We start from the raw sequence: 57,671 nt of genomic DNA, 5'->3' as shown, positions 1-57,671 counted from the left end.
GCTTGCCCACCATGGGGATCCGGTCGGTGGAGTCGAGGACCTCCAGGATCCGGCCTTCCAGATCGGCGTAGTCGGCGTCCTCGAGGAGCTCCTCGGTGCGGGCGTTCTGTTCACGGACCCACGCCAGCTGCTCCTGGCCGTAGATGTCCTCCAGCCAGATGTTCTCGTCGACGGGTTCGGGGGAAGTCCCTCCAGCCGGGAGGGCACCGGTGGCCTCGCCGGACGCGGACGGGTGGTCAGCTTCTGTGGTGGTCATTTTCCCATCCAAGAACATCGGTGCGGCAGTGGCAAGTCACACCGAGGTCAAGCCGGCGGCCGGTTGCCGATACGCTGGATGCCGTGGGCATATCTCGAAGCATCCGGACGGCAGTGATAGGCGCCGGTCCCCGGGGCACGAGCGTGCTGGAACGGCTCCTCGCCAACTGGGCCTCCGCCGGCTCCGCGGACACCCTGCACATCGACGTGGTGGACCCTTACCCGGCGGGCCCGGGGCACGTCTGGCAGCCCGGACAGTCGCGGCTGTACCTGATGAACACGCAGTCCTTCTATCCCACCGTGGTCCCCGAAGACCCGGAACTCGTGCCGCCCCTGGCCGGGCGCACATTCGACCAGTGGCGCGAACTCCAGCAGGCCCACCCGCACCCTTCGCTCACTGACGACGAACGTGCCGAGCTCTCACGGCTCGGCGAGGCGGACTTCCCCAGCCGGGCCCTTTACGGCCGTTACCTGCGGTCCACCCTCGAGGAACTGCTCACCGTGCTGCCGGCCGGCGTCAGCGTGGACTTCCACGCGGCGAGGGCGACGTCCGTCCGCCACGCCGCCGCGGAGGCCGCCGCGGCGCCGGGCCCGGACCTGGCCGCCTCCGGGCCGGCCGGCGCGAAGGACGCTGCGGTGCGGTTCGACGTCGTGCTCGACGACGGCACCGTACTTACCGTCGACTCTGTGGTGCTGGCCGTGGGCCACCTCGACGCGCGGTTGAACCCTGAACAGCGGGAGCTGCTTTCCGCGGCGGAGGAACTCGGTCTCCTGTACGTGCCGCCGGCGGCGCCCGCCGACGTCGACTGGTCCCGGGTGCCGGGAGGCAAACCTGTCCTGGTGCGCGGCATGGGCCTGAACTTCTTTGACGTGATGGGACAGCTGACGGAAGGGCGCGGCGGCCGGTTCGTTGCCGGAGAGGGCAACGCTGAACTGACGTATCTGCCGTCCGGCCGCGAACCGCTCATCATCGCCGCCTCACGCCGCGGCACCCCCTACCGGGCGAAGGCGACACTCACCGGCTACTACCCCGGAACGGTCCGGCTGCGCTACTGCACTGAGGGCGCGATCGCGAAGTTCGCCGACTCCGGAATCCGGCCCTCCTTCGACTACGACCTCTGGCCGCTCCTGCACCGGGACGCGGTCTGGGCCTACTACTCCACGCTCGCGCGCTCGCAGCCCGATGCCATCCTGACCGGCCCGGCCGAGTTCCTGCGCGCCCTGGACGAGTCTTTGCGGCCGCACGCTCACTCGACCGTCAAATGGGAGCACACGGCGGAATCGGTGATTGCCGTCCATGTCCGGGCATCCCACCGCCTGGACCTGCTCGGCCTCGCGGCGCCCCTGGCCGGGCGCTCGTTTGACTCCAGAGCCGAACTGGACGCCGCCGTCGTCGACTACCTGCTCGACGACGCCCGGCGCTCGGCCCTTGGTGAGGACGATCCGGTGAAGATGGCGATCGGCGCGCTGCACCACGGCCGGGCCGTGCTCAAGACCGCTGTGGCCGATAGCGGCATCACGGACGAATCCTGGGTCGCGGGCCTCCGGGGCTGGTTCGAATCATTCGTGGAAGGCCTGGCGAGCGGTCCGCCGGCGCTGCGCTCCGCGCAGCTCGCGGCACTGGCCCGGGCGGGAATCGTGCGCTTCGTGGGCCCTGACCCCAAGTTCGGCGTGGACCGGCGGGCCCGGATGTTCACCGCGGCGTCACCATGGGTGGGCGGCGGAATGGATGAAAGCGCCGACGGCGGGGCGGAAGGTGCCGCGATGGAGCCTGCCGGCATCGGTGGTGCTGCCGCGGGCGGTGCTGGGGTCCGCGGTTTTGTGGGCAGTGCCGGCGTGATCGGTGCTGCATCAGGGACGGCGCACGCGGGTGCGGTAAGGGACCGGACGGAGAACGCTGTGTCCGGTTTTGGGGCGGGGGCTGTGTCCGGTTCCGGGTCGGGGGCCGTGTCCGCGGCGGCGATGATCGAGGCGCTGGCCCCGGCCAACCGGGTGGCCGTCAACTCTTCGCCCTTGTTGGAGCAGTTGCTCGCCGAGGGGCTGGTGCGGCCGCGCCTCATGATGAGCGTGGAGGGGACCCCGGTGCAGACTTCCGGGCTGGACGTCGTCCCGCATCCGTACCGGCCGCTGGGTGCCAATGGGTCCGTGACACCGGGGCTTTACGTGCTCGGGCTTCAGCTCTCCGCCACGCAATGGGGCACGGCCATCGCCGCCGAGGCCCGGCCGAAGACCGGCCCGGTCTACCGCAGCGGCCAGCGCACCTTGCGCGACGCCGACGAGATCGCCCGCGACATCCTGGCCCCCTAGCCCGCACCCCTAGCCCGTAGCCCGCAGCCCGCACCCCCTAGCCCGCAGCTCCGGAACCGCTCAAGAGTGGACATGTCCTCCGGCGCGCCTGCCTCCAAGAATGGACAAGCCCTCCCCTGGGGCCGGGCAGTGGACAGTTGGTGCTTATGTCCAGTGCTGCGGGCCAGGGGAGGGCATGTGCCGTGGTGGGGGACCAGGAAGTCCGGGCTAAGGCATCAGCCCTTGAGGCACTTCCGGTAGGCGGCCATGGCTGTCCCGTAGTTCACCTGGCCCACGAGATCCCCTGGCCTGGTCGGCTTGACCGGCGGCGTGCACTTCGGCGGGACGGGGACGCTGGCCGCGACCTTCACCGCCGTTTTCACCACAGTGCCGGATTCGACGGCGGTAAGCACCAGGGTGCCCGTGCCGGCGGCGGCGCCAGCGGGAACCAACACGCTCACGTTGGCGGCGCCGGCGGTCACCGGTACCGTACCCAGGGCCGTCACGGTGCCCGCAGCGTCCGTGAACTCGGCGCGCAGCGAGGCATTCACCGGGCTGCCCAGCGAGGTGAGGTCCAGCTTCGAAACCGCCAGTGTGATGGATTCGCCGCCCTTGACCTCGGCCGCCGTCGTGTTCACGACAGCCACGGAGCGGCGGGCGAAGTCCGGCGAGACCGGGTTGTGGGCCTGCAGGTACTTGATCCAGGCGTCGCGGTCCACGAGCCCGGAGTCCTTGGTGCCCGCGCCTTCCTTGAAGATGCGGAAGTTGTCGCCGCCGGTGGCCAGGAAATTGAACGTCCCGATCCGGTAGGACTTCGCCGGGTCGATCAGTGCACCATTGACCCGGATCGAGGTGATCCGGTCACCGGCGGCGCGGGCGGCGTCGTAGGTGTAGTTCACGTTCTTGGACAGGCCCAGCTGCTGGTACGCACGGCTGGGAACCGTGCCGTCCGGGTTGGTCTGCCACTGCTGCTCCAGCAGGGTCTTGAACTGCGCACCGGTCAGGGACGTGGTCCACAGATTGTTCACGAACGGCAGCACCGCGTTGGCCTCGGCGTACGTGATCGTGCCGTCGGGGGCGTAGTACAGCTCGTTGCGCAGGCCGCCCGGGTTGACGACGCCGATTTCGGCGGCGCCGAGGTCCGGCGCCTTCAGCGCATCCACCAGGGAGTCCGCCACCAGGTTGCCGAGCGTGGACTCGCTGCTCCGGTCATCGCGCACAGCCGGGGAACCGGCGAACGCCGTCGTCATGTCCGCCGTGACCTTGCCGACAGGCTGGTTGCCGACCACCGCGGCGTCGGCCAGGGCCTTGTCCACGATTGCCTTGACGGCCGCGACGCGCGGGTACTGCGCCACAAGATCGGCTGCCGGCTGCGCGGCGCTGGTGGTGCGCTGGACGTTGCCGGCCTTGTACCCGGTCACCGACATGGTCCTGGTGTCGATGGTCAGCTGGATCTGGCCGATGAACTCGCCGTAGTTTCCGGTCTGGACGATCGGGCGGGTCTTGCCCGTGGGCTGGCCCGCCGCGTCCAGGACCGGGGCGTCCCACGCGTACTGCTTGTGGGTGTGGCCGTTGAAGATCGCCGCCACATCCGGGGTGACCTTCTGGACCATCTTGGCGAAGGGGCCGCCCGCGGCGATTTCCTGCTCCAAAGTGGCGCCCTCGGGTGCGCCCGACCCGGCGCCGTCGTGGTTCTCCACGATGATGACGTCGGCGAGCTTGTCCGCCTTGATCTTCGCCGCGACCCGGTTGATCGCGTCGACGGGGTCACCGAATTCAAGGTCCGCGATGCCTGACGGCGTGACCAGGGACGGCACCTCCTGCGTAACCGTGCCGATCACGGCGACCTTCACGCCGTTCATGTCCAGGACCGTGTATTCCGGCAGGACCGGGGTGGTGGTGCCTTTGGCGTAGACGTTGGCGCCCAGGTACGGGAACTTGGCGTTGGTCCCGCCGGCAGTGACGCGGTCGCGCAGGTCAGCCCAGCCGCCGTCGAACTCGTGGTTGCCCACCGCGGAGGTGCGCAGCTCCAGGGCGTTCAGCACGTCGATGGTCGGCTGGTCCTTGGCAATCGCCGAGGCGAACAGCGAGGCGCCGATGTTGTCGCCGGCCGAAATGAACGCCGTGGCGCCCGGGGCGGCAGCGGCGCGCAGCTTCTCGATGGTCCCGGCGAAGAACACGGTGTTGGAATCGATGCGGCCATGGAAGTCGTTGATGCCCAGGAAGTTCAGCTCAACACTTGCCGGGGTGACGGGCAAGTTCAGGCCCACCACCACGGGATCGTGGTCGCTCGCCCGGAACTGGTCCGGAGCGTAGTAGTCGGTGACGTTGTTGTTGTAGCGGCTGTACTCCAGCGCCACGGATTCCACGGAGTTGATGTTCCAGATGTCCGCGCCGGTGACGGCGGCGTTGGCCGCCGGGGAGGCGAGGATGTGGTCCAGCGAGCCCACGAGGCCGCCGAACAGGTAGGAGTGCTTGGCGGACCTGTCGGCGTTCTTGGCCTTCTCATCCTGGTTGACGTACCCGGCGCCCGTGAGGACGTTAATCGGATCCTCCTTGGCGTAGGAGTTGAAGTCACCGATCAGGAAGACCTTGTCCGTGCCCTTGGACTTCTGCAGTTCGTCGGCGAACGCCAGCAGGGACTTGGCCTGGGCGGTGCGCGCCAGGTTCGAGGCGCCCTGGCCCTTGTCGGTGTCATCCGGCGTCGCGGCGGAGCCCTTGGACTTGAAGTGGTTGGCGATCGCGATGAACTTCTTGTCATCGGAGGCGCCGACCGGCTTGAAGACCTGGGCCATCGGCTTGCGGGCGCTGGCGAACGCGACCGTGTCGTTGTGGATGATGGATTCGCCGATCGGTTCGGCGGCGGCCAACTTGTAGATGAACGCGGTGCGGATCATGTCCTCGTCCGCCAGCGGGGGTGCGTTGGCGGGCGTACGGACGTAGTCCCAGATCCCCGGCGTGGCGATGTTCAGCGCATCCACCAGCTTGGCGAGGGCGTCGTCCCGGTTCTTGCCGAACTGGGCCGAGTTCTCGACCTCCATGAGCGTGACGACGTCGGCCCCGGACTTGGAGATCGCCGCGACGATCTTGTCCTGCTGCCGCTTGAAGTTCTCCGCGTTCGCCGCGCCGCGGACGTCGCAGCCGCCCTTGACCGTGATGGGGTTGCCGTCCCGGTCCGGGTAGAACGTGCAGCCGGAGATCTGGTCGCCGGTGGTGGGGAAGTAGTTCAGCACGTTGAAGGAGGCGAGCTTGAGATTGCCGCCCACGGCTGCCGGGGTGTCCGCGCGGGTGGCGCCGAAGCTGGCCGGCTGGACGGTGTCCGCGTTGGCGGCCGTCAGCTGGGTCAGGGGCTGGAACTTCCAGGCATTGTTCGCGTAGCTGAGTACCACGTTGGTTTTGAACGTCACCGGCGCGCCGACCCGGACGTGATCGGCCGTGGTCAGGTACGGGAGCACCTGGGCCTTCGTGGCGGCGTCCTTGAGGAAGTTCGTGGTGGCGCCGTCGTCGAGCTTGATGCCGCGGGCGGCATTCGCCGCGACCGTGGCGGTGTACTCCGCAGAACCGAACGGCGCGACGGCGGTGGGCTGCGCCAGCGCGGTGGTGCCGCCGGCCAGGCCGATCTCGCCGTACTGGTTCAGCGAGAAGTTGTCCGCCACCGTGACGGGGCCCTGCGGGGTGAGCAGCATGCCTTCGAGGGACTCACGGAAGGCCTCGTCGGCGGGCAGGGCGAAGCCGGTGGCCTTGACCTCGGGTGCGGCCTCGGTGAGCTTCTTCAGATCGGCCGCCGCGGCGACGTTCAGCTGGGTCATGCCGAAGAATTCGCTGACTGCGCCGGTGAGCTCGACGTAGTCGCCGATCCTGACGGCGTCGACTGTGGACGGCGAGTAGACGAACACCGCGTCCGACGCCGCGTGGTTGGCCGGCGTGAGATCGCCGCCTGTGCCGGGGGTCTGGACGTAGTACCCGGCGAAGCCGCCGGTGGGGAACGTGGCAGTGACCCTGCCGCGGGTGGTGACCGAGGATCCTGCCAGCGGGCTTGCGGTGCCGTTGCCCTGGATTTCGGCAATGGTCTTGGCGGCCGGAGGCGTGCCCGGCCCCGGGTCCACGGGGCCGGCAGCGCCACTGGCCGCCGTCGGCGTGATGGCTGCGTTCAGTGCGAAGTCGGCGGCGTTGTTGTTGGTGTCCCCGCCGTTGCTGCGGTTGATGCTCTTGACGTCGGTGTTTCCCGACGGCGCCGCGGCCGCCTGGGCCTCGAAGGTGTTCGAGGTGCCGTAGCCGAGGAGGTCCGCGACGTTGGTCGGTTCGATGACCGAGCCTGTCGGCAGCGGGTTGAGTGCTGTGGCCTGTTTGGCCAGCACGATCGTGCCGCCGCCACCGGCCGGGTTGAAACCGGTGGCGGTGGCGTCGGCGGCCGGCAGGTCGGTGCCGGCCGTGCCGTTGCTGCCGCCCTTGAGCAGGTAGTAGCCCTTGGCGGGAATGCTGCCCGCCAGGGCTGCCACCGAGCTCGGCGCACCGGTGCCCGGGGCTGAGCGGTACTGGAGACTCCAGCCCTCCAGTGAGACCGGTGCGTCGGAGCCGTTGTACAGCTCGACAAACTTGTTCTTGAAGGCCGCGCCGGAGCTGCCGCCGCTGAGATAGGCCTCGTTGATGACCACCGGCGAGGTTCCGGTTGCTGCCGGCAACGGTTCGGTGGCGTTAGCCGGCACGGCCGCCGCCAGTGGAGCTGCTATCAGCGCCGCCGACAGTGCTGAGCCCAGCGCTGTTTTCCAGGGTGTTATTTTCATCCGCTCTAACTCTCATTAGGGTGCCCCGGGTAAAGGGCAGGGTGCAGTGCGTCCGCAGGGTGCAGCGGACAGTGGCCGGCCAGAACTCCTGGTCAAGTCGTGCCGGGCCCATCCAAACAGGGGTGAATGAACAACGTATGGACTAAACGTGCATTCGGCGGGACGCCCCCCAGCGGGACGCGCCGCAGCCTTCCCGGAGCGGCTCGAAAGCCCCGGGCGATGGTGACTGGTGATACGGGTGAGCGGTGTCCGGGTGCCTCCACCGGACGCTCCACAGCAGAATACCGGCCAGTAGCCCTCGGGGAAGGCTCTGGCCGGTATTTCCTACAACAATTTTTGTAATTAGGTGGGAAGAGCTCTGGTGTCCTGGCCGGTTAGGCGTCCGTGGCGGACTGCCCGCCCTGTCCGGTGTCAGCCACGATCTTGAACATCGCGCCCGTGGGGTCGGTCAGTGTGGCGAGCCTGCCGAACGGGGTGTTGTCCGGCCCGTCGATGACCTTGGCGCCGAGGGACACTGCCGTCTCGATGGAGGCGTCGGCGTCTTCCACGGCGAAGTAAACCTGCCAGTTGGACGGGACCTCGGCGGGAAGGTAGGCAGACGCGTCCATGATCCCGGCCTTGGCCGCCGGGCCCGCGCCCAGGGTGGTGTAGCGGAACTCCGGGGTGTCGCTCATGACGTCGGTGTCCCAGCCGAACACGTCCTGGTAGAACTTGACGGCGGCGGCGTAGTCCTTGGCGTGGAGCTCGTGCCACGCCGGGGCGCCGGGCTCGGCCGCCAGTTCATAGCCCTTCATCTCAGCCGGCTGCCACACGCCGACCGACGCGCCCGTGGCGTCGGCGATCATCGCCATGCTGCCCTGTTCGGGGACGTCCATGGGCGGCATGTAGACCTGGCCGCCGTGTTCCGTTGCCGCCTTGACGGTGGCGGCGGCGTCCTCCGAGCGCAGGTACGTGGACCACATGTCCGGCCACGCGGCCTGATCCTCCTGCTTCTGCATCAGGCCGGCGACGGACTTGCCGTCCTTCCAGGCGGTGATGTAGCCGCCGTATTTTGCTTCGTCGCCGGTCTGGTACGTCCAACCGAACAGCGCACCGTAGAACGACTTGGCCTTCTCGGCATCGGATGTCATGAGGTCGATCCAACATGGTGCGCCGTTGGAGTGCTCGGGTGTGGGCATGGAGGCTCCTGCTCTCTGTGGCGGCCGTTGACGTGCGGCCGCCGGACTCTGGTTTGTGTGGAGATGGGGTGGTGGAGACACAGAGAGACTATGACGGGGCACGGACAGTTTCAATGCATGGCCAGTCAGAGCCGGCGCGGGAATGCCGAGCGTCGGCCGTACAGGGTGAGCAGCAGGGCGGTGATGCCGAGGGCGATCATGACGACCGGGAGCACCAGCCCGTCGAATGGGGTCAGGAGGAGCGCGCCGAGAATGCCCGCGCCGAAGATAGCCAGGTTGAAGGCGACCGGGAGGAATGCATTGGCGACGTCGGCGTTGTCGCCTCCGGCGGTGGTGAGTGGTCCCTGGACCTGGGCTGATGCGCCGCCGAAGGTGAGGCCCCAGAGCGCGGCGGCGATCAGGATGGCCATTGCCGATGCATGTCCGATCAGCAGAATGAGTCCGGAAGCGACGAACACGGTGACGCTGAGGTGAAGGAGGGGCCTCGGGTGGCGGTCCAGCAGCGCACCGGTGACGGCGACCCCGACGACGGACGCGATGCCGTAGACCAGCAGGACCAGGCTGGCGGAGAGGCCGGTGCCGGTGGCCCGGAGGTAGGGGGCGATGTAGGTGTAGATGGTGCTGTGGGCGAGCATCCAGGCGACGATGACGGCCAGGATGACGGCGACGCCGGGGATCTTGAACACCCGGCCCAGGGGGAGCCGTGACGCCCGCGGTTGGCCGGCGGCGTCGGGGACGCATCCCAGGACCAGCGCAGCCACGATGCCCCCGAGGACGGACAGGGCACCGAAGGACCAGCGCCAATCGAAAGCTGTTCCGATCCAGGCGCCGAGTGGGGTGCCGAACGCGAATCCGAGGGGCGCCCCGGTGGACACGATGGCCAAGGACAACCCTGCGTGCCGGGGCGGGCTGATGCGGCGCCCGTAAGCGGCGAGCATTCCCCAGATGATTCCCGAGAACGCGCCCGCAAAGAATCGTGACACGAGTGACAACGTCACATCACGTGAGACTGCGGTGACCGTGGTGGCAAGCACGAGACCGGCGATACCGCCGAGCAGCAGCGGCTTTCGTCGCATGCCACGCGTCAGCATGATCGCGGGGATGGTGACGATGACCGTTCCGAGGGCGTATGCGCTGACCAGCAGACCCACCGTACCTTCGCCGGTGTGGAGGCCGGCGGCAATGACAGGAAGCAGGCCGGCAGGCATGGTCTCGGTGGCGACGAGGATAAATCCCATGGCGGCCAGGACCACGAGTGCGGTCAGGGGCAGTCTTTGCTGTGCGTTGTCTTCTTGTTCTCTGTTTTCTTGTGCGCTGCCCTCTGGTGTGGCGTCGACCAAGGCACTGGCTTCCTGTGCCGGTGTTCGGGTGGGGGCGGTCGTCATGCGGGTCCTTTCGTGGGTGGCGGTAATGCCTCAGCGTTGGGGTTGGTCAAGCGTGGCTGCGTAGCCACCGGAAGCGGCGCCTCGCCCGACGTCGTCGACCGTTCCGCAGGCCGCGAAGCACAGTCAACGCTCTGGCCAGTCAAGCCCGATTTCCGCGGGCGGGGGAGTCCCCGGTGAGACGTGTACCGGGAGGGAACCCCTTGTTTGGCCGCAGCGATTTACCCTTGATGCATGGATAACCGGGGTGAAGTGCGTGAGTTCCTGATGTCGCGCCGTGCACGACTGACGCCGGAACAAGCGGGCCTTGCGGCAGGCTCGAACCGACGGGTGGCCGGATTGAGGCGCAGCGAGGTTGCGGTCCTCGCCGACGTCAGCGTGGAGTACTACGCCAAGCTGGAGCGCGGTTCCATCGCCGGTGCGTCCTCGTCCGTGCTCGAATCCATCTCCCGGGCCCTCCGGCTTGACGACACCGAGCGTGCCCACTTGTTCGATCTGGCCCGCGCCGCAGACGGCATCCCGACCTCTGGACGGTCGCGCAGGCGCGCGACCGTCCAGGCAGGGGCGCGTCTGAGCCTGCAGTGGGCGCTGGAAGCGATCACCGAGGGCGTCGCATTCGTTCGCGACCCGTACCAGAACCTGCTCGCGACGAACGCGTTGGGCCGGGCGTTCTACTCTCCGGTGATCGGGGACGGCGGCCGCACCCCTAACTTGGCGCGGTTCCAGTTCCTCGACCCCGCCTCGCGCGACTTCTACCCCGACTGGGACTTGTTCGGCGAAATGTGCGTCGGCATCATGCGCGCTGAAGCCGGCCGCGACCCCCACGACCGCACCATGCAGGACCTGGTCGGCGAACTGTCGACCCGCAGTGAGACGTTTCGGACACTGTGGGGCGCCCATAATGTGCGGACTCACGGGTCCGGCACGAAACGCTTTCACCACCCCGTGGCCGGCGAACTCACGCTGGCCTACGAGGAACTGGCGATCACCGCGGAACCGGGCCTGGTCCTCTTGGTCTACACCGCCGAGCCGGGCTCGCCCTCAGCGGAACGGCTGCACCTCCTCGCCAGCTGGAGTGCAAGCGACGACGCCACGATCGAACGGCGCCGGGCAACCAGCTGAAGGAGGGAAAGTTCCGTGCCGCCAGAGAGCGTGTTACCCGGCGCCGGAGTTGCCTTAGACGTAGTTCAGGCTGACGAGCAGCGCCTTGAGCTGGGCGTATTGGTCTGTTGCCATCCAGGCCTTAGCGGCGGCCCGGGTCGGGAACGCGGGGTTGTTGAAAAGAACACTCGTGGTGAGCCCTCCGTTCCCCGTTGCAAGGAGCCCGCAGCTTGAGGTGACGCCTTTGCCCTGCTCCAGGTATCGAGGATCGCGGAGACCCATTCCGTAAAAATCGCGGGTCGAAGAGGATTCCACGGCGAACCCAAAAACAGGTTTAGTGCCGTCTGGTGCGGTCATTCCCGGAGCCTGCGCCTTATCGAACACTTCGCGGGAGGTGGGCGCAGCTGCACAACCAGTGGTAAAGCCATTTTGTAGTGAGAGCAGATCGTTGCCGGCGCCGTCGGAAACGATCGCTTCAACGCCGGGGACGGTTCGGGCAGGCGGGAGGACCGTGCGCACGGTCCAGGTCGACGGATACGTGAAGGAAATGTGGCCATCCGGGAAAGTGAACGTCTTCCGCGCAGGTGCTGCAGGCTTCGCTGACGGGGCAGGCGCCGCCACCGGGGGTGCCGCGCTGGCGGTCGGCGCCACCGGTGCTGGAGTGGCGGTTGGTGTGGCCGTCACGGTCGGCGCGGCCCCAGCCGTGGACCCGGTGGTCGAGCGCGGAGCGGCAGCGGCAGGATCAGTTCCTGGCCGTGATGCACATCCGGCAAGGACGAGGCTGAGCGCAATGCCCGCCATTGTGGCATGCGCGTAAAACCCGGTGCGGTTGAGACCCACTTAATTGTTCCCCCAATATTTGCGACGGCGGGGTGATTATCCCGCTCGAGACCTCAGTATCAGGTATGCGGCCGGAAGTTATTGTCAGGTCTGGAAGACGGTGCTGAACCGTTACCTTGGGCTGCCAGTTGGCCGCCAACACGGCCAACACTGACACCTGATGATTCTTGGGCCGGTCAGGAGTTTCACTCCGGGGCGGAGACGAGTAAGGCCGGCCGGAACGATCTTTCGATCGCCCCGGGCCGGCCTCTGAACCGCGCAAGATCTGCGCTCCCGCGGAAGGTAAGAGATTCGAACTCTTGGTACGGGGTCACCGCACACTGGTTTTCAAGACCAGCTCCATCGGCCGCTCGGACAACCTTCCCTAACGAGTAGTCTTTCATAGGCAGTCGGCTGCCACAAAAACCAAAAACACGGTGCGCTTGCGGACGTGTGCAGCTCCCCGCCATATTCTGGGGAGTGATGTTGATCGGACCTGGCGATCGCGGCGAACGTGCGCGGAGCCAGTTAGGAATCGGGAGTGCTCCATGAAGGCTGTCTATATCTCAGAGCCCGGCGGACCCGAGGTCCTGGAAGTCCGTGAGGTTCAGGCCCCGGTGGCCGGCCCCGGGGAGGTGCTGATCGACGTCGTGGCCGCGGGCCTTAACCGTGCCGATGTCCAGCAGCGCAAGGGCTTCTACCCGCCGCCCCCGGGCGCCTCCGAGGTCCCCGGGCTGGAGGTCTCCGGCCGGATCGCAGGGTTCGGTCCGGGCGTGACCAAGGCGTTTTCCGTGGGGACAAGGTGGTGGCGCTGCTCGCCGGCGGCGGATATGCCCAGAAGGTGGCCGTGCCCGCCGGTCAGGTCCTGAGGATCCCCGACGGCGTGGATCTGGTCACGGCCGCATCGCTGCCCGAGGTCGCCGCGACCGTGTACTCCAACCTGATCATGACGGCGCAGCTGCAGCCGGGCGAAACTGTCCTCATCCACGGAGCCACAGGCGGTATCGGCACCATGGCCATCCAGCTGGCCAAGGCCGTTGGCGCCCGCGTGGCCACGACGGCCGGGAACGCGGAAAAAGTCGGCACCGCCAAAGCCTTCCTCGGGGCGGACATCGCCATCAACTACGCGGAGGAAGACTTCCCGGCGAGCCTGCGCGCGCAAAACGGCGGAAAGGGCGCGGACGTCATCCTCGACGTCGTCGGGGCCAAATACCTCGAGCAGAACATCGATGCGCTCGCCGACTACGGACGCCTCGTGGTGATCGGGCTGCAGGGCGGCGCGAAGGCGGAACTGGACCTTGGCCAGCTGCTGCAGAAACGGGCCGCCATCATCGCCACCGCACTGCGTCCCCGCCCGGTCGAGGAAAAGACCGTGATCATGAACGCCGTCCGCGACGCCGTGTGGCCGATGCTGACCGACGGCAGGATCCGGCCCCTCGTGGCCAAGAGCTTCCCGCTGGACCAGGTCGCCGCCGCACACACCTACTTCGACTCCGGCGACCACGTGGGCAAGGTCCTGCTGGTCATGTAGCGGGGTGCCGGATCCGGCCTGAAACCGCAGGTCCGGGCCGACTTATTCCGTGCGGGGCATGCGCTGTTTTGCGGCAAGGACACCAAAGACGATAGCGTGGTTCCATACGCGGTATACACGCGTCTTGGGGCGCGTGTATGCTGTGTGATTTCGTGACTTAGCGATTCCGGGGGGCGCCATGTCTATCCGTCACAGTCTCCTCGCCCTCTTGCAGGACCGCCCGCGCTACGGGTACCAGCTCAGGACCGAATTCGAGGACCGCACCGGGTCCTCCTGGCCGCTGAACATCGGACAGGTCTACACCACCCTGGACCGGCTGGAACGCGACGGGCTGGTCCGCAAAGACGGCGGCGACGGCGACGGGCACGTCATCTACAGCGTCACCACGGCCGGCCGGACCGAAGTCGGCGCCTGGTTCACGGCCCCGGTATCCCGCGCGAATCCGCCCCGGAATGAACTGGCCATCAAGCTCGCCCTCGGCCTCACGATTCCCGGGACAGACGTCGGCGCCATCATCCAGGCCCAGCGGACGGTCTCCATCCGCGCGCTGCAGGACTACACCAAGTCCCGCCGCGACACGGCCGCGCTTCAGCGCCCGGCCGACACCGCCAGGCTCCTGGTGCTGGATTCCCTCATCTTCCAGACCGAAGCCGAGGTGCGCTGGCTGGACCTCTGCGAGGCCCGCCTCGTGCAGCTCAGCAACCTCCGGGCGTAGCCGGGCCGACCGCTCGTCGCGCAATCCACACCGCCGGGCGCAGGGACCCGGCCGGGACCCGCCCGCATTGGTAGGGTGCCGGAGGGCAGTTCTGTACCGGTGGACTGCCCAGCTGGGTTTCTCAAGGAGGAGACATGGGCACAATGCCAGATGGCACACAACGCGAAAGCACAAACAACCTCACGCAGGGCAGCGCGCGTGGCACCGCGCAACTCGACGACGGGGTCGTCCCGGACTCGTCCCTCCCGCCGACGTCGGTGGATGAGTCGGTCCGCGACGCCGCGGACCGCGCCTGGACGCCCGCCAAGATCGCGCTGTGGGCGGCCATTGCGCTGCTGGGCGGGATCGCCTGGTTCATGCTCGCCATCATCCGCGGCGAGACCGTCAATGCCATCTGGTTTGTGTTCGCCTCCGTCTGCACCTACCTGATCGGCTACCGCTTCTACTCCAAGGTCATTGAGCGTTACCTGACCAAGCCCAACGACCGCCGTGCCACCCCGGCCGAATACAAGGCCGACGGCAAGGACTACGTCCGGACGGACCGCAACGTCCTCTTCGGCCACCACTTCGCCGCCATCGCCGGCGCCGGCCCACTGGTGGGCCCGGTCATCGCGGCCCAGATGGGCTACCTGCCCGGCACGATCTGGATCATCATCGGCGTCGTCCTTGCCGGCGCCGTCCAGGACTACCTCGTCCTGTTCTTCTCCATGCGCCGCGGGGGCCGGTCCCTGGGCCAGATGGCCCGCGAGGAACTCGGCGTCATCGGCGGCACGGCCGCCCTCGTCGCAACCCTGCTCATCATGGTGATCATCGTGGCCATCCTCGCCCTGGTGGTTGTCAACGCCCTCGGCGAGAGCCCCTGGGGCGTCTTCTCGGTGGGCATGACCATCCCGATCGCCCTCTTCATGGGCGTGTACCTGCGCTTCATCCGGCCGGGCAAGGTCATGGAGGTGTCCGTGATCGGTTTCGTGCTGCTCATGGCTGCCATCATCGGCGGCGGCGCCGTGGCGGGCACCGAATGGGGTGCCGCGTTCTTCCACCTGGACAAGGTCACCATCGCCTGGGGCCTCATCATCTACGGCTTCATCGCAGCCATCCTGCCCGTCTGGCTCCTCCTGGCCCCCCGCGACTACCTCTCCACGTTCATGAAGATCGGCGTGATTGTGATGCTGGCGCTGGCCATCATCGTGGTCCGCCCCGAAATCACCGTGCCGGCCTTCAGCGAGTTCGCCGGCCGGGACAACGGTCCGGTGTTCTCCGGCGCCCTGTTCCCGTTCCTGTTCGTCACGATCGCCTGCGGCGCGCTGTCCGGGTTCCACGCACTGATCGCCTCCGGCACCACACCGAAGCTGATCGAGAAGGAGCGCCAGACGCGCCTGATCGGCTATGGCGGCATGCTCATGGAATCCTTCGTGGCCATCATGGCCCTCGTGGCCGCAATCTCCATTGACCGCGGCATCTACTTCGCCATGAACGCCCCCGTGGCGCTGACCGGCGGGACCGTCGAGACCGCGGCCGCGTGGGTCAACAGCCTGGGCCTGTCCGGCGTCAACATCACGGCCGGTGATCTCGCGCAGACGGCCAAGGACGTCGGGGAGCAAAGCATCGTGTCGCGTTCGGGCGGCGCGCCCACCCTCGCCGTCGGCCTTGCCCACATCATGCAGCAGTTCATCGGCGGCACCGCGATGATGGCCTTCTGGTACCACTTCGCCATCATGTTTGAGGCCCTCTTCATCCTCACGGCCGTCGACGCCGGCACCCGCGTTGCCCGGTTCATGCTCCAGGACTCGATCGGCAACTTCGTCCCGAAGTTCAAGGAACACTCCTGGCGCCCGGGTGCCTGGCTCTGCACGGCCATCATGGTGGCCGCATGGGGCGCGGTCCTGATCATGGGCGTCACCGACCCGCTGGGCGGCATCAACACCCTGTTCCCGCTGTTCGGCATCGCCAACCAGCTGCTGGCGGCCATCGCCCTCTCGGTCTGCCTGGCCATTGCCGCCAAGCGCACCGCCCCGAAGTACCTGTGGATCGTGGCGGCGCCGCTGGCGTTCGCCGCCGTCGTGACCATCACGGCGAGCTTCTACAAGATCTTCTCGCCCGTTCCGGCGGTGGGCTACTTCGCCAACAACGCAGCCTTCGCCAAGGCTCTGGCGGACGGCAAGACGTCCTTCGGGACCGCCAAGACCCAGGCCGCCATGGAGGCCGTGGTCCGCAACACCATGATCCAGGGATGGCTGTCGATCATCTTCGTGGTGCTGAGCATCATCGTCATCGTCACGGCGGTGATGGCGACCATCAAGGCCCTGCGGAACACGGCCGCGGGGCTCCCCAACGCCGAGAACGAAGACCCCGCCCGGGCCTCCCGTGTCTTCGCCCCGGCAGGGTTTGTTCCCACGGCGGCGGAGCGTGACCTCGTGGCCGAGTGGAACCAGCTCCCGGCCGGAGAACGGCTCGAAAAGTCCGGGCACCACTGATGCGGAGCCCGACGTGAACGCCGTCCTTGCCGGGGTCCGCGGCTTTGCCGCATACCTCGGCGGAGTGTTGGGCGCCGATGCCTACAAGAAGTACCTGGAACACCATGAGGCCGCCGGGCACACCAGCCCGCCCCTCACCGAGCGGGACTTCTGGCGTGACCGGACCGACCGGCAGGACACCAACCCGCAGGGGCGGTGTTGTTGAGGCGGTGCTGCTGAGCCGGTGTTGTTGAGCTGGTGCTGCTGAGCCGGTGTTGCTGAGCGGCTGATGCTGGGCAGCTGGCCCGGCCGGGCCGGGGGAGGGGCGGCGTGGGGCACAACGGTGTCCGACGCCGCCCCTCCGCTTCCGGCGGACGCCGGGTCCGGGGCGCCCGGCGCGTGAGAGTATGAAGCCATGAGCGATCAGCACGACACTCAGCCCCGCGCCCAAACTGCCGACGACGTGCCCGTCGAAGGCACACCCGTGGATGACGCCCTGCCCGGGACGCCCCTGGCGCCACCGGCTGCAGTGCCGCCCGGCCGCGCCGGTGGATCCGGTGCCGGGCCCAGGCCGCCCCGGGGCAGCGAACTTCAGGACCTCGTGGACCAGCCCGCGAAGGTCATGCGGATCGGCACGATGGTCAAGCAGTTGCTGGACGAGGTGAAGTCCGCGCCCCTGGACGACGCGGCCCGCGTCCGGCTGGCCGAAATCCACGACCGGTCCATCAAAGAACTCGAGGACGGCCTGGCCCCGGAGCTCGTTGAGGAGCTCGAACGGATCAACCTTCCCTTTCCGGAGAACGCCACCCCCTCCGACGCGGAACTGAGGATAGCCCAGGCCCAGCTGGTCGGCTGGCTTGAGGGGCTCTTCCACGGCATCCAGACGGCCATCGCGGCGCAGCACGCCGCCAGGGAGCACACCTACGCCCAAATGCAGCTGCGCCAGCTGCCGCCCGGAACCGTGATCGCGCCGGGCGTCATCATCGGGGAAAACGGCGAACCGGTCCGCGCCGCCGCGCCGCGTCACGGCGCGGAGTCCCCCGAGCCGCCCGAACCCGCGGACCCTGACCATGGCCCGGGCCAGTACCTTTAGCGCGACCTTGGGCTTCTTCAGCGCAGCACGGCAAGGCCGCAGGGACGACGCAGAACTTGGCAAGGGGCTCTGGCGGCGCGCCCACGACCGGTTCAACCGCGGACTTGACCGCTACCACCAGGTCCTTGAGGGGGTCGAAGACGAGGCCCTGTACGGCGAGCTCGTCGAGATCGCCAATCAGCTCTCCGCGCTCGCGCCCCGGGTCCGGCAGGTCTGCGTGGAGGCCCAGCGGCGCTTTCCCAGCAGTGGATTGGATATCCCGGGGCCGCTGGCAGGGGTCCACCGCGCCCTGTCGACGGCCGGCAACTCCCTGGCCATGACGGCTGAGGCGGCCGCGATGCTCCGGCTCGCAGTGGGGCCGGTCCCGGCCGGTGCCGCGTCGGTGCGCCGGCGCGCCGATTCCGTGCTGGAACAGGTCCACGACGCCGAGCGGCGGCTTGCGGAAGCCGACGGCGGCGGGCCTACGCCAGCCTGAGCCGCTACGCGAATTAGTCTCTTGCACAGGCCCGCCCCGGCATGGCTGGGGTTCCCGATATTTCCCGAAATCCCCGGGTATTCCCGGTTACGCGCCTAGCTTAGCGGCGGCCTGTCGCTGGCCGGAGGGCGCCGAAGTTGGCAGGATACTTATATGACTTTTTCACCGGAACTGACTTTCAATGACGGCAACACCATCCCCCAGCTTGGCTACGGCGTGTGGCAGGTTGAAGATGACGTGGCCGAAAAGGTGGTTGTCCAGGCGTTCGAGGCCGGCTTCCGCCACATCGACACGGCAAAGATCTACGGCAACGAAGCAGGCGTAGGCCGCGCCATCGAGCGTTCCGGCCTCAAGCCCGAGGAAATTTTCATCACCACCAAGCTGTGGAACGCGGACCAGGGCTACGAGTCCACCCTGAAGGCGTTCGAGGAATCCATGGAGCGGCTCGGCCTCGAGACCCTGGACCTGTACCTGATCCACTGGATGCAGCCCAAGCAGGACAAATACGTTGACACCTGGAAGGCCCTCATCGAGCTCCAGAAGCACGGCAGGGTCAAGACCATTGGCGTCTCCAACTTCACCAAGGAAGGCCTGCAGCGCCTGATCGATGAGACTGGCGTAGTTCCGGCCATCAACCAGGTCGAACTGCACCCGTTCTTCAGCCAGGCCGACCTGCGCGAATTCAACGCGTCCAAGGGCATCCTCACCCAGGCATGGTCGCCGCTGGGCCAGGGCGGCGAGCTCCTCGAGAGCCCCGTCATTGCCCAGATTGCCGCCAAGCACGGCGCCACCCCGGCCCAGGTTGTCATCGCCTGGCACCTGGCCATCGGCAACGTGGTCATCCCGAAGTCGGTGACCGAGTCCCGGATCCGCGAGAACTACGCGGCCCTGGACGTCAGCCTCGACGAGACTGACATCCAGGCCATTAACGGGTTGGACCGTTCCGCCGAAGATGCTGGCCGGATCGGTCCGGATCCGGCCGTCTCCGACTTCGCCTAAGCACCTCCCATGACGCCGGCAGCCAGCCGGCGATCACACAGGGCCTTCACCCCGCACGGGGTGGAGGCCCTTCCCGCCTTCCGGCACCTTCCCGCCTTCCGGCACCTTCCCGCCGTCCGCGACCGTGACCGGCCAATCCCACGCGCTCGGAGATAGACGGCCCGGACACAGGCGCCGGTCCCGAAAGCCCCCGGAGTCAGGCGGCGGCCCGGCGCTCTTTCGCCGGAATTGCATCGACCACGGCCCAGCCGTCTTCGCCCGCAACGCAGCGGCTGGCGAAGCGGTCTGCGGCGGCAGCGTCATCGAAGCTCTCGGTGCGGATCCGGCCGCAGTCGGTGTCCAGGTAGGTGACCGCGAAATACAGTGCGCCGTCCTGTGCGTCGTTGAAATCCGCCTCAAAATCTGACTCGATATCATGGCGGAAACTCTGCTGGAAATTCTGGTTGTTCTCCATGCTTCCAGTGTGCGACTGACCTCCGACACTAAGACTTCACTCCTCCGGCGTGTTGCCGAGCCGCAGCACCCGTTCACGCGCCAGGACTTCCTTGCGTCGCTGGCGGTCGGCGGCCCGTGCCGTCTGCTGCGCCAAAGCCGCCGCCAGCTCGTGATTCTTCCGGGCCGTTTTGAGACCGGCTTCTGCCGCGTCCAGACGCCGCCTGAGCTCGCGCACCTCGTCGGCCAGCAGGGTGGTTTCCGCCGTCACCTCCGCCAGCTCCGCGGCCGCGCGGCCTGCCTCCTCGTCGGTTTCCGCGGCGGCCACTTCGGCTGCCTCCAGGGCGGCCCGCGCCCGTTCCACCGCCGACGGCGTGGGCGTCATCCGTGCCGTGCCGACGGCCCGGAGGCGGGGTTGTTCCGTTGTCGGCTTTCCGCCGGCAGTTGTGCCACGCTGTGCGGTCCGGTCCGCCGGTTCTGTCCCGCCGGCGCCGGGCGCTGGTTCTGTCCCGCGGACGCTGGCCGTTCCAGGCGCGGCTCCAGTGCCGGGCACCGTCGCCGCATGGCTCCCCGGGACAGCCACTGCGCCGGCGAGATCGACGACGTCGACCCCGTCCGCCGAGAGCGCCCGGAGCAGGCAGCCGCTTTGCACGGCGGCGGCGGCCCCCGGATCGGCGGTGGCGGCCCGCAGGGTCTGCTCCACTTCCGTCGCGACGGCGGCGCTGATGGCCCGTCCGTGCCGGGCCGCCAAGGCCTGTGCCGCCTTCACCGTGCTGCCGAGGAGCTGGCGCCGCTGCTGGGCGAGGCGACGGAGGTCCGCTGCATCCAGGGCATCCTGTGCGGCCTGCATCGACGTCCCCAGCGCAGCCAGCTCCCGCAGGATTTCGGGGCTGTGCGCCGCCAGCATGTTCACCGCCCACGCCGCCACCGACGGCTTGGGCAGGGCACGGACTGCGGCCGCCAGGGCACGCTGCTCGGCGGCGGTGACGCCCGCGGAACTGACGTCTTTGGCCGCCGCCGTTCTAGCAGCCACGAAATCCCCGTAGGGCAATGCATAGAGCGGTCCGGCAATGCCCGCTAGTTCCCGCGATCCCATGCAAGAATCATAGGAGTCTGGCCCCGCCGCGAGTTCGCTGCCCCATCATCAGACCCGGTGCCGTCACGTTCTGGAGGAGATTTCACTTGATCGAAATTGGTGGGCTCCCGGCCCATGTCCTGCTCGTCCACGCCGTAGTGGTATTAGCGCCCATCGCAGGTCTTGGCGCCATCGTTTATGCCGTGGCACGGCGCTGGTGGGGCTACTTGGCCTGGCCCCTGGGCGTGTTGTCACTGGGGCTGGTGCCAGTAACACTCTTGACCGCGCAGGCAGGCGAGCAGTTGGAGAAAGTCCGTCCGGCGTCGGCGGTGGTCCACGAGCACGCCCAGGAAGGCGACGTACTCAAAGTGCTTTCCGTGATCTTCTTCATCCTGGTCGCGGCAATGTTGATAGTCACCTACGAGCCCTTTGGCCGGCGCCTGGCGTTCCTTGGCGGCCTTCGGAGCAACGGGATTGTCCGGGGAGCCGTCCTGATTGCCGGCGCCCTCGCGGGGGGCTTCTTCATTTACCAGAGCATCATCACGGGACATTCCGGCGCGGCCTCGGTCTGGGCGCGCTAACTCAGCCCATCCGCGGGCCCTTGGCCAGGTGATGCGTGCCGGGCCCGGTGCAGCGTGACGAGCAGCAGGACGAAGGCCGTTGCCTGCAGTGCGGCCACGGCAGCGATGAGCGCCGGCCGTGCGCCGTAAAGTGACCCGTACAGGGCGCCGCCGGCCAAGGCACCGGCGCCCTCGAACGCCGCGAACACCCCGTGCGCCGTGCCCTGCCGGGGTTGGGGCACCAGATCGGCAACCAACGCCTTGACCGTGGAGTCCTGGATGCCGGTGGCGGCGCCCCAGACCAGGACGCCCGCGAGCACGAGCCCGGCGCTCGGCGCCAAGGCCAGCACGGGCACCCCCATAATCAGCACGGGCAGTGCCAGGAGCACGGACGCCCCGGCGCGGTCGTACAGGACGCCACTGGCGAGGGCCCCCACGGCGCCGGCCCCCATGGCGCCGGCGTACAGCAGCGGAACCACCGGGACGGGGACGGCCACGTCGGCCGTCAGGTGATAGGAGATGACGCCAAAGGCGACCAGTCCGGCGCTCCAGAAGAACCCGGCCAACGCGAACAGGATGAAGACGCTGGAGAGCGCCGACGGCGGCCGCCCGGCGGGTTTCCCGCGGGGCGGCTCCGGCAGGTCGGAGGGGTCGGCCGCAGGCCTGTCCGCGCCGGGATCCCGGACGCGGCGGCGCAGCCACACGAGAATCGCCAGCGCCGCCGCCGCCGGAATGATGAGCACCGCAAAGGCTGCCGGCAGTGAGCCGGTGGCAACCAGCACCGCCGAGACGAGCAACGGGCCCAAGAGCGCCCCGGCCAGATCGAGGGACTTGTGGACGGCGAAGCCGCGGCCCCGGCCAACCGGCCCGGCAACGGTGGCGAGCAGCACGGTTTTCGCCGGGCTGCGGACGGCTTTGCCGACCCTGTCCCCGATGATGAGCACGGCCGCCAGGGCCATCCCGGCGGTCCCGGCGAACGGCGTCAACGCCAGCAGCGGGACGCACACCGCCGTCAGCACATAGCCGGCCATCGTGAAAGTCCAGTACTTCCCGGTGCGGTCCGCCCAGGGGCCGAACACCAGCCGGAGTCCCTGGGACGCGGCTTCGGCGGCGCCGGTCACGAGGCCGACGAACAGCGCGGACGCACCGAGCTGAGCCAGCAGGGGACCGCCGAGCGGGCGGGCGCCGTCGGACACCATGTCCGCGGCGAGGCTGACCAGGCCGAAGCCGACAACCGGGCCCCACAGCCGGTGCCGCCAATTCCCGGTTTGGCCGGACCGCGACGGCGGGTATTGCTGGCCGGCTGGCATCCTGCGCCGGGGCCGTTCCATTTCCTAAGGCTGACGGACGGCCCGGAAAAAGACAATACGCAGGTCAGGGGCCTGTCGCGGGGTCGAGGCGCAGAAGGAAATATTGGCCAAAGAGGTTCTTTCTGGGCGGCAGCTTGGTACTTTTTGAGAGCCGATCCGTATTGTGCGGGCCGGGGGGACCCACAATGACGGACTGAAAGGCAACACACCCATGAGCTCGGACGGCACCCACCGGCACCCGCCGGAAGGGGCCCTCATCCTCGGTGCCGCCCCGCGCGCCAAGAGCCGCACCAACCAGGCCGCACCTGCACGCCATTCTCACGGAGGAACTGTGAAACCGTTTTCGAATCCCCCACTCCACGCCGGGGGAAGGGGCCCGAGCCTCACTGCCACACTTCTGGGCATCGCTGTGGCTGCCGGACTGGCCCTCACCGGCGTCGTCGCGGCCTCGCTTCCCCTGGCCTCTGCCGCCACAACGCCGCCCACCGGCTGGCTGCACACCTCTGGCGGGAGGATCCTGGACTCGAACAACGCCCCGTATACGATCAAGGCCGCGTCCTGGTTCGGCATGGAAACCACCGACTGCATGCCGCACGGGCTCTGGGGAACACTGACCATCGACGAGGCCCTGGCCAACATCAAATCGATGGGATTCAACACCGTCCGCCTGCCGTTCTCCAACGAGTGCCTGGCAGCGGCATCCATCAAGGGCAACCTGAACTACTGGGCCAACCGCGCCTACGCGCTGGAGGGCAAGACGCCCCTGGTCCTGATGGACACGGTGATCGCCCGCGCGAAGGCCAACGGCCTGCAGATCATCCTGGACCGGCACCGGCCGTCCTCTGCCGACCAGTCCCCGCTCTGGTACACCTCCGCCTACCCGGAGTCGAAGTGGATCGCTGACTGGCAAATGCTCGCCGCCCGCTATAAGAACGAACCCACCGTCATCGGCGCCGACCTTCACAATGAGCCTGCCGGGGCGGCGACGTGGGGCGGCGCCGCGGCCACCGACTGGCAAGCCGCGGCCACCCGCGGCGGCAACGCCGTCTTGGCCTCCAACCCCAACCTGCTGATCATCGTTGAGGGCATCGAGAACCAGGGCAACGGCACCTCCACCTGGTGGGGCGGCGGCCTGGCCGACGTCAAGAACAAGCCGGTCACCCTGGCCACGCCCAGCCGCGTGGTCTATTCCCCGCATGACTACCCGGCGTCGCTGTTTGCGCAGAAGTGGTTCAGCGACCCCACCTACCCCAACAACCTGCCGGCCGTGTGGGATGCCAACTGGGGTTACATCCAGAAGCAGGGCATCGCCCCGGTTCTGCTCGGAGAGTTCGGGACCGCGCTGCAGACCACGTCGGACAAGCAGTGGATGGAGAAGATCGTCTCCTACCTCGGGACCAATTCCATGAGCTTCGCGTATTGGGCGTTCAACCCGAACAGCGGCATTACCGGAGGCCTTGTCCAGGCGGACTGGCGCACCCCGGAGGCCGCCAAACTGGCCGCGCTCGCGCCCATCCTGAACGGCACCCCGACGCCGACCGCCACCGCGACGCCGACCGTCACCGCGACGCCGACCGTCACCCCGACGCCGACCGTCACCGCGACGCCGACGCCGACCGTCACGCCCACGGCCACGGCGACGCCGACGCCGACCGCCACGCCGACGCCCTCGCCGTCTCCCACCCCTACATCGGGCGCGCCGATCAGCGCGGTTTGGAAACTCGGCAGTTCATGGACCGGCGGCTACGTGGCCAATATTGAGGTCACCGGCCTCCGGGCGGCGGCCGGTTGGAGCGTGAGCTGGCCCGATCCGAACGTCACCCGGGTGGCCAACTCCTGGGGCATCAGCTGCACGGTACTCCCCAAGGTGTCGGTGACCTGCAGCGGCTCGGACTGGGCCACCAAGGTCGCCGCCGGCCAGAAACTGTCCGTAGGCCTGCAGGTGGATTCGCTGAAGGCTCCCGTGAACCCGGTGCTCACCCTGAAGTAGCCGGCCGTGCAAGGACGCCCTCACCGCGCAACGTGTTGACGAGAAGCAGCCTGGAGCCGCGGCCACAGCTGCACGTGAGCGACTCCATGCTCCGGCCTGCGCGGGCGCGGAACGGGGCGCGGGTAATCTGGTCATTTTCGCCGCACTCATGATAGGCATGAACATCTCCCGCTCCGCCGCCACCAAGTCCCTGACCGTCCTTGCCGGCCTGCTTCTCGCAGGCTCCCTCGCCGGCTGTGATGCCGCAGCCCACGTTGGCGCCAAAGTCGCTGACGCCGTGCACAGCGCGGCCGCGTCCCAGGCTCCCGGCACCGGCACCGGCACCGGCACCGCGCACCCGGGCGAGGCCGCCGCGGCCGTAGCCCAGCTGGCGTCCATCCCGTTGAAGGGCAAGGCCCCAAAGACCGGGTACAGCCGCGGGCAGTTCGGTCCCGCCTGGTCCGATGTGGACCACAACGGCTGCGACACGCGCAACGACATGCTCCGCCGTGACCTCACCGACGTGACGACCAAGCCCGGGACCAGGGATTGCGTCATCGCCTCCGGCAAGCTTGCAGACAAATACACCGGCAAGACCATCACCTTCACCCGTGGTGAGAACTCGGCGGACGTCCAGATCGACCACATTATTCCCCTGTCGCTGGCCTGGCAGACCGGCGCCCAGCAGATCAGCGCCGGCCAGCGCCTCCAGCTCGCCAATGATCCGCTGAACCTGATGTCCGCCGACGGCCCCGCGAACCAGCAGAAGTCAGATTCCTCGGCCGATGCTTGGCTGCCAGCCAACAAGGCGTTCCGGTGCGAATACGTCGCCCGCCAGACTGCTGTGAAGGCCAAGTACAAGCTGTGGATGACCCGTCCCGAGCACGACGCCATCGCCGGGATTCTCGCCACCTGCAAGTAGCGGCACCGCATCCCTGAGGGGTACCTTCGGCTGCGCCGCCTAACCCGCGCCCAACCCGCGACCAAACGTCCGTCTCGTCGAGCAGCTTCCGTCCCTAAGGACGGCACACCAAGGTGTCGGCCCGTTCTGCTCCCTGACCTGCGGAAACATTCCGGGATGCCATAGTGCCCACGGGACGAAAACGCCGGTAGCATGACAGCCGGGGGCCCGCTGGGGTGCCCGGTATTGGGGGGACCATGGCACAACCGCGCCGGCTACTCGGCAGCAGTCTAAGCTCCGTCATCGCAGGCCGTCACCGCCTCGAGGTCCACAACGCGCAACGCCGCGGAGCCGAGCGTGCCCAGACCCATGTCCAGCCCCCGCCGAGCCAGGCGCCACACTTCAGCGATTCCGCCGCGGCCGACGGCCCCTGACCCTCCCGGATCCACCCGCCACACCAGTGAAGGAGCATCACTTGTCAGATCCGCATAATTCTCAGCAAGGCACCGGCCGGCAGATGTGGCCCAGCGAGCAGCCCCGGCAGAACCCGGGGTGGGCGCCGAACCCGTACGCCGCTGCGGCATACCCGGCTCAGGGATCCGGGCCCGTGCCACTCTGGGCACCGCTCTACGGCGCTTCCCTGCCAGAGGCCGCGTCGCGGTTCTTCAAGAAGTACGGGACGTTCTCCGGCCGCGCCAGCCGGAGCGAATACTGGTGGTGGATGCTCGTCTCCGGACTCGTCTCGATCGTCTTGAACGTCATCATGTTTGCCGGTGGCGCGGCCGGCGCAAAACTGGGCCCCAACGGCGCCAGCGTCCCCGGCCCCGCCTATATGATCGGGCTGATCCTGGCAGCCGTCTGGTTCCTGGCAGTCATTGTCCCGTCCCTGGCCCTGACGGTCCGTCGCCTCCACGACTCGAACTTCAGCGGCTGGATGTACCTCATCGTCCTCATCCCGTTTATCGGCGGGATCATTCTCCTCGTCTTCACGCTGCTGGAATCAAAACCCGAGGGCCAGCGCTTCGACGTCCCCGCATAAGCATCCGGTCGCACCCACTGACCCCGCACGAACTACAAGAAGGCCCTGCCGCCCCTGTGGGCTGCGGGGCCTTCTTCTGCCATAGGTGTGCCCTGGCCCTATGCGGCGCCGTACGGCCCCGTCCCGCCGCAACCAATAAAAAACCCCGTATCCCCGTTAAGTCAACGGTGATACGGGGTTCTTCCCGAGCTTCCTGCCAGAATCGAACTGGCGACCTTCTCATTACGAGTGAGACGCTCTACCAACTGAGCTAAGGAAGCAACCACATGAATGCCCGGCGAACCGGGCGGATCATGCAAGAGACAACTGTAATAGAGTCCCGGCGTCCGGGTCAAAATGAGCGACCGAAGCCGCCATGCGGCCCCGTCACGGACCTAGCAGACCGTGTTGTCCGCCGGGGCCTTTCCGTCCACCAGGTAGTCATCGACCGCGTTGCCGATGCAGCTGTTGGAACGGCCGTACGCCGTGTGGCCCTCACCCTTCCAGGTCAGCAGCGAGGCGTTCCCAAGCTGCTTGCGCAGCGAACTGGCCCATTCCACGGGGGTAGCCGGGTCGCCGGTGGTTCCAACTACGACAATCGGGGCCGAGCCCTTGTACTCGATCGGGGCAGGGGTCCGGACGTTCTTGTACGGCCAGTCCTTGCAGTTGCTGCCGCCATAGGCGAAGTAGTAGCCCAGGGTGGGCGACAGCTGGCGCAGCTTCTGGTCCTCGGCCCGCATGGACGCGGTGTCGGACACCATCGGGTAGTCCAGGCAGTTGATGGCGTTGAAGGCGAAGGTGCTGTTTGACGTGTAGGTGCCGCTGGGATCGCGGTCGGCGCCGAAGTCGGCCAGTTGCAACATGCCCGTGCCGTCGCCGGCCAGGGCGGTGGCGAGCGCACGGGTGAGGATCGGCCAGTTGTCATCGTTGTAGAGCGGGATGATGAGGCCGCTGACAAACGTGGAGCCCGAGACCTTCCGTCCGTCCTTCGCCGGCAGCGGGTTCGCCTCGGCCGCGCTGATGGCGTTGTGGATCTGCTGGACGCCTTCCTCGGTGCTTCCCGTGAGGGGGCATCCGGACGTCTGCTGGCATTTGGCGACATAGGCGTGGAGGGCCTTGTCGAAGGCCACGGCCTGGTCGCGGGTCAGTTCCTCGTTGCTCAGCGACGGGTCCATGGCGCCGTCGAGGACCAACCGGCCCACATTGTCCGGAAACAGCGACGCATAGGTGGAGCCCAGCAGGGTCCCGTAGGAGTAGCCGAGGTAGTTTAGCTTTGAGTCGTTGGCCACGCCGCGCAGGATGTCGAGGTCCTTGGCGGCGCTGAAGGTGTCGATGTGGGCCAGCACCGGTCCGGTTTTCTCCACGCACTTGGCAGCGATGGCCTTGTTGTCGGCCAGGGCCTCGTCCAGTCCGGCGTCGGTGTCCAGGGCGTAGGTCTTGGCGCGTGACGCGTCGCGTTCCTTGTCCGTGAGGCACGTGACCGGGGCGGAGCGCTTCACACCGCGGGGGTCGAAGCCCACGATGTCGTAGGCGGACCGGACTTTGTCCGAAATGTTGGTGTTGGCCGCATCCCTGACGAAGTCGTACCCCGAGCCGCCCGGGCCGCCCGGATTGACCATCAGGGTGCCCTTCTTGTCACCTGTCGTGGCGAGCTTGATGGCGGCAAGCTCGATGCGTTCGCCGTCGGGCTTGCTGTAGTCCAGCGGAACCTTGATCTTGGCGCACTGGAAGTTGCCTTCACACGGTTTCCAGTCGACCTGCTGGGAGTAATAGCTGCGCAGTTCGGCCGGCGCGGCCGCCACGATTGACGGGTCCGCCTGCCCCGCTGTCCCCGATGCCGGCGCACTGGACCCGTTGCCGCCCCCGCCGCCGAAAAGGGTGCACGAGGCCAGCGTGAGGGCCAGGGCCACGGCGCCGACGGCCCGCATGCCGATCGCCAGGGATCGGGATCTTGCGGACTTGGGTCGAGCAGGCTTCATGCGGTTCTCCTTGGAGGCTAGGAACGAAAGCGAAGATGATCGTTGGAGCGGCCGGAACCGTCAAATAAGGCTGGAAGCCATGGACTCGATCGTCAGCAGCGGGGCCACGTTGGTTGTGGTGATCCGCGTGCGGGCCTTGTTGATGGCGTCCATTCGGGCAAGGGTCACTTCGGCGGTGGAACGGGAGGCGAAGTCTTCGAGTTCGCTTCTGAGTTCAACGTTGACGAGTTCCACTGCGTTCCCCATCTGGATGATCAGGACATCCCGGTAGAAGGACAACAGGTCCGTCAGGGTGCGGTCAAGGGAATCGGTGACGGAACGCTTGGCGCGGCGCTTCTGGTCGTCCTCGAGTTGCTTGACCTGGCTCCGCATGGCTGGCGGCAGCGTGCCGCTTTCGGGTGCCCCGAGGGTGGTAAGAAGCGCGGTTTTCTCGGCGGCGTCGCGCTCGTCGTTGGAGCTGTTGGCTTCCTCGGTGGCGATCTTGACCAGTTTCTCGGCCATCATGACCGCCGCCGTGACGCCGCGAAGGGACAGCGGAAACCGGACCGTCTCGAGCCGGCGCTCCCTGGCCTCCGGGTCCCGGGCCAGGCGGCGGGCGATCCCGACGTGGCTCTGCGCCGCGCGGGCGGCGCGCTCGGCGACCGCCGGGTCCACGCCGTCGCGCTTGACCAGCAGGGCAGCGACGGCGGCGGCCGGCGGAAGCCGCAGCGCCACCGGCCGGCAGCGGGAGCGGATGGTCACCAGGACATCGGCGGGGGAGGGGGCGCAGAGCATCCAGACGGTGCGGGGCGTGGGTTCCTCGATGGCCTTGAGCAGCACGTTGGTGGTCCGCTCGGCCATCCGGTCCGCGTCCTCCACCACGATGATCCGCCACCGGCCCGACGAGGGCCGGTTCCCGGCGGTGGACACGAGCTCGCGCGCCTCGTCGATGGTGATGGTGACCTTCTCCGTGCGCACGAACGCGACGTCGGAATGGGTTTCGCCGAGGATGGTCAGGCACGCCGGGCATTCGCCGCAGCCGCGCAGGCTGACGTCCTCCTGGTCGCAGTTCAGGGCCGCGGCGAACGCCTTCGCGGCGTTGGAACGGCCGGAGCCGGGCGGGCCGGTGAAAAGCCACGCGTGCGTGAGCCCTTCGTTCTGGGCCGCCTGGCGCAACTGGGCCACGACGGCGTCCTGGCCCTGGAGGTCGTCCCAGACCGTCATGCTGTGCTGCTTTGGGTGACGGCCAGCAGGGATTCGACGCGCTCGAGGATGCGGGCGGCGAGTTCGGCGACGGGCAGCCGGGCGGGCAGCACCAGATACGCCTCCGGCCGGGCCGAGGCGAGGTCCAGGAAGGCCGCCCGGATCTTGGCATGGAATTCGTCGGCCTCGGACTCGAGGCGGTCTTCGGCGGCCTGGCCGGCGGTGCGCCGCTGCCGGCCAACGGCGGGTTCGACGTCGAGAAGTACGGTCAGGTCCGGCTGCAGGTCCGATGTGGCCCAGGCATTGATGTCCCGGACCGCCTGCGTTCCGAGGCCTCGGCCGGCGCCTTGGTACGCGACCGAGGAATCGATGTACCGGTCGGTGAGGACGATCTCGCCGCGTTCCAGGGCGGGGCGGATGACCTGGCTCGCGTGCGCCGCCCGGGATGCCGCGAAAATCAGGGCCTCGGTATGGGCATCGATGTGGCCGTGGCCGTGATCCAGCACGAGGGACCGCAGCTTCTCACCGATCGCAGTGCCGCCCGGTTCCCGGGTCCGCAACACGGTAAAACCACGTGATTCCAGGGCCTTGGCGAGTTCAGCCGCCTGCGTGGACTTGCCGGCGCCGTCTCCGCCTTCGAAGGCAATAAACAGTCCGGGCAACAGGCCGGTCAACTTTCGGCGGGACGCTCCGGGGCTCTGGGTAGTCACCGTTCAAGAGTACCGACAATCACCGACACTCTAGTCTGCGCAAAGTCTGCGGCGTAACGGCTTGGGTACCCTGCCGGGCGCCCACGTACCCTGTCCTCATGAGTCTTACTGAAGAACAGGCCGCCTCGCTTTCGCCGGATTCCCTGGTCGTCGCGGCAGGGCGCCCGCCGCGCACCCGAGACGAACCGGTCAACCCGCCGCTGGTGCTGTCCTCGACCTACTTCGGTACGGGACCGCTGGGCGACGGCGACCGCGGCTACGGCCGGTATTCCAACCCCACGTGGGACCCCTTTGAAGAGGCGCTGGGCCAGTTGGAGGGCGCGGAACTGCCGGGCCTGCTATACGCCTCGGGACTCGCCGCCGTGAGTTCGGCCCTGTCTCTGGTGCCCGCCCAGGGCGTCCTCGTCATGCCGTCGCACAGCTACGCGGGATCGGTCACCATGGCCACCGAACTGGCGGCCAAAGGGTTCCTCGAGCTGCGGACGGTAGATATCGCGGACACCGACGCTGTACTTGCGGCGCTTGCCCCGGCTGGCGGGCGCGCCGCCAGCATGCTCTGGCTGGAGAGCCCCACGAACCCCATGCTCGGCGTCGCGGACATGCGGGCCCTGACCGCCGCGGCGCATGAGGCCGGCGCCATCGTCGTCACGGACAACACCTTTTCCACGCCCCTGGTGCAGCAGCCCCTGAGCCTGGGCTCCGACGTCGTGCTGCATTCGGTGACCAAGTACCTCTCCGGCCACTCCGACGTCGTACTCGGTGCCCTGGTGACGTCCGACGCCGGTCTCCGCGCCGCCCTGCTGCACCACCGCACCATCCACGGCGGAATCGCCGGACCATTCGAGGCGTGGCTGGCGCTGCGCGGGCTCCGCACCCTGGCGCTGCGGATCGAGCGTTCGCAGGCGTCGGCCCAAATCCTGGCCGAGCGGCTCGACGGTCATCCGAAGGTGGCCGGCGTCCGCTTCCCCGGGCTGGCCTCGGATCCCGGCCACGCGCGGGCCAAGGAGCAGATGAAGGGTTTCGGATCCGTCCTGTGCATCGAGGTGGCACCGGTGGGTGGGCAGGGCAGCGGCCTCAGCGGCGCGGACGCCGCGGACCGCATGATCCGCGCCCTGCAGCTTTGGCTCCCCGCGACCTCCCTGGGTGGGGTGGAATCCCTGATCGAACGCCGGCGCCGGCACGCCGCCGAGCCGGAGAGCGTGCCGGACAACCTGGTCCGGATGAGCGTGGGCATTGAGAACGTGGAAGACCTTTGGGCCGATTTGGAGCAGGCATTGGGCACTCTGGACGGCTAGGCTGGGGGAGTGGACGGACGCATACTCATTTACTTTGTCGAATCCGGGGTTTACCTGGTCCTGGCTGTCGTGGCCTTTGTCCTTGAGGCATGGGCGTTTTTCGATTGTCTCCGGCACAAGGCCAACGCGTTCGAGGCCGTATCGAAGCGGACCAAGACCTTCTGGCTGGCCCTGACCGGCGGCGCGTTCGCCGTGGGACTGTTCTCCCTGCTCTCGCAGCTGGGCAGCGGTGGCGGCGCCAGTTCGCTCGGGATTTTCGGCCTTGCAGCCGTGACGGCCGCGTCCGTGTACCTCGCCGACGTCCGCCCCGCCGTCAAGGACGCCGGCCGCGGCCGCGGCAGCAACATGGGCCCCTACGGCCCCTGGTGATCCCCACCGGCACCCTAAGCTCGCAAGCTCGCCCAGGGAACCCTGCCGGCGTGGGCCCACCCCCCGGCGCCTAAGCTCCCGGGGCCACGGCTTCCCAGCCGACCGTCACTTCGCCCAGCCGCCAGCGGGACGGGCCGTCCTGGATCGGCCAACCGGCGTCGAGCAGTGCGCGGCACATAGCCCCGAAGCGCTGCCGGTTTCCGAAGGCCGCCAGCGGAGCCGCTTCCAGCCAAGCTTGGTCCATAGCCTGCAGGTAGGCGTGGATCTTCTCGCCGGGCACGTTGCGGTGGATCAGGGCCTTCGGCAGCCTTTCGGCAACGTCGGAGGGCAGCACGAAGGCACCGAACCGCATGGACAGGCTCAGGCTCAGCGGCCGCTCGACGTCGAGCGCCACCCAGGCGGCGCGCCGCCCGATCTCATCGCACGTGCCGTCGATGAACAGCCCGCCCGGGGCCAGCCGGTCCTGCACCAGCCGCCAGATGCCCGCCACGTCGGTTTCCTCGTACTGCCGCAGCACGTTGAAGGCGCGGACCAGCACGGGCTTTCCGGTCATGGGCAGTTCGAAGCCGCCCAGCTGGAACCTTAGGCCGGGCCGTTCAAGGGCTTGGGCCTGCCGGACGCGCTCCGGTTCGATTTCGATCCCCACCATTTGTACGTCCCCGCGGACCGCGGCGAGGCGTTCGAAAAGTTCGACGGCGGTGGCCGGTGAGGCGCCGTACCCGAGGTCGACGGCGAGAGGATGGGCCGCGGCCCGCAGCCGCCATGCCTGCGGCCCGGTCAGCCAGCGGTCCACGCGGCGCATCCGGTTGGGGTTCGTGGTTCCGCGGGTCACGTTACCCACGGGCCTGCCGCCGCGCGCGCCGCCTCTCGTTCCGCCCTTGTTTCGGGGGGCCAGCACCCGTTCAGCCTTCTGTACCACCGCCCAAGCCTATCCTCGAACGCGGGGTCACCTCATTTCCGTGATGGGCGCTGGATGGGCCGGGAGCGACCCCGCGTTGCCCTGAAGCACGCGGTGAAGCAGAAGGTGAGGCACGCTCTGAAACGCGCGCGGTGTAACGCTCGGCACCGCCGCCAACCGCTCGGCTAGGATGAAAACCATGACTTACAAGCTGATTCTGCTGCGCCACGGCCACAGCGACTGGAATGCCAAGAACCTGTTCACCGGCTGGGTGGACGTTGACCTCAATGACCAGGGCCGTGCCGAGGCGGTCCGCGGCGGCGAGCTGCTCGTGGAGAACAACATCCTCCCCGACATCCTCTACACCTCGCGGTTGAAGCGGGCCATCAACACGGCGAACATGGCACTGGAAAAGGCCGACCGCGGCTGGATCGACGTCAAGCGCGACTGGCGGCTCAACGAGCGCCACTACGGCGCGCTGCAGGGCAAGGACAAGGCCCAGACCCTCGCCGAATTCGGCGAGGAGCAGTTCATGCTGTGGCGCCGGTCCTACGACACCCCGCCGCCGCCCCTGGCTGACGATTCCGAGTTCTCCCAGGTGGGGGACCCGCGCTACGCGGACCTTGGCGACGCCGTCCCGCGCACCGAATGCCTCAAGGATGTCCTGATCCGGCTCATGCCGTACTGGGAATCAGACATCAAGGAAGACCTCAGGGCCGGTAAGACCGTCCTGGTCACCGCCCACGGCAACTCGCTCCGCGCCCTCGTCAAGCACCTTGACGGGATCAGCGACGAGGACATCGCCAGCCTGAACATCCCCACCGGCATCCCGCTGGTCTACGAACTGGATGAGAACTTCAAGCCGCTGAACCCGGGCGGCACCTACCTCGATCCCGAGGCCGCCGCCGAGGCCATCAAGGCAGTCGCCAACCAGGGCAAGAAGTAACCGGCCCCCGCCCGGGCAGGCACTAAGTAAGGCACAGCGCACAAACGACGGCGTCCGGCCACCCCCAAGGTGACCGGACGCCGTCGTTCGTATCAGCGCGGTGCTATCAGCGCCGTTGTAACTGCTGCTGATTCAGCCGTAACTGCGGCTGAGTCAGCCGCAGTTGGCCGGAGTCAGTTGTGCTCGATCGTGCTCGGCTGCCACGCGCCCGTCACAAGGTACGTGACCTTCTGGGCCACGGAGACGCCGTGATCCGCGAAGCGCTCGAAGTAGCGGCTGGCCAGGGCAACGTCCACCGTGGTGGCCGGCGACTCCTGCCAGTCGCTGCGGGCGATCGCCTGGAAAACGCTCAGGTGAAGGTCGTTGACGGCGCCGTTGGCCTTCATGATCTCCCGGGCCACGCCGAGGTCGCGGGTTGCCAGCAGCTCCGTGAGCTTCTGGGCGATCAGCAGGTCCTGTTCCGCGAAAGCCTTGAAGGTCTCCCGCAGCTGGTCCGGGACCACTGACGCCGGATAGCGCAGACGCGCCAGCTGGGCCAGGTGCCGGGCGAGGTCGCCCATGCGTTCGAGCGAGGCGCTCATCCGGAGCGAACCAACCAGCATGCGCAGATCGCTCGCCACCGGGCCCTGGAGGGCGAGGATGTCGATGGCACGCTCGTCGAGGCTGTTCTGCAGGAAGTCGATGCGGGCATCGGCGGCAATCACGTCCTCGGCGAGGTCGATATCGGCGCCCTGGAAAGCTGTCGTGGCCTTGTCGATGGCCTCTGTGACCAGCGCTGAGATCTCGACGAGCTGTTCCCTTACCTGGGCGAGCTCCTCCTGAAAAACCTTACGCACGTGTGCGTCCTTTCCTCGGAAATATTGCCTGCAATCGAAGTGGCGGGCCTATTTCGGTTCACCTACCGGCGCTCCAACTGTCAACTCTTTCAGTGTCCGGTGAACTGTTACGCCCCAATAGGTGAACGTTAGCTGAACCGCTGCCCGAATCGCAGGAGATTTCGGATTCGGTCACGTGGCAGAGCATAAGCTGGAGCCGTGGATCCAATGCTCATCGGCGTGATCGCCGGCCTGATCGGCCTCTCGTTTGGCATGTTCGGCGTACTCGCGTTCAGGGTCAGTGAGCAGCAGCGGCATATTGTCGACGTCGACGTCGATGACCCCTCGTTGCCCGAGGGGGCCGCGGAAGTGCTCGCCGTCCTCGGCCGCGCGTTCGTGGTGGTGGATGCGATCGACGGCGTGGTCCGCGCCAGCCCCGCCGCCTACGCCTACGGCCTGGTCCGCGGGCACACGGTGGTGCACCAGCAGCTGCTGGAACTGACGGCCAAGGTGCGGCGGGACGGGGTCATCCTCGAACAGCAGCTGGAACTGCCGCGCGGCCCGCTCGGGCAGGGCACGATCGTTGTCCAGGTCCGGGCCGCCGTCATCACGGAGGAATATGTCCTCCTGCTGGCCGATGACCGGACAGAGTTCACCCGCACCGAGGAAGTCCGCAACGACTTCGTCGCGAACGTCTCCCACGAACTGAAGACACCGGTCGGGGCGATCTCCCTCCTGGCCGAGGCACTCGAGTCGTCCGCTGACGACCCCGAGGCTGTGAAGCGGTTCGCCAAGCGCATGCACAAGGAATCGACACGGCTTGCGGCGCTTGTCCAGGACATCATTGAACTCTCCCGGCTCCAGGGCGCCAACGTCGCGCAGCAGGGCCGCCCGGTGGACATCAACCTTGTGGTCAGCGAGGCCGTGGACCGCTCCGTGCTGCCGGCCGAGAGCAAGAACATCCAGCTAGTCGTCGGCGGGCACGCCGATGCCCTGGTCTACGGCGACCAGGACCTTCTCGTGACCGCCCTGCGCAACCTGATCGATAACGCCATCCGCTACTCGCCGGAGAACACCAAGGTGGGCGTGGGCATCCGGGCCAAGGACGGTCTCGTGGCGGTCTCGGTGACGGACCAGGGCGATGGGCTCAGCGCCGAGGACCAGGAGCGCGTCTTTGAGCGCTTCTACCGCGTGGATGCTGCCCGCTCGCGGCAGACCGGCGGCACCGGGCTTGGCCTGAGCATCGTCAAGCACGTCATTTCCAACCACGGCGGCGAGGTGACCCTGTGGTCCCGGCTCGGCCAGGGTTCCACGTTCACCATTCGACTTCCCGAGATAGAAGGGCAGGACGACGGCGACGCCCCCGAGGCGGGCAAGCCCGCTGCCCAAACTTCCAGTCGGGACCCCAGACCGCAACGACGTGACGCCGCAGGCGTCCATGAGCAAGGAGCTACCGCTTGAGCAGGATTCTGATTGTCGAGGACGAGGAGTCCTTCAGCGACCCCCTGTCCTACCTCTTGGGTAAAGAAGGCTTCGAAGTGGAGGTGGTGGACAACGGACTGGACGCCATCACCGAATTCGACCGCAACGGCGCCGACCTCGTGCTCCTGGACCTGCAGCTGCCTGGCCAGTCCGGCACGGAGGTCTGCCGCCAACTCCGGCAGCGCTCCGGGGTGCCCGTGATCATGCTGACGGCCAAGGATTCTGAAATCGACAAGGTGGTGGGGCTCGAACTGGGCGCCGACGACTATGTCACCAAGCCCTACTCCTCGCGGGAACTCGTGGCCCGGGTCCGGGCCGTCCTGCGGCGCCAGAGCGAGCCGGAGGAACTTGTCTCCACCACAGTGCAGGCCGGTCCCGTTCGGATGGACATTGAACGCCACGTGGTCAGCGTCGGGGGCGAGCAGATCGCCTTGCCGCTCAAGGAGTTCGAGCTGCTGGAAATGCTGCTGCGGAACTCCGGCCGGGTCCTCACCCGCGGGCAGCTGATCGACAGGGTCTGGGGCTCCGACTACGTGGGGGACACCAAGACCCTCGACGTCCACGTCAAGCGGCTGCGCAGCAAGATCGAGCCGGATGCGTCCGCGCCGCGGTACCTGATCACCGTCCGGGGGCTGGGCTACAAGTTCGAGCCCTAAAGATCGGAAGAGGCAGCCCGGCGGCCGCTGCTGCCGGGCCGCCGGACTGCTGGACGTCCGGCGCAGTTGAACATCAGGGGACACACAAAAGGAGGGGCACCTGCAGGTGCCCCTCCTTTTGCAATTGTTCCAGCCGTTGAAGCTAGTGGCCGGCCGTGCTGCTCGGCGTCGGCGTGGCCGTCTCGGTCGGCGTAGCCGTCTGCGTCGAGGTGGCCGTGCCGGACTCGGTGGGCGCCGGCGTCGGCAGGTACGACTTGTAGTCGACGATCGTGCCGTCCATGACCGGAACCGTGAACTTGGCTTCCTTGTTGGTGCCGTTCTCGGAGATGGTGACATCGAGGACGGCGCCCGGCTTGGCGCCGGCCGGGTTCAGGATCGCGGCGTCGGTGGAGTCGTTGAGCATGGTGTAGGAGTTCTTCTTGACCGGAACCTGGGTCTGCGAGCCCTCCGCACCCTTGATGGTCAGCACCACGTCATTGGAGGAGGTGTTGTACACGGCGCCGATCACGCGGCCCGGCTTGTCCTCGCCATCGGAGACGATGATGAAGTTGCGCAGCTGCAGCGCACCGAGATCAGTCCGGGTTCCGTCCGAGGCCGCGTACTGCTCCGTGGTCTGCTGGGCGTTGATGTAGCCGCAGCCGGTCAGGGACAACAGGCCGATGCCAAGTGCAGCCGTTGCCATTGCCAGCTTGCCGCGCTGGCCCCGGTTCATCGCAGTGAAACGCACGTCACGCACTCCTTGAGAGTCTTGAAACATTATTCAGCCATAGCCTAGCCGCAATCGGCCGCAAACAAGGATTCGGCGACTACACACAAGCGCGGCCAAGCGTGCGTCACCGGCGGCGGGACCCGGCTTGGCGGGGGACGGAAACCTCTTGGCAGTTAGGGCCGCAGGCACTATTATCCGCATTCGTCAAGGGGTTTGAGGGGGCGGATTACGGCCATTTTCCCCGGATTCATGCGGTTCCCGGCACCTTTTGATGCCAGTTGTATGCCTTAATCGTGATAAACTGGTCTGCGGGAAAGGGGAATGTCCACATGGTTTTTGAGGTCGGCGAGACAGTAGTTTACCCTCACCACGGTGCAGCCAAAATTGAAGAAATCAAGATGCGCACTGTCAAGGGCGAAGAGAAGATGTATCTCAAGCTCAAGGTGGCTCAGGGTGATCTGACCATTGAAGTTCCAGCAGAAAACGTTGACCTGGTAGGGGTTCGGGACGTAGTGGGCAAGGAAGGCTTGGAGCACGTGTTCGACGTGCTGCGGGCCGAGTTCACTGAAGAACCCACCAACTGGTCGCGTCGCTACAAGGCAAACCTGGAAAAGCTTGCTTCCGGTGACGTCATCAAGGTGGCCGAGGTCGTCCGCGACCTCTGGCGCCGTGATCACGACCGGGGTCTCTCCGCGGGAGAGAAGCGCATGCTGGCCAAGGCCCGTCAGATCCTGATTTCGGAACTGGCACTGGCTGAGAAGACTGATGAAGAGAAGGCTGCAAGCGTTCTCGACGAGGTCCTGGCTTCCTAGCACAGGGCCGGCCCAGCAGGGCCGGCGCAGATAAGAATCGAACCCCGGTGGCGTCAGCCGCCGGGGCTTCTTTTTGCCCTTTTTCAGCGGCCGCCCCCTCCGTTGCGCTATCGGTTGTGGTCCCTTTGAGCGCCCCGGTCCGAGGCGCGGGGACGTAGTCTTGTGCCCATGGATACTGCACCGACGAATACGTCACAGGCGAATGCGTCACAGCCCGGTCCCGCCACAGCGGTCATAGTTGTAGCCGCCGGCTCCGGCCAGCGCCTGGGCTACGGCATGCCGAAAGCAAAAGTCCCTCTCGGCGGGGACACCATCCTCACCCACGCCCTCCGCGGTGTGGCGGCTGCCGGGATCGCACAGCAGATCTGCATTGCGCTCCCCCCGGGCGACACCGAGTTGCGGGCGCTGTGCGAGGCCTTCACGCAGGAGCTTGCGGCCGGACACTCCGGCGCGGCGTCGGGCTCCGGCGTCCGGGCTCCCGTCGTGACGGTCGTCGACGGCGGTGCGGACCGCGCCGATTCAGTCCGCGCAGCGATGGCGGCCCTCCTGCCCAATATCGAATCGGTGCTGGTCCACGACGCCGCCCGGGCGCTGACGCCTGAAGCCGTCTTTCACCGCGTGGCAGCGGCGCTCGGCGCCGGTGCCTCGGCCGTCATTCCGGTGATACCGGTCGTCGACACCGTCAAGACCGTCGAACCGACCACCGGCGACGGCGCCGCGGTGGCCCCCGAACTGGTCACCGGGACAGCGCCCCGGGAATCGCTCCGCGCCGTGCAGACACCGCAGGGATTCGCCCTGAGTACCCTCAAGCGCGCCCACGAAGCTGCCTCCGGGTTCGACGCCGGCCAGGCCGCCCTCGTCACGGACGACGCGATGCTCGTGGAGCTCATCGGGGTCCCGGTCCACGCGGTACGCGGCGCCAGCCAGTCCCTGAAGATCACCACGCCCCTGGACCTGATCCTGGCCGAAGGCCTTCTCGAAGGGCCCCTGGGCTTGCGCTGGGTGGAGGGATGAGCATGTCCACCAACCCGCCAGCCGTTCCCCCGGTCATTCCCCGGACCGGGATCGGAGTCGATGTCCATGCCTTCGCCGCCGAGGACGAGCCGCAGCCGCTGTGGCTCGGCGGCCTCTTCTGGGAGGGGGAGCGGGGTCTGTCCGGCCATTCAGACGGCGACCCCGTGGCCCACGCCGCCGCCGACGCGCTCTTCTCGGCCTGCGGGATCGGGGATCTGGGCACGCACTTCGGTACGGACCGGCCCGAATATGCCGGAGCATCCGGCGTGACCCTGCTTGCCGAGGCCGCCCGGATTGTTCGCGCCCACGGATTCGAAATCGGCAACATCGCCGTCCAGTTCGTGGCCAACCGGCCAAAGTTCGGCCCGCGGCGGGAGGAATCCCAGCAGGTCCTCAGTGCCGCTGCCGCGGCGCCGGTGAGCGTCACAGCCACCACGAGCGACGGGCTCGGGTTCACCGGCCGCGGCGAGGGGATCTCGGCCGTGGCAACAGCGCTCGTGTATCGGGCAGGCTAAGCACCGCAGGTCACAGCAGGTGAAGCACCGCAGGTTGGGCGCCGCTGGTTAAGCACCGCCGGCCCCGGTCCCCTACGCTTGAGGGAAGACCCAAGCGAGACACCCGTTCCGAACTGCCAGGAGACCTGCCGTGAAGAAGCTGCTGACCGCCGTCGTACTCGTGGCAGGGACCATGCTGAGCGGCTGTGCCGCCTCCACGACAGCGCCCCAAACGCCTAGCGCCACTCCGAAGCTCAGCGTCGAGGAAAGCTGTAAGTTCCTCAACACCGACACCTTCGTGCCCTCCGGGAGCGCTAAGGAGCAGGCAGGGCAGATTGGCCAGCACTACCAGGAGGTTGCGGACAAGGTAGCGCCGCAGGTGGGCGCCCCGATCCAGCAGATGGCCGAGATCATGAAGCAGGTTGCGGCGAGCCCTACGGGAACCAAGACCGACCAACAGACGGCCCAGCTCACGGAGCAGATCAACAAGATCGGCCAATACTGCAAGTAGGTCGCCGCACCGGCCGTCCCTGCCTGCCGGCCTGCGCCGTGCCGGCAAAGCCGCGGGTCAGGCCCCGGAGCGTCATCGGCTAATCTGGAGCGGTGACCCTGCGCTTTTACGACACTGCATCCGCCGAAGTCCGCGACTTCGTCCCCCTGGTACCTGGCAAGGTGAGCCTGTACTACTGCGGAGCCACCGTCCAGGGCATGCCACACGTCGGCCACATCCGCTCGGCCATCGCGTTCGACCAGCTGACCCGCTGGTTGCAGTACCGCGGCTTCCGGGTGACGGCAGTCCGCAACGTCACCGACATCGACGACAAGATCCTTGCCAAGTCAGCCGCCTCGTTCGGCGCAGACTTTGAAGACGAGCCCGGAGCCCTCCGCAACGAGGAATGGTGGGCCCTGGCCTACCGCTACGAGCAGAAATTCCTCAAGGCCTATGACACCCTGGGTGTCTCCCGCCCCACCTATGAGCCCCGCGCCACCGGCCACATCCCGGAAATGCACACCCTCATCCAGCAGCTGATCGACCGCGGCCACGCCTACCCGGCCCTGGACGACTCCGGCGACGTCTACTTCGATGTACGTTCCTGGTCCAACTACGGCTCGCTGACGCGGCAGAAGCTCGACGACATGCAGGGCGCCCCTGACGCGGACCCCCGCGGCAAGAAGGACCCCCGCGACTTCGCGCTGTGGAAGGGCTACAAGGACGGGGAGCCGACGACGGCGAGCTGGTCTTCGCCGTGGGGCGCCGGCCGCCCGGGCTGGCACCTCGAATGCTCCGCGATGGTCACCAAATACCTCGGCACCGAGTTCGACATCCACGGCGGCGGCCTGGACCTGCGCTTCCCGCACCACGAAAACGAAATGGCGCAGTCACAGGCGGCAGGCCACGGCTTCGCCAACTTCTGGATGCACAACGGGATGGTCACCTACGCCGGCGAGAAAATGTCCAAGTCCATCGGCAACACCGTCAGCCCGACGGAAATGCTCGAGATCGCCCCGCCGCGTGTTGTCCGGTACTACCTCGGGCAGGCGCAGTACCGCTCGGTCCTGGACTACCAGCCGACGTCCCTGCAGGAAGCGGCCGCCGCCGTCGAGCGGATCGACGGCTTCCTCAGCCGCGCAAGCCGGGTCCTGCCCGACCCGGGACCGGAGGCATCCGCTGGTTCTGTCCCGGAAGCTTTTGGGGTGGCCATGGACGATGACCTCAACGTCCCGCAGGCCCTCGCCGTCCTGCACGACACCGTCCGCGCCGGCAACACGGCTCTCACCGAAGGCGACCTCGACGCCGCGGGCCAGGCGCTGGCCAGCGTCACCGCCATGCTGGACGTCCTCGGCCTCAACGCCACCGCAACGCCTGCGGCCGACGAACAAGCCAACACCGCCCTTGGCGTCCTGGTCGAGGCTCAGCTGGAGGCGCGCGCCCACGCCCGGGCCGCCAAGGACTGGGCCGCGTCCGACGCCATCCGGGACACCCTGGCCGCAGCCGGCGTCGTCGTCGAGGACGGCCCGGACGGGGCGAGCTGGAGCCTGAAGCGCGGCTGAACCCCGTTGACGGCGGCCGGTGAAGTGGGCCGTCGTCGTTCCCTCCGGGCCACCCCGAAATCGTGGATTTTACTCGAGTCAGTAGACTGGAGGTCAGACTTATCAACGAATCGCGTATTTAAAGGGTGAAACTCATGGCCAACAACGGTCGCCGCTCGGTCAAATTGAAGAAGGGCCCCTCCGTCGGAACCGGCGGTCACGGCCGCAAGGCACTTGAGGGCAAGGGCCCCACGCCGAAGGCGGAGGACCGCCCCTACCACAAGGCGTTCAAGAACAAGCAGCTCGCCGAACGCTCCGAGGCCAAGCGCGCCAGCGGAAGCCGGACCACGAGCGCCGCCGCCCGCACCGGACGCTCCGGTCCCAAGGGCCGCGCCACCGAAGAGGTCGTCACCGGCCGCAACTCCGTGGTCGAAGCCCTGCGCGCCGGCATCCCGGCCAAGGCCCTGCACGTCGCCGTCCGCATCGAAATGGACGACCGCGTCAAGGAATCCCTGAAGCTGGCCGCCGAACGCGGCATCCCGCTGATGGAAACCGGCAAGCCCGAGCTCGACCGGATGACCGACGACGCCATCCACCAGGGCCTCGTGCTGCAGATCCCGCCGTACGAATACCAGGACGCGTACGAGCTCGCCGAAGAGACCCTCGAGGCCTGGAAGAAGGGCCACGTGGCCAACGCCCCGCTCTTCGTGGCGCTCGACGGCATCACCGATCCCCGCAACCTCGGCGCGATCATCCGCTCCGTCTCGGCCTTCAGCGGCCACGGCGTCGTCGTCCCGGAGCGCCGTTCCGTGGGCGTCACCGCCTCGGCCTGGAAGACCAGCGCCGGTGCAGCCGTCCGCGTCCCCGTCGCCCGCGCGGCCAACCTGAACAACACGCTCAAGGCGTTCAAAAACATGGGGATCTACGTCCTGGGGCTCGACGGCGACGGCGACGTCTCGCTGCCCGAGCTCACCCTGGCCACCGAACCCGTGTGCATCGTCGTCGGTTCCGAGGGCAAGGGCCTGAGCCGCCTGGTCCGCGAAAACTGCGACCAGATCGTCTCCATCCCGATCGACTCTGCCATGGAATCCCTCAACGCCTCCATGGCCGTCGGTATCTCCCTCTACGAAATCTCCCGCCAGCGCGCCGCTAAGTAGTCCTGCGTTCGGGGCCGGTTTCGCCGTCGCCGGAGTCGGGGGTTGGGTTCCGCGGTCACCTGAGTTGTGGCTGGGTTCCGCCGGAACCGTAGTCTTGCCGTCGCCGCAGTCGTGGCTGGGTAGGACGGAACCGGAGTTTTGCCGTCGCTTAGACACCTCCCTGCACCTCGTGCGGCCGCTAGCGGCCTTACTCGGTTCCGGTCGGCGATGCGCTCCTTAGCAAAACTCCGGTCCCGTCTCTGACGCTCCCTCACCTTGTGCGGGTTGATGGCAAACGGTCCCTCACCTTTCGCGGTAAGCGGCTAAGCGCTCCCTCACTTTATGTGGGGGAGCGCTTCCGTTTAACGTGCGAAACGTGAGGGAGCGTCTCTTTCAAGCAGCCCGGCGGTTGGTGACCCAATATCGAGCGGGCGGCGGTGTCTTGCAAAGGAGCGCATCGCCGACCAGAGCCGGATGAGGCCGCCCAGCGGCCGAAGGAGGCGGCGGGAGGTGTCTAAGCGACGGCAAGGCGCCGTTGCACGCTGGGGTGACCAGAGCAGGGGTGACCACAGCGTGAAGCTTTGGGGAACAGACGGCTTAGAACCTGTGGCGGTTGGCCAGGACCGGGAGTTTGGTGCGGGCTTCCTGGACGGCGTCGGTGTCCAAGTCCGCGAACAGAAGGCCGGGGGCGCCGTCGAGTTCTTCGAGGACGTCGCCCATGGGGGAGACCACCACGGAATGCCCGACGCCGGTGGGGGCGGAACCCTTGACCGGGTGACCCACGCTGGCGGGGTCGCCCTGGCCGCAGGCGAGGACCAGGGTGGTGGAGTCCAGGGCGCGGGCTCGGGCCAGGAGCTTCCACTGCTCGGCCTTGCCGGGGCCCGAGCCCCAGGAGGCGCACACAATGTTGACGTCGGCGCCGCGGTCCGCGTTTTCCGTGAACAGGTCCGGGAAGCGGACGTCGTAGCACGTGGCGAGGCCGAACGTCACGCCGTCGAGCTCGAAGGTGACGGGGGAGGTGCCGGCGTCGACCGTGTCCGACTCGGCGAAACCGAAAGCATCGAACAGGTGGATCTTGTCGTAGCTGGCCTCGAGGCCGCGGCCGGTGACCAGCAGGGTGTTGCGCACCTTGGCGCCGTTGCCGGCGGTGCCGGGAGTGAACATGCCAGCGACGACCACGATGCCGAGCTCCGCGGCGAGGGCGCGGACGCGGGATGCCCACGGGCCGTCCAGCGGCTCGGCGATATCGAGGAGCGAATTGCCGAAGGCCCGCATGGTGGCTTCCGGGAACACCACCAGGTCCGCGCCGCCGGCCTTGGCCTGGCGCGCATAGGCGTCCACGAGGTCCAGGTTTGCGGCCACGTCACGGCCGGTAATGATTTGGGCTAGTGCAACGCGCACAATTACCTCCAACTCGGCGCTCCATTACAGTATGCAGTGCGGCGGTCCGTACACTGCAAAACGTCATGAAAACGAAAACGGGGGCCATTTGTCTGGCCCGGCTAAGCTTTAAGCAATGGTTATGTCTTACATAGATACCGCTTCCACCGTAGACGCTTCGCGGGCGTTTCCGCTGGGGATCAGCGTTCCACATACCGGGTCGCCGGCAGTGGACGATCCCCGGGGCGCGTTCGCCAACGTGGCCGTCTACGCGCCCGGCGTAACCACGCTGGAGATCGAATATCAGGCGCCCGGGGGAACCTGGCAGGTGAAGACCCTGCCCAACGTCACCGACGGCGTCCACCACGGAATTGTTGAGGGCATTCCCGCCGGCTCGCGCTATGGCTTCCGGTCCTCCCCGGAACACGAGGCCCTCCCGCTGTCCATGCCCGCCACGAATTTCGATGCCGTCGGCGAGCAGCCGTTGCTGATGGACCCCTATGGCCGGGCCGTCGACGAACGCGAGGGGCTGATCACCAGCGTCCGGGTCGGCAACGATTTTGACTGGGGTCTGGACCGCAGCCCGCGGGTCCCGTGGCGCAACACGATCGTCTACGAGGCCCACGTCCGGGGCCAGACGAAGCTGCACCCGGACATTCCGGAGGACCTGCAGGGGACGTATGCCGGGATGGCCCACCCGGCCATGATCGAGCACCTGATCTCGCTGGGCGTCACGGCGGTCCAGCTCCTGCCCGTGCATTTCCACGTGGACGAGCCGCACCTGCAACAGCTCGGGCTGACGAACTACTGGGGCTACAACACGGCGGCGTTCTTCGCCCCTCATCCCGGCTACGCCACCGAGGCCGCCCAGGCCGCCGGCGCCCACGCGGTCCAGGACGAGTTCAAGGGCATGGTCAAGTTGCTGCATGCCGCCGGGCTCGAGGTCATCCTCGACGTCGTGTACAACCACACCGCCGAGGGCGGCACGGACGGTCCCACCCTGAGCTTCCGCGGCCTGGGCGAGATGCAGTACTACCGCAACGACGGCCACGGCAGGTACGTGGACACCACGGGCTGCGGCAACAGCCTGAACTTCGGCGAACCCCGCGTCGTACAGCTGGTGCTGGATTCCCTGCGCTACTGGGTGAGCGAGTTCCACATCGACGGGTTCCGCTTCGACCTCGCCGTCACGCTGTGCCGTAACAGCGCCAACGAATTCGATCCGCGGCACCCCTTCCTCGTCGCCGTCGGAGCCGATCCGGTCCTGTCCGGCGTCAAGCTGATTTCCGAACCCTGGGACGTGGGCTACGGCGGCTGGCAGACCGGCCGGTTTCCCGCCGGGTGGGTGGACTGGAACGATCATTTCCGCGACGCCGTCCGCAGCTTCTGGCTCGCCGACCGCGCAGCGATCGACGGCGGTGGCAGCGGCGGCCCGGTGGCCCGCCTCGCGGACGCCCTCTCTGGTTCCGCCCGGCTGTTCGAGTCCTCGGGCCGGTCCCGGCTCGCCTCGCTGAACCTGATCACGGCCCACGACGGCTTCACCCTGGCCGACCTGACGGCCTACGACCGCAAGCACAACGAGGCCAACGGCGAGCAGAACCGGGACGGCCACGGCGATAACCGCAGCTACAACCACGGCTTCGAGGGCCCCACTGAAGACGGCGAGATCCTCGCCCGGCGCGCCCAAAGCAGGCGGAACCTGATGGCCTGCCTGATGATTTCCCAGGGCGTACCCATGATCACCGCCGGGGACGAGATCTGCCGGACCCAGCAGGGGAACAACAACGCCTACTGCCAGGACAATGCACTGACCTGGATCGACTGGACCAGCACCACGGAATCCCATGCGATGCTGCGCACCACCAAGCGCGTCATCCGGCTGCGCAAGGAGTTTCTGGCCAGCCAGCCGCATGATTACCCGGCGCGTGACAACCAGTCCTACTTCCACTGGTTCGATGTGGACGGCCGGCCCATGTCCGCCGACACGTGGCATGACCCCGGCCACCGGGTGATCCAGCTCCTGCTCGGGTCCGACGACGGGCACGTCGACGGCCTCGTGGTGGTCAACGGCGGCGCCGACGACGTCAAGGTCACCTTGCCACGGCTGAGCAACGAGGACGGCACCGGGCACCGGCTCTTCGAACTCCGCGTGACGACGTCCGAACTCCATGACCGGCGTCAGGGCGCCCGCGTCGCCTCCGGTGAGCGCGACATCGTCCAGGCCAACACGATCAATATCTACCGCACCTAAATAATTCGAGATTAAGGACCCCATGAAGATTTACTCGGCAGAGACCTGGACCATCGAAGAACTCACGGCGCAAATCGGCGACGCCGGCCGGCGCGCCCTGGTGGTCCCCGCCGCCGACACCAAGCAGGCGGTCCTGGACACGTTCGGCGAGCTCCTGGACGTCCCCGAGGACTACGGCACAGACCTGGATGCCCTGCACGATTCGCTGCACGACGTCGCGGATGCCGTGACAGACGACGGCGAGGCCCCTGTCACGTTCATCTGGCAGGTGCCCGCCGCGCTCCGCGCGGACCGCTCCTTCGGCGTCATCTGCGAAACGCTGCAGGACGCCGAAGGCTACGCCGGCAAGAGCCTGGACGTCATCGCCGTCTGCCTCTAAAGAGAGCTAGCACGCCACGCGGTGACGGTCAGGCCGCGGTGACGGTCAGGCGTTGACGATCAGGCCCAGCTCCGCTTTTGAGGCCAGGGCATCGTTCTTGGGGAGCACACGCACGGTGTAGCCGAAGGACCCCGAACGGTCGATCACCAGCGTGCCGCTGAAGAGGTGCCGGCCCTTGCCGAGGTCTTCGGCGGCCTTGAGCTCCGCGACCGTGATGTCCGTCAGCTCGTCGGTGTCCTCGGCCCGGCCGTAGGCCACCTCAACATAGACGTCGTCCGGTGAGAGCTCACGCAGCGCCACGTATGCATTTACCTGCAGCAGATCGCCGATCTGCGGGTCCTCGGAGACCCCCACCGAGTCGACGTGTTCGACCTGGATGTGCGGCCATGCGGCCCGGACCCGTGAGCTCCATGCCGCCAGGGCCTTGGCCTGGGCGTAGTTGTCCGCCACAGCGTGGCGCCCTGCGATCGCGGCGGGCCGGTACAGGACGTTGACGTAGTCCCGGAGCATCCGTTCCGCGGAAACCGCCGGGCCCAGGTGGGACATGGTGTGCTTGATCATCGAGACCCAGTGCGTAGGAACGGCCTGCGGGCCGGGCTGGGACGGTCCGGCAGCGCCCGCGGCGTCGGACACGGTCAGCCCGTAGAACCGCGGCGCCACCTGCGTTTCGAGCAGCTCGTACAGTGCCGCCGCCTCGATGTCGTCGCGTTCCTCCGGGGAGGCGTCGTTGTTGGCGGTCGGGATCGCCCAGCCGTTCTCGCCGTCGTACATCTCATCCCACCAGCCGTCCATGACCGAGAGGTTCAGCGAACCGTTCAGGGCAGCCTTCATGCCGGAGGTACCGCAGGCCTCCAGGGGGCGCAGCGGGTTGTTCAGCCACACATCACAGCCGGGGAACAGGGTCCGGGCCATGGCGATGTCGTAGTTGGGCAGGAAAGCGATCCGGTGCCGCACGGCGGGGTCGTCGGTGAACCGGACGAGGTCCTGGATCATCTTCTTGCCGGCATCGTCCGCCGGGTGGGACTTCCCTGCGATGACCAGCTGAATGGGGTGCGTCTTGTGCAGCAGCAGCGCCTTGAGCCGTTCCGGGTCGCGCAGCATCAGGGTCAGCCGCTTGTAGGTCGGCACGCGGCGGGCAAAGCCGATGGTCAGGACGTCCGGGTCCAGGACGGAGTCCGTCCACGCCAGCTCGGCGTCGGCCGCGCCGCGCTTCTTCCACGCGGCCCGGAGCCGGCGCCGGACATCCTCGACCAGGGACACCCGCATCTCGCGCCGCAACGCCCAGAGGTCCTCGTCGGTGACGTTGTAGGCCAGGTCCCACCGGCCCTGCGCCTCCGCCTCGGCACCGAAGTGGTCCCGCGCCAGCGCGGCGATGCGGGGGTCCACCCAAGTGGGGACGTGCACGCCGTTGGTGACGGAGGTGATGGGGATTTCGGAGTGGTCGAAGCCCGGCCAGAGGGCGGAGAACATCCCGCGCGAGACCACGCCGTGCAGTTTGGCCACACCGTTGGCCCGCTGGGCCAGCCGCAGCCCCATCACGGCCATGTTGAACACGAACGGGTTGCCGTCGGCGAAGTCCTCGCGGCCCAGGTCCAGGATCTTGGCCACCGGGACGTCCGGGGCGAGGCCGGCTTCGAAGAAGTGCTGAATCTGGGAGATTTCGAAGCGGTCGATCCCCGCCGGCACCGGCGTGTGGGTGGTGAACACCGTGGACGCCCGCCCGGCGGCCAGGGCCTCCTCCCAGCTCAGCGGCGCCGTGCCGGACATCAATTCCTGGATCCGCTCGACGCCGAGGAATCCGGCGTGGCCCTCGTTGGTGTGGAAGACTTCCGGCGCGGGGACACCCGTGAGCCGCTGGAACTCCCGCAGCGCCTTGACCCCGCCCATGCCCAGCAGGAGCTCCTGCTGCAGCCGGTGGTCTCCGCCGCCGCCGTACAGGCGGTCGGTGATGCCGCGGGCAGCCTCGTCGTTGCCCGGAACGTTGGAATCCAGCAGCAGCAGCGGCACACGTCCGACGTCGGCCCGCCACACGTGCGCCAGCAGGCGCCGGCCCTGGGGAAGCGGCAGGGAGATCTGGACCGGTTTGCCGTTGCCGTCCGGGGAGGCCTCGCGCAGGAGCGTCAGGGGCAGCCCGTCGGGGTCGAGGACCGGGTACGTTTCCTGCTGCCAGGCGTCCCGGGAGAGCGACTGCTTAAAGTAGCCGGCCTGGTACAGGAGTCCGACGCCGATCAGCGGCACGCCAAGGTCCGAAGCCGCCTTCAGGTGGTCCCCGGCCAGGATGCCAAGGCCGCCCGAGTACTGGGGCAGGACCTCGGTGATGCCGAACTCCGGCGAGAAATAGGCGATGCATGCCGGCGCGCCGTCGCCCAGGCTCTGGTACCAGCGCGGCTGTTCCAGGTACTGGTCGAGGTCATCGGCCGCGGCGTGGACGCGCCGCACCACGTCCTGGTCCGCGGCGAGGCGCTGCAGCTCTTCCCGGCTGACCAGGCCCAGGAAAGTCACGGGGTCGTGGGCGCTCTCCGCCCAGACCCCGGGGTTGAGCCCCTCGAAAAGCTCCCGGGTGGGCGGATGCCAGGACCACCGGAGATTGGTGGCGAGCCGGGCCAGCGGCCGGATCGACTCCGGGAGTACGGTTCGGACGGTAAATCTGCGGATTGCCTTCACCAGCGAAACACTAACGGACAAGTCGTTGCCCCGGAACTGCTTTAAGATTCTTTCCCGTAAATGACGGATATCACTCCGACCAGAACCAGAAACCTCCGGAAAACGTTCGAGGCCTTAGCATTCTGGCCGTTTTGTAGATAACGTCGAGGCTGTGACGAATAACTCGCGAACCAGCGCCGTGTCCAAGCAAAAGCCCAAGGCCCTGATCACGGATGGCCTTCGATTTGGCCGCTTTCCGATCACCGCCGTGCAGCCTTCGGTGGAGGGCGGAAAGTTTCCCGCCAAAGCGGTCGAGGGCCAAACCATTGTCGTGGGAGCCACCGCGTTCCGGGAGGGACACGACCAGCTCGGGGTCAGCGCCGTCCTGCTCGACCCACGCGGCAAAGAGCGGCAGCGGGTCCGCCTCGCCCCGCCGAGCGGACCCCGGGGAATGGGCACGGACCGCTGGGAAGGCCTCCTGACCCCGCCCGCCACTGGCAACTGGTCCTTCGTCATCGAGGCCTGGCACGACCGCTACGGCACCTGGCACCACAACGCCGAGGTCAAGGTGGAGGCCGGCATCGACGTCGAGCTCATGCTGTCCGAAGGTGCCGCCCTGCTGGCTGAAGCCTCCGAAGACGCCTCCCGCCCCTCTGGTGACCGCAGAACACTGCGGATGGCCGTCGTCGTCCTCTCAGATACGTCCCGGACACCCGAGGAACGCCTCGCCGCCGGCTTCGGCGTCGACGTCGCCGCCGTCGTCGAACGCCAGCCCATCCGCGAACTTGTGACGGTTTCCGAGCCCTACCCGCTGCTGGTGGAGCGAACGCTTGCCGGAGCCGGCGCCTGGTACGAGTTCTTCCCCCGCTCCGAAGGTGCCGTGCGCAACCACGACACGGGGGAATGGACCTCCGGCAACTTCCGCACCGCCGCGCAGCGCCTCGACGCCGTCGCCGCCATGGGCTTTGACATCATCTACATGCCGCCGATCCACCCGATCGGCGGCCAGCACCGCAAGGGGCCGAACAACACCCTGATCGCCGGACCGCACGATCCCGGTTCGCCGTGGGCCATCGGATCCCACGAGGGCGGCCACGACGCCATCCACCCGGATCTGGGCACCTTCGAGGACTTCGACGCCTTCGTGGCACGGGCCGGTGAGCTGGGACTCGAGGTGGCCCTGGACCTGGCCCTGCAGGCCGCGCCCGACCACCCGTGGGTGCAAAGCCACCCGGAATGGTTCACCACGCGCGTCGACGGCACTATTGCCTACGCGGAGAATCCGCCAAAGAAATACCAGGACATTTTCCCGCTGAATTTCGACAACGACCCCGCGGGGCTGTCCAACGAAATTCTAAGGATTGTGATGCTCTGGGTCAGCCACGGCGTCAAAGTGTTCCGGGTGGACAATCCGCACACCAAACCCGTCTGGTTCTGGGAATGGCTGATCGGCAAGGTCAATAAGAAGCACCCCGACGTCGTCTTCCTCGCCGAGGCGTTCACCCGCCCGGCCATGATGCACGCTCTTGGCCGGGCAGGCTTCCAGCAGTCCTACACCTACTTCACCTGGCGGAACACCAAGGAAGAACTGGAGACGTACTTCCAGGAGGTCAGCCACGAGTCGGCGGCCTACTTCCGGCCGAACTTCTTCGTCAACACCCCAGACATCCTCACCGAATACCTGCAGTTCGGCGGCCCGGCGGCCTTCAAGATCCGTGCCGCCCTGGCCGCGACCGCAAGCCCCATCTGGGGCGTGTACGCCGGCTTTGAGCTCTACGAACACGTGGCGCGCCCGGGCGCCGAGGAGTACATCGACAACGAGAAGTTTGAGTACAAGGCCCGCGACTGGGACGCGGCGGCAGAATCGGGGCGCACCCTGGCACCGTACCTGACCCGGCTCAACGGGATCCGGCGCGCGCACCCGGCCCTGGGGGATTTGCAGAACCTGACGGTGCACCAGAGCTCGGACAGCTCCACCGTGGTGTTCTCCAAGCACAAGACCCTCGCGGACGGGACCAAGGACACCCTGATCATCGTCGTCAACGTGGACCCGCACGGCACCCGGGAGAGCACGGTGTCCCTGGACCTGCCGGCGCTGGAACTGGACCCGGAGAACTTCACGCACAACGGCCGTTTCATGGTTGATGACCTGCTGACCGGCGAGAGTTGGGAATGGGGGGAGTACAACTACGTCCGCCTGGACCCGCACGTCGAGCCCGTTCACATTCTTAGCATCCGGAGGTAGTGCCAGTGAGTTTTAGCCCGCAGAACCCGAGCCAGCACTTCAGCCCGAGGGGGAGCTTTGAATTGAATGCCCCGGGCCTCCAGCACGATCCCCTCTGGTACCGCAAGGCGGTCTTCTACGAGGTGCTCGTCCGGGGCTTCGCCGACGGCAACGGAGACGGCTCGGGTGACTTCCACGGCCTGATCGAGAAACTGGACTACCTGCAGTGGCTGGGGGTGGACTGCCTGTGGCTCCCGCCCTTCTTCCAGTCACCGCTGCGCGACGGCGGCTACGACATCTCGGACTACAACTCCGTGCTGGACGAGTTCGGCACCATCAGCGACTTCAAACGGCTCGTGGCCGAGGCCCATGCCCGCGGCGTCCGGGTGATCATCGACCTTCCGCTGAACCACACCTCCGACCAGCATCCGTGGTTCCAGGAGTCACGCAAGGACCCGGATGGTCCCTTCGGCGACTTCTACGTGTGGAGCGACACGGACGAGAAGTACGAAGACGCCCGCATCATCTTCGTGGACACGGAGGAATCCAACTGGACCTTCGACCCCATCCGCAGGCAGTTCTTCTGGCACCGGTTCTTCAGCCACCAGCCCGACCTGAACTTCGAGAACCCCAAGGTCATTGACGCGCTCTTCGACGTCGTGCGGTTCTGGCTGGACCAGGGCATCGACGGCTTCCGGGCGGACGCCATCCCGTACCTGTTCGAGGAGGAGGGCACCAACTGCGAGAACCTGCCGCAGACCCACGAATTCCTCCGCCAGCTGCGCCGGATGGTCGATGAAAGCTACCCGGGCCGCGTGATCATTGCCGAGGCCAACCAGCCGCCCGCCGAAGTGGTGGAGTATTTCGGCACCGAAGAGGAACCGGAATGCCACATGGCGTTCCACTTCCCGATCATGCCGCGGCTGTACTACGCGCTGCGGGACCAGAAGGCGTCCCCCATCATCGAGACGATGAAGGACACGCCGGACATTCCCGAAGGTGCCCAGTGGGGCACGTTCCTGCGCAACCACGACGAACTGACGCTGGAAATGGTCACCTCCGACGAACGCGCCGCGATGCTCGGCTGGTACGCGCCGGATCCGCGCATGCGCGCCAACATCGGCATCCGGCGCCGGCTGGCCCCGCTGCTGGATAACTCCCGCTCCGAGATCGAGCTGATCAACGCCCTGCTGCTGTCCCTGCCGGGCAGCCCGTTCCTGTACTACGGGGACGAGATCGGCATGGGGGACAACATCTGGCTCGAGGACCGTGACGCGGTCCGCACCCCGATGCAGTGGAACCCGGACCGGAACGCCGGGTTCTCCAGTGCCGACCCGGGCAAGCTGTACCTGCCGGTGATCCAGTCGCTGGTCTACAACTACAGCATGGCGAACGTGGAGGCCGAGGCCGCACATTCGGGGTCCCTGCTGCGCTGGACCCGCCAGATCCTGAGCGTCCGCAAGAACCACCCCGCCTTCGGGCTCGGCGGATTCAAGCATGTGGAGGCTGACCACGACGTCGTCCTCGCTTACCTGCGTGAGCTCCCGGAAGGCAACGCCGCCGGTGAGGACGCCGAGACCATCCTGTGCGCCTTCAACCTCTCACAGCACCCCGTGGCTGCCACGTTGCGGGTGCCGAACTTCGCCGGCCGCGGCCTCCGGGACGTCTTCGGCGGCCAGGCCTTCCCGGCCATCGGCGATGACGGAACGCTGACGCTGACCTTGGGCAGCCACGATTTCTTCTGGTTGCGGATCCGTTCCGCCGCCTCCAACCCGGCATCCCCGTTCACACAGGCGATGCCCGTCCTGTCCATCGAGGGTTGAGATGACGCGACCAGCCCTTGCCCCGGCCTTGAGCGGACTGCTTGGCGCCTGGCTCCCGCGCCAGCGATGGTTCCCTGTCAAGACCGCCGAGTTCACCTTCGAACCGGCGGGCGGCCTGCGCCTTGAGACCGCCGCCGGCGGGGCCACGTTCGAGGTGTTGCTGGTCGCGGTGTCCTACCCCACGCCCGGCGGCAGCCGCACCGACGTCGTCCAGGTGCCGCTCAGTTTCCGGCCAGAACCCCTGCCGGGGGCAGAACGCGCGCTGATCGGCGAACTTCCCGGCACCCGCGCTGATGCCGCCCACCAGTGGGTGTACGACGGCGTCCACGACGCCTCCTTCGTCGCCGCCTGGCTGGAGCTCATGCGGCACGGCGCAACGACGCCGTCGGGCAACGCCACCGGCCACCTGGTGGAGTCCGGATACCGCCTGCCGTTCGCAACAGGCAAGGTCAAGGTCCTCTCGGGCGAGCAATCGAACAGCTCGGTGATCGTAGACGACGAGGACGGCGGCACAGTCGCCATCGTGAAGTTCTTCCGGGTGCTGTCCGAAGGCCAGAATCCCGAGGTTGAAATCGGTGCGGCGCTGACTGCGGGACACACCGCGGAGGTCCCGGCAACCCTTGGCTGGGTGGCCGGCGAGTGGGAGGTGCCGGCGGCCGCAGCAGGGCCGGAGCCATCAGATGCCCGCCGTCCTGCCACTGTCCGTCCCGCCTCCGGCGAGCTGGCTGTGGCGCACGAATTCCTCGCCGGCGGACTCGATGCGTGGCGGCTCGCCGTGGACGCGGCCAGCCGGGGGATCGGGTTCGCTGCCGAAGCCCACGCGCTGGGCGCGGCCACGGCCACCGTGCACCGCCGGCTCGCCGAGGCCCTGGGCACAGCCGCCGAATCTGCGCCGGGGCAGGATATCGCGCCGGGAGTAGCCGAGCGCGTCCGTCAGTCCTGGGCCCAGGCCGGCCAGGCCGTCGGGCCTTACGAAGAAGCGCTGAACGCTCTCCTCGGCCGGCTCGAGGGCACCAGCGCAGGCCCGCTCCAGCGTATCCATGGCGACCTCCACCTCGGGCAGATCCTGCAGGTGCCCGGCAGCATGGTCCCGGGCAAGCCGGGGGGACCCCCGCGCTGGGCCATCCTCGACTTCGAGGGTGAGCCCCTGCGCCCCATCTCCGAGCGCAACTTCCCGGACGTCGCCCTTCGCGACGTTGTCGGCATGCTGCGGTCCTTCGACTACGCCGCCGGAGCCGCCGTCCGCGAAAACCCCGGAGCCGTGGTGCCCGGGACCTGGGTGGATGACTGCGCTGAGGCCTTCCTGGCCGGCTACGCCGACGTCATTCCCGGCAGCATCGACCGCGACTCGCCGCTCTTTGTGGCGCTGTGGCTCGACAAAGCCCTCTACGAAGTCATCTACGAACTAAGGAACAGGCCGGACTGGCTCTCCATCCCGGTGAACGCATCGCGTCGTCTCCTCGGCAGTACAGGTTCCGGCGTCGCCGCCGAAGCCGCAGCGGAAGGTATAAAAATGACAGGATCAGCACGTATCGATCGGCCCGGCACACCACTGCCCGTGGATGGCGAGACCCTTGCAAGGGTCTCCAGCGGCGAACACCACGCGCCCCACTCGGTCCTCGGCGCCCATCTCGATGACCATGGCCATGTCACCATCCGGACGGTCAAGCACCTGGCGGAAGCGGTCTCGGTCGTGACGTCGGCAGGTTCGACGCCCATGACGCACGAATCGAGCGGCGTATGGGTGGCCGTGATGGAGCCACTCGAGCGCGGCCATGTGCCGGATTACCGGCTCGAGGTGACCTACAAGGACCACGAGCCCCAGGTCATGGACGACCCCTACCGTTACCTGCCAACCGTCGGCGAAGTAGACCTGCACCTGATCGGTGAGGGCCGGCACGAGCGTCTGTGGGATGTCCTCGGCGCGCACGTGCAGCACTACAAGTCCTCGCTTGGCGACGTCGACGGCGTGTCCTTCGCCGTCTGGGCCCCGAACGCCCAGGCAGTGCGCGTCAAGGGCGACTTCAACGGCTGGGACGGCCGCGAACACTCCATGCGCTCCCTCGGTTCCACCGGTGTGTGGGAAGTCTTCATTCCCGGGGTTGTAGCAGGGGCGTGCTACAAATTTGAACTCAGGACCCGGCACGGATACTGGGTGGAAAAAGCGGACCCGCTGGCCTTCGGCACCGAAGTCCCGCCGCTGACGGCATCCCGGGTGGTGGAGCCCTCTTACGTCTTCAAGGATGCCGAGTGGATGCAGGCCCGCGCCGCCCGCGATCCGCACAACTCGGCCATGAGCGTCTACGAGGTCCACCTCGGTTCCTGGAAGGTGGGGCTGGGCTACCGCGAACTGGCCAAGGAACTCGTGGAATACGTCAAATGGCTCGGCTTCACCCACGTGGAGTTCATGCCTGTGGCCGAGCACCCCTTCGGCGGCTCGTGGGGCTACCAGGTCACCTCGTACTTCGCGCCGACCTCGCGCTTCGGGCACCCGGACGAATTCCGCCACCTCGTTGACGAACTCCACCAAGCCGGCATCGGCGTCCTCCTCGACTGGGTCCCGGCGCACTTTCCCAAGGACGAGTGGGCCCTGGCCCGGTTCGATGGCGAAGCACTGTACGAGCACGCCGATCCGAACCTGGGCGAACACCCGGACTGGGGAACGCTGATCTTCGACTTCGGCCGCAGGGAGGTGCGTAACTTCCTGGTGGCCAACGCCCTGTACTGGCTCGATGAGTTCCACATCGACGGGCTCCGCGTGGACGCCGTCGCCTCCATGCTCTACCTCGACTACTCCCGCGAAGAGGGTCAGTGGCAGCCAAACCGTTTTGGCGGCCGCGAAAACCTGGAAGCGATCTCATTCCTCCAGGAGGTCAACGCCACGGTCTACAAAACCCACCCCGGCGCGGTCATGATTGCCGAAGAATCCACCGCATTCCCGGGCGTCACGGCGCCCACGAGCGGCGGCGGCCTGGGCTTCGGCCTCAAATGGAACATGGGCTGGATGCACGACTCGCTCAAATACATGGCCGAGGACCCGTACAACCGCCGGTGGCACCACGGCACCATCACGTTCTCGATGGTCTACGCCTTCACGGAAAACTTCCTGCTGCCCATCAGCCACGATGAAGTTGTGCACGGCAAGGGCTCCATGCTGCGCAAAATGCCCGGTGACCGGTGGCAGCAGTTGGCAAACCTGCGCGCATTCCTGGGATATCAGTGGGCCCACCCGGGCAAGCAGCTGATCTTCATGGGCACCGAATTCGGCCAGGAAGCGGAGTGGTCGGAGCAGTACGGCCTGGACTGGTGGCTCGCGGACATCCCGGCACACAACGGCATGCAGCTCCTGACCAAGGACCTCAACGAGCTCTACCGTTCCACGCCGGCACTGTACGAGCGGGACAACCAGCCCGAAGGGTTCCAGTGGATCAATGGGGGAGACTCGGACCGCAATGTGCTGACGTTCATCCGCCGTGACGCCGACGGCAACCCGCTGGTCTGCGCCGTGAACTTCTCCGGCGGGCCGCACACGGACTACCTCCTCGGCGTCCCGGCCGCCGGCGAGTGGCAGGAAGTGCTCAACACCGACGCCGCCAGCTATGGCGGTTCCGGGGTGGAGAACACCGGAACCCTGACTGCGACGAAGGACGGCCTGGACGGACAGCCGGCCATGCTCACCGTCACCCTGCCTCCGCTAGGGGCCGCGTACTTCAAGCCGCTGGGCTAGGCGCAGCGCCCGGACAGCAGACCTGGCGCGCGTAGGGAAGTGTTTGCGAGAGGCCCGGAATCCCCGTGATTCCGGGCTTTTCTGCACCGTCTTCGGTGCCGCTTTGTCAGCCGGCCCAAGTGGTGGTAGAGTTTATTTCCGCGCTGCTCCCCGGAGTTGAACGGCCACCAAGACCCAGAAGCCTATGGCAAGAATGAGTCTGGATCGCCGATTTGACTAGGGTGAAGCGGCCGGGTAAGTTTGAAAAGTTGCTCCGGAGCGATCCGCGACTGTTTGTTGGTTGTGGTGGTGCCGGGTGTGTCTGTTGTTTGAGAACTCAATAGTGTGCCAAGTTTGTTGATACCAATTTATTGTATTGAATTGGTTGAATTTGCCGGGCC

General features: G+C 67.4%; 44 protein-coding genes, 2 tRNA genes and 1 pseudogene (1 of these 47 running past the window's edge). 29 read left to right on the top strand and 18 right to left on the bottom strand.

Annotated elements, in window-relative coordinates:
- Window positions 1–256, bottom strand: partial view of a prolyl oligopeptidase family serine peptidase gene (locus AC1DNG_RS18985; RefSeq protein WP_476857946.1) — the start only. Its footprint begins 2,024 nt before the window's first position; only the first 256 of its 2,280 coding nucleotides appear in the window; the start codon lies at window positions 254–256; the stop codon falls past the left edge of the window.
- An 83-nt stretch (window positions 257–339) separates the two neighbouring features.
- On the opposite strand from AC1DNG_RS18985, the gene AC1DNG_RS18980 reads away from it, so the two are divergent.
- Window positions 340–2,562, top strand: a complete 2,223-nt coding sequence (locus AC1DNG_RS18980; protein WP_476888003.1) for an FAD/NAD(P)-binding protein — start codon at window positions 340–342, stop codon at window positions 2,560–2,562.
- A 215-nt stretch (window positions 2,563–2,777) separates the two neighbouring features.
- Here the strand turns inward: AC1DNG_RS18980 and AC1DNG_RS18975 are convergent, their stop codons facing one another.
- The 3 genes from AC1DNG_RS18975 to AC1DNG_RS18965 form a co-directional block, all read right to left on the bottom strand.
- Window positions 2,778–7,325, bottom strand: a complete 4,548-nt coding sequence (locus AC1DNG_RS18975; protein WP_476888002.1) for an ExeM/NucH family extracellular endonuclease — start codon at window positions 7,323–7,325, stop codon at window positions 2,778–2,780.
- A 374-nt stretch (window positions 7,326–7,699) separates the two neighbouring features.
- The gene (locus AC1DNG_RS18970) at window positions 7,700–8,503 is read right to left on the bottom strand and encodes a VOC family protein (protein WP_230009777.1); all 804 of its coding nucleotides are present in this window, start codon (window positions 8,501–8,503) and stop codon (window positions 7,700–7,702) included.
- A 125-nt stretch (window positions 8,504–8,628) separates the two neighbouring features.
- Window positions 8,629–9,888, bottom strand: coding sequence for an MFS transporter (locus AC1DNG_RS18965; protein WP_476888001.1), 1,260 nt, complete (start codon window positions 9,886–9,888; stop codon window positions 8,629–8,631).
- Between the two features lie 231 nt (window positions 9,889–10,119).
- Between AC1DNG_RS18965 and AC1DNG_RS18960 the strand changes: the two genes are divergently transcribed.
- On the top strand, window positions 10,120–11,007 hold the full coding sequence (locus AC1DNG_RS18960; protein WP_476850606.1) for a helix-turn-helix transcriptional regulator: 888 nt from the start codon (window positions 10,120–10,122) through the stop codon (window positions 11,005–11,007).
- 54 nt (window positions 11,008–11,061) lie between these two features.
- Here the strand turns inward: AC1DNG_RS18960 and AC1DNG_RS18955 are convergent, their stop codons facing one another.
- On the bottom strand, window positions 11,062–11,505 hold the full coding sequence (locus AC1DNG_RS18955) for a hypothetical protein (RefSeq protein WP_476888000.1): 444 nt from the start codon (window positions 11,503–11,505) through the stop codon (window positions 11,062–11,064).
- A 597-nt stretch (window positions 11,506–12,102) separates the two neighbouring features.
- A tRNA-Ser gene (locus AC1DNG_RS18950) sits at window positions 12,103–12,190 on the bottom strand.
- Window positions 12,191–12,353: 163 nt separating this feature from the next.
- Between AC1DNG_RS18950 and AC1DNG_RS18945 the strand changes: the two are divergent.
- From AC1DNG_RS18945 to AC1DNG_RS18915, 7 genes and pseudogenes are all read left to right on the top strand, one after another.
- Window positions 12,354–13,336, top strand: a pseudogene (locus AC1DNG_RS18945) (NAD(P)H-quinone oxidoreductase).
- Between the two features lie 178 nt (window positions 13,337–13,514).
- Complete coding sequence (locus AC1DNG_RS18940) at window positions 13,515–14,051, top strand: PadR family transcriptional regulator (RefSeq protein WP_476887999.1); 537 nt, start codon at window positions 13,515–13,517, stop codon at window positions 14,049–14,051.
- A gap of 134 nt (window positions 14,052–14,185) precedes the next feature.
- A complete protein-coding gene (locus AC1DNG_RS18935; protein WP_476887998.1) occupies window positions 14,186–16,525 on the top strand; it encodes a carbon starvation CstA family protein in 2,340 nt (779 codons plus the stop codon).
- A gap of 13 nt (window positions 16,526–16,538) precedes the next feature.
- On the top strand, window positions 16,539–16,730 hold the full coding sequence (locus AC1DNG_RS18930) for a YbdD/YjiX family protein (RefSeq protein ID WP_476874209.1): 192 nt from the start codon (window positions 16,539–16,541) through the stop codon (window positions 16,728–16,730).
- A gap of 189 nt (window positions 16,731–16,919) precedes the next feature.
- Window positions 16,920–17,597 (top strand): bacterial proteasome activator family protein, encoded by a 678-nt coding sequence (locus AC1DNG_RS18925; RefSeq protein WP_028276362.1) that lies wholly within the window; start codon window positions 16,920–16,922, stop codon window positions 17,595–17,597.
- 7 nt (window positions 17,598–17,604) lie between these two features.
- The gene (locus AC1DNG_RS18920; RefSeq protein WP_230007903.1) at window positions 17,605–18,072 is read left to right on the top strand and encodes a hypothetical protein; all 468 of its coding nucleotides are present in this window, start codon (window positions 17,605–17,607) and stop codon (window positions 18,070–18,072) included.
- A 153-nt stretch (window positions 18,073–18,225) separates the two neighbouring features.
- Window positions 18,226–19,071 carry an aldo/keto reductase gene (locus tag AC1DNG_RS18915; protein ID WP_476887997.1) on the top strand — a complete coding sequence of 282 codons (846 nt, stop codon included), beginning with the start codon at window positions 18,226–18,228 and terminating at the stop codon, window positions 19,069–19,071.
- Window positions 19,072–19,267: 196 nt separating this feature from the next.
- Here AC1DNG_RS18915 and AC1DNG_RS18910 read toward each other — a convergent pair whose 3' ends face one another.
- Window positions 19,268–19,525: a hypothetical protein gene (locus AC1DNG_RS18910; RefSeq protein ID WP_308443740.1), complete on the bottom strand. Its 258-nt coding sequence runs from the start codon at window positions 19,523–19,525 to the stop codon at window positions 19,268–19,270.
- 36 nt (window positions 19,526–19,561) lie between these two features.
- Window positions 19,562–20,599: a hypothetical protein gene (locus tag AC1DNG_RS18905; RefSeq protein WP_476857936.1), complete on the bottom strand. Its 1,038-nt coding sequence runs from the start codon at window positions 20,597–20,599 to the stop codon at window positions 19,562–19,564.
- An 86-nt stretch (window positions 20,600–20,685) separates the two neighbouring features.
- Here AC1DNG_RS18905 and AC1DNG_RS18900 point away from each other — a divergent pair, with 86 nt between their 5' ends.
- Window positions 20,686–21,159, top strand: coding sequence for a hypothetical protein (locus AC1DNG_RS18900; RefSeq protein WP_476887996.1), 474 nt, complete (start codon window positions 20,686–20,688; stop codon window positions 21,157–21,159).
- Here the strand turns inward: AC1DNG_RS18900 and AC1DNG_RS18895 are convergent.
- The gene (locus AC1DNG_RS18895; protein ID WP_476887995.1) at window positions 21,156–22,469 is read right to left on the bottom strand and encodes an MFS transporter; all 1,314 of its coding nucleotides are present in this window, start codon (window positions 22,467–22,469) and stop codon (window positions 21,156–21,158) included. The genes AC1DNG_RS18900 and AC1DNG_RS18895 overlap by 4 nt on opposite strands.
- A 190-nt stretch (window positions 22,470–22,659) precedes the next feature.
- On the opposite strand from AC1DNG_RS18895, the gene AC1DNG_RS18890 reads away from it, so the two are divergent.
- From AC1DNG_RS18890 to AC1DNG_RS18880, 3 genes are all read left to right on the top strand, one after another.
- Window positions 22,660–24,438 (top strand): cellulase family glycosylhydrolase, encoded by a 1,779-nt coding sequence (locus AC1DNG_RS18890; RefSeq protein ID WP_476887994.1) that lies wholly within the window; start codon window positions 22,660–22,662, stop codon window positions 24,436–24,438.
- A 148-nt stretch (window positions 24,439–24,586) separates the two neighbouring features.
- Window positions 24,587–25,339, top strand: a complete 753-nt coding sequence (locus AC1DNG_RS18885; RefSeq protein WP_476874214.1) for an HNH endonuclease family protein — start codon at window positions 24,587–24,589, stop codon at window positions 25,337–25,339.
- A gap of 496 nt (window positions 25,340–25,835) precedes the next feature.
- Entirely contained in the window at window positions 25,836–26,357 is a 522-nt protein-coding gene (locus AC1DNG_RS18880) for a DUF805 domain-containing protein (protein WP_476874222.1), read from the top strand.
- A gap of 187 nt (window positions 26,358–26,544) precedes the next feature.
- On the opposite strand, the gene AC1DNG_RS18875 is transcribed toward AC1DNG_RS18880, so the two are convergent.
- The 4 genes from AC1DNG_RS18875 to tmk all read right to left on the bottom strand — a co-directional run bounded on the left by AC1DNG_RS18875 (window position 26,545) and on the right by tmk (window position 30,171).
- A tRNA-Thr gene (locus AC1DNG_RS18875) sits at window positions 26,545–26,617 on the bottom strand.
- A 114-nt stretch (window positions 26,618–26,731) separates the two neighbouring features.
- Window positions 26,732–28,315, bottom strand: coding sequence for an alpha/beta hydrolase (locus AC1DNG_RS18870; protein ID WP_476870943.1), 1,584 nt, complete (start codon window positions 28,313–28,315; stop codon window positions 26,732–26,734).
- Window positions 28,316–28,375: 60 nt separating this feature from the next.
- Window positions 28,376–29,518, bottom strand: coding sequence for a DNA polymerase III subunit delta' (locus tag AC1DNG_RS18865; protein ID WP_223914375.1), 1,143 nt, complete (start codon window positions 29,516–29,518; stop codon window positions 28,376–28,378).
- Window positions 29,515–30,171 carry a dTMP kinase gene (gene tmk, locus AC1DNG_RS18860; protein WP_476874223.1) on the bottom strand — a complete coding sequence of 219 codons (657 nt, stop codon included), beginning with the start codon at window positions 30,169–30,171 and terminating at the stop codon, window positions 29,515–29,517. Before tmk ends, AC1DNG_RS18865 begins: the two co-directional genes overlap by 4 nt.
- A 134-nt stretch (window positions 30,172–30,305) precedes the next feature.
- Here tmk and AC1DNG_RS18855 point away from each other — a divergent pair, with 134 nt between their 5' ends.
- Together AC1DNG_RS18855 and AC1DNG_RS18850 are read left to right on the top strand one after the other, a co-directional pair.
- Window positions 30,306–31,502: a trans-sulfuration enzyme family protein gene (locus tag AC1DNG_RS18855; RefSeq protein ID WP_476887993.1), complete on the top strand. Its 1,197-nt coding sequence runs from the start codon at window positions 30,306–30,308 to the stop codon at window positions 31,500–31,502.
- 9 nt (window positions 31,503–31,511) lie between these two features.
- Window positions 31,512–31,871 carry a DUF2516 family protein gene (locus tag AC1DNG_RS18850; RefSeq protein WP_028276353.1) on the top strand — a complete coding sequence of 120 codons (360 nt, stop codon included), beginning with the start codon at window positions 31,512–31,514 and terminating at the stop codon, window positions 31,869–31,871.
- Window positions 31,872–31,941: 70 nt separating this feature from the next.
- Here the strand turns inward: AC1DNG_RS18850 and AC1DNG_RS18845 are convergent, their stop codons facing one another.
- Window positions 31,942–32,790, bottom strand: coding sequence for a class I SAM-dependent methyltransferase (locus AC1DNG_RS18845; RefSeq protein WP_476887992.1), 849 nt, complete (start codon window positions 32,788–32,790; stop codon window positions 31,942–31,944).
- A gap of 178 nt (window positions 32,791–32,968) precedes the next feature.
- On the opposite strand from AC1DNG_RS18845, the gene AC1DNG_RS18840 reads away from it, so the two are divergent.
- On the top strand, window positions 32,969–33,715 hold the full coding sequence (locus AC1DNG_RS18840; protein WP_230009468.1) for a phosphoglyceromutase: 747 nt from the start codon (window positions 32,969–32,971) through the stop codon (window positions 33,713–33,715).
- 173 nt (window positions 33,716–33,888) lie between these two features.
- On the opposite strand, the gene phoU is transcribed toward AC1DNG_RS18840, so the two are convergent.
- The gene (gene phoU / locus AC1DNG_RS18835; RefSeq protein ID WP_079552056.1) at window positions 33,889–34,551 is read right to left on the bottom strand and encodes a phosphate signaling complex protein PhoU; all 663 of its coding nucleotides are present in this window, start codon (window positions 34,549–34,551) and stop codon (window positions 33,889–33,891) included.
- Window positions 34,552–34,758: 207 nt separating this feature from the next.
- On the opposite strand from phoU, the gene AC1DNG_RS18830 reads away from it, so the two are divergent.
- Entirely contained in the window at window positions 34,759–35,991 is a 1,233-nt protein-coding gene (locus AC1DNG_RS18830) for a sensor histidine kinase (RefSeq protein WP_223915308.1), read from the top strand.
- The gene (locus AC1DNG_RS18825; protein WP_018774213.1) at window positions 35,988–36,668 is read left to right on the top strand and encodes a response regulator transcription factor; all 681 of its coding nucleotides are present in this window, start codon (window positions 35,988–35,990) and stop codon (window positions 36,666–36,668) included. Before AC1DNG_RS18830 ends, AC1DNG_RS18825 begins: the two co-directional genes overlap by 4 nt.
- A 142-nt stretch (window positions 36,669–36,810) precedes the next feature.
- Here AC1DNG_RS18825 and AC1DNG_RS18820 read toward each other — a convergent pair whose 3' ends face one another.
- Window positions 36,811–37,380 carry a hypothetical protein gene (locus AC1DNG_RS18820; RefSeq protein ID WP_476888007.1) on the bottom strand — a complete coding sequence of 190 codons (570 nt, stop codon included), beginning with the start codon at window positions 37,378–37,380 and terminating at the stop codon, window positions 36,811–36,813.
- 326 nt (window positions 37,381–37,706) lie between these two features.
- Between AC1DNG_RS18820 and AC1DNG_RS18815 the strand changes: the two genes are divergently transcribed.
- The 6 genes from AC1DNG_RS18815 (at window position 37,707) to rlmB (ending at window position 42,885) form a co-directional block, all read left to right on the top strand.
- Entirely contained in the window at window positions 37,707–38,189 is a 483-nt protein-coding gene (locus AC1DNG_RS18815; protein ID WP_026266570.1) for a CarD family transcriptional regulator, read from the top strand.
- A 168-nt stretch (window positions 38,190–38,357) separates the two neighbouring features.
- Window positions 38,358–39,203 carry a 2-C-methyl-D-erythritol 4-phosphate cytidylyltransferase gene (gene ispD, locus AC1DNG_RS18810; RefSeq protein ID WP_476887991.1) on the top strand — a complete coding sequence of 282 codons (846 nt, stop codon included), beginning with the start codon at window positions 38,358–38,360 and terminating at the stop codon, window positions 39,201–39,203.
- On the top strand, window positions 39,200–39,718 hold the full coding sequence (gene ispF, locus AC1DNG_RS18805; RefSeq protein WP_476887990.1) for a 2-C-methyl-D-erythritol 2,4-cyclodiphosphate synthase: 519 nt from the start codon (window positions 39,200–39,202) through the stop codon (window positions 39,716–39,718). The genes ispD and ispF overlap by 4 nt, the downstream gene beginning before the upstream one ends.
- Window positions 39,719–39,848: 130 nt before the next feature.
- A complete protein-coding gene (locus tag AC1DNG_RS18800) occupies window positions 39,849–40,208 on the top strand; it encodes a hypothetical protein (protein ID WP_476874219.1) in 360 nt (119 codons plus the stop codon).
- Window positions 40,209–40,300: 92 nt separating this feature from the next.
- On the top strand, window positions 40,301–41,749 hold the full coding sequence (cysS, locus tag AC1DNG_RS18795) for a cysteine--tRNA ligase (RefSeq protein WP_476874220.1): 1,449 nt from the start codon (window positions 40,301–40,303) through the stop codon (window positions 41,747–41,749).
- 134 nt (window positions 41,750–41,883) lie between these two features.
- On the top strand, window positions 41,884–42,885 hold the full coding sequence (gene rlmB / locus AC1DNG_RS18790; protein ID WP_028276342.1) for a 23S rRNA (guanosine(2251)-2'-O)-methyltransferase RlmB: 1,002 nt from the start codon (window positions 41,884–41,886) through the stop codon (window positions 42,883–42,885).
- 576 nt (window positions 42,886–43,461) lie between these two features.
- Here the strand turns inward: rlmB and AC1DNG_RS18785 are convergent.
- Window positions 43,462–44,265: a carbon-nitrogen hydrolase family protein gene (locus tag AC1DNG_RS18785; protein WP_476887989.1), complete on the bottom strand. Its 804-nt coding sequence runs from the start codon at window positions 44,263–44,265 to the stop codon at window positions 43,462–43,464.
- Window positions 44,266–44,380: 115 nt separating this feature from the next.
- On the opposite strand from AC1DNG_RS18785, the gene glgX reads away from it, so the two are divergent.
- Both glgX and AC1DNG_RS18775 read left to right on the top strand, forming a co-directional pair.
- Window positions 44,381–46,495: a glycogen debranching protein GlgX gene (gene glgX, locus AC1DNG_RS18780; RefSeq protein ID WP_476887988.1), complete on the top strand. Its 2,115-nt coding sequence runs from the start codon at window positions 44,381–44,383 to the stop codon at window positions 46,493–46,495.
- Between the two features lie 22 nt (window positions 46,496–46,517).
- Window positions 46,518–46,874 (top strand): barstar family protein, encoded by a 357-nt coding sequence (locus AC1DNG_RS18775; RefSeq protein WP_079552073.1) that lies wholly within the window; start codon window positions 46,518–46,520, stop codon window positions 46,872–46,874.
- Between the two features lie 45 nt (window positions 46,875–46,919).
- Here the strand turns inward: AC1DNG_RS18775 and glgP are convergent, their stop codons facing one another.
- Window positions 46,920–49,538, bottom strand: a complete 2,619-nt coding sequence (gene glgP, locus AC1DNG_RS18770) for an alpha-glucan family phosphorylase (RefSeq protein WP_476850584.1) — start codon at window positions 49,536–49,538, stop codon at window positions 46,920–46,922.
- Window positions 49,539–49,689: 151 nt separating this feature from the next.
- Here glgP and AC1DNG_RS18765 point away from each other — a divergent pair, with 151 nt between their 5' ends.
- The 3 genes from AC1DNG_RS18765 to AC1DNG_RS18755 are packed head-to-tail and all read left to right on the top strand — an operon-like array spanning window position 49,690 to window position 57,291.
- Window positions 49,690–51,762: an alpha-1,4-glucan--maltose-1-phosphate maltosyltransferase gene (locus tag AC1DNG_RS18765; RefSeq protein WP_476887987.1), complete on the top strand. Its 2,073-nt coding sequence runs from the start codon at window positions 49,690–49,692 to the stop codon at window positions 51,760–51,762.
- Window positions 51,763–51,767: 5 nt separating this feature from the next.
- On the top strand, window positions 51,768–53,564 hold the full coding sequence (gene treS / locus AC1DNG_RS18760) for a maltose alpha-D-glucosyltransferase (RefSeq protein ID WP_018774200.1): 1,797 nt from the start codon (window positions 51,768–51,770) through the stop codon (window positions 53,562–53,564).
- Window position 53,565: 1 nt separating this feature from the next.
- Window positions 53,566–57,291, top strand: coding sequence for a 1,4-alpha-glucan branching enzyme (locus AC1DNG_RS18755; RefSeq protein WP_476887986.1), 3,726 nt, complete (start codon window positions 53,566–53,568; stop codon window positions 57,289–57,291).
- Window positions 57,292–57,671 lie beyond the last annotated feature (380 nt).

The organism is Arthrobacter sp. 01T425, from assembly GCF_056398725.1.
This window is presented reverse-complemented; position numbering and strand designations above follow the sequence as displayed.

Bases quoted from the DNA above. Each gene is read 5' to 3' on its own strand.
- AC1DNG_RS18975 (WP_476888002.1), bottom strand. From the start codon at position 7,325: ATGAAAATAACACCCTGGAAAACAGCGCTGGGCTCAGCACTGTCGGCG.
- AC1DNG_RS18970 (WP_230009777.1), bottom strand. From the start codon at position 8,503: ATGCCCACACCCGAGCACTCCAACGGCGCACCATGTTGGATCGACCTC.
- AC1DNG_RS18965 (WP_476888001.1), bottom strand. From the start codon at position 9,888: ATGACGACCGCCCCCACCCGAACACCGGCACAGGAAGCCAGTGCCTTG.
- AC1DNG_RS18960 (WP_476850606.1), top strand. From the start codon at position 10,120: ATGGATAACCGGGGTGAAGTGCGTGAGTTCCTGATGTCGCGCCGTGCA.
- AC1DNG_RS18940 (WP_476887999.1), top strand. From the start codon at position 13,515: ATGTCTATCCGTCACAGTCTCCTCGCCCTCTTGCAGGACCGCCCGCGC.
- AC1DNG_RS18935 (WP_476887998.1), top strand. From the start codon at position 14,186: ATGGGCACAATGCCAGATGGCACACAACGCGAAAGCACAAACAACCTC.
- AC1DNG_RS18925 (WP_028276362.1), top strand. From the start codon at position 16,920: ATGAGCGATCAGCACGACACTCAGCCCCGCGCCCAAACTGCCGACGAC.
- AC1DNG_RS18915 (WP_476887997.1), top strand. From the start codon at position 18,226: ATGACTTTTTCACCGGAACTGACTTTCAATGACGGCAACACCATCCCC.
- AC1DNG_RS18910 (WP_308443740.1), bottom strand. From the start codon at position 19,525: ATGGAGAACAACCAGAATTTCCAGCAGAGTTTCCGCCATGATATCGAG.
- AC1DNG_RS18905 (WP_476857936.1), bottom strand. From the start codon at position 20,599: ATGGGATCGCGGGAACTAGCGGGCATTGCCGGACCGCTCTATGCATTG.
- AC1DNG_RS18895 (WP_476887995.1), bottom strand. From the start codon at position 22,469: ATGGAACGGCCCCGGCGCAGGATGCCAGCCGGCCAGCAATACCCGCCG.
- AC1DNG_RS18890 (WP_476887994.1), top strand. From the start codon at position 22,660: ATGAGCTCGGACGGCACCCACCGGCACCCGCCGGAAGGGGCCCTCATC.
- AC1DNG_RS18885 (WP_476874214.1), top strand. From the start codon at position 24,587: ATGATAGGCATGAACATCTCCCGCTCCGCCGCCACCAAGTCCCTGACC.
- AC1DNG_RS18880 (WP_476874222.1), top strand. From the start codon at position 25,836: ATGTGGCCCAGCGAGCAGCCCCGGCAGAACCCGGGGTGGGCGCCGAAC.
- AC1DNG_RS18870 (WP_476870943.1), bottom strand. From the start codon at position 28,315: ATGAAGCCTGCTCGACCCAAGTCCGCAAGATCCCGATCCCTGGCGATC.
- AC1DNG_RS18865 (WP_223914375.1), bottom strand. From the start codon at position 29,518: ATGACGGTCTGGGACGACCTCCAGGGCCAGGACGCCGTCGTGGCCCAG.
- AC1DNG_RS18855 (WP_476887993.1), top strand. From the start codon at position 30,306: ATGAGTCTTACTGAAGAACAGGCCGCCTCGCTTTCGCCGGATTCCCTG.
- AC1DNG_RS18840 (WP_230009468.1), top strand. From the start codon at position 32,969: ATGACTTACAAGCTGATTCTGCTGCGCCACGGCCACAGCGACTGGAAT.
- AC1DNG_RS18830 (WP_223915308.1), top strand. From the start codon at position 34,759: ATGCTCATCGGCGTGATCGCCGGCCTGATCGGCCTCTCGTTTGGCATG.
- AC1DNG_RS18820 (WP_476888007.1), bottom strand. From the start codon at position 37,380: ATGAACCGGGGCCAGCGCGGCAAGCTGGCAATGGCAACGGCTGCACTT.
- AC1DNG_RS18815 (WP_026266570.1), top strand. From the start codon at position 37,707: ATGGTTTTTGAGGTCGGCGAGACAGTAGTTTACCCTCACCACGGTGCA.
- ispD (WP_476887991.1), top strand. From the start codon at position 38,358: ATGGATACTGCACCGACGAATACGTCACAGGCGAATGCGTCACAGCCC.
- ispF (WP_476887990.1), top strand. From the start codon at position 39,200: ATGAGCATGTCCACCAACCCGCCAGCCGTTCCCCCGGTCATTCCCCGG.
- rlmB (WP_028276342.1), top strand. From the start codon at position 41,884: ATGGCCAACAACGGTCGCCGCTCGGTCAAATTGAAGAAGGGCCCCTCC.
- glgX (WP_476887988.1), top strand. From the start codon at position 44,381: ATGGTTATGTCTTACATAGATACCGCTTCCACCGTAGACGCTTCGCGG.
- AC1DNG_RS18775 (WP_079552073.1), top strand. From the start codon at position 46,518: ATGAAGATTTACTCGGCAGAGACCTGGACCATCGAAGAACTCACGGCG.
- AC1DNG_RS18755 (WP_476887986.1), top strand. From the start codon at position 53,566: ATGACGCGACCAGCCCTTGCCCCGGCCTTGAGCGGACTGCTTGGCGCC.